We start from the raw sequence: 57,111 nt of genomic DNA, 5'->3' as shown, positions 1-57,111 counted from the left end.
GCAGAAATGGTCCGCACTAAAAGACAGGCTCGATGACGACATGGTGCAGCTCGCGCTGTGCGACGGCGACCGAGACAATTGCGCATCGCCGGCAGCCCTGAAGCTGCTCGCCATCGTCGACCAGGCCCGCGCCCGCGAGGGCCGCGCGCGCCTCGGTGAGACCAACCGCGCCATCAATCTCGCCATCCATGCCGTCAATGACGGCACCGACGACCTCTGGAGTTCGCCGCTCGCGACCTTCGCGCGCGGCGCCGGCGATTGCGAGGATTATGCCATCGCCAAGCTCGCCGCGCTGCGGCTGGCGGGCGTGCCCCCTGAAGACCTCCGCATCGTCGTGGTTCGCGACATCCGCGCCGGCGAGGAGCATGCCGTTGCCGCTGCACGGCTCGAGGACCACTGGCTGATGCTCGACAATCGCCGCATGGCGATGGTCAAGGATGACGCGACGCGGAGCTATCAGCCGCTGTTCGTGCTGCAACAGGCGGCGGTGATGAAGTATGTCGAGCCGGTGCAGGCTTCGGTGGCGGTCGCCGAGACGCGGTGACTGCTCGCAGCTTGTTGCCACAAGCCAGTTCGCCCCGCAATTGCCTGAAGCGCGACGAGATCCGGATCAATCGTCATCGCGCTTCGGATTGTGGTTGAGCATGATCATTCCGGAAAACCGCTGCACACTTTTCCGTAATCATGCTCCCGGCGCCCCCGGCACCGCCGGGACAAGCGGTTGCTTTCACCCTCGCTCGAACGAGGGTGAAAGCGAACCGATCAGAACACCAGATTGTCCTTCACGAGCACCCAGCGACCGCCCTTGACCTGCTGCACCTGGGTAATGGTGTTGGCGAGGTGGTCGGTCTTGGAGAACTTGGTCGGCGGTGAGTTGAAGATGTCGAGGAATTTTTCGCCCGACTCGAGTGCTTCAAGCATCTTCTGACCGGTGAGATCCTTGCCCGCCTTGTTCGCGTAGAACGCAAACGTCATCATTGCGTTGTAACCGATGATCGCCTGCGTGTTGGCGTCTGCGTTGAACATCTTCTTGTAGTTGACGAGCCAGTCTTTCACCTTGCCCTTCGCGGTGTCCTCATAGGGAATCTCGAAGCCGCTTGCGGCATAGAGCCCCTCGACCGCTTCCTTGCCCAGCGCAGGAACCTCCATCACGTTGGTGGGGGTCGCGCCGAGGAAGGTGACGTCCCAGCCGAGCTTCTTGGCTTCGCTCATCGCCCCGATGGTCTCGCGAAGCACGGTGCCGAGCACCACGAGGTCGCAGCCGTCGGATTTCATCTTGGCGATCTGCGCGCTGAAGTCGGAGGCACCGCGCTTGTAGCTCGTGATCGAAGCCGGCTGCGCCTTCATGGCGGTGAGCTGCTGATTGAAGCCGTCGAGCACGTTCTTACCGTACTCGTCGTCCTGGTGCATGATGCAGGGCTTCTTGAAGCCCTTCCACTCCATCATGTACTTCACCGCGGCCCGCGTGCTCTCGACATAGGGAAGCAGGTTGTTGAACTTCAATCGTTCCTGCGGCTTCGCCGGATCGAACTTGAAGGTGAACTCGGCGGCCGTCAGCGGGAACAGCTGCAGGACGCCGGCGTCGAACAGGATGTCCTGCGCGGCGAGAACGGTCGGCGATCCCATCGGTCCCACCATTGCGAAGATCTTGTCGCGCTCGATCAGCTTCTGCGACGCCAGCACGGCCTTCTTCGGATCATAGCCGCTGTCCTCGACGACCAGTCGAATCTTGCGGCCGTGGATGCCGCCGGCGGCGTTGATCTCCTCGGTCGCCATTTTCATGCCGTTTGCGACCGGCACGCCCCACCCCTTGATCGGACCCGACAGGTCCTGGTGAGTGCCGACGACGATCTCGGTTGCCGAGATGCCCTCGTTGGTCACCTTGGTTTGCGCTGCGGCCGGCAGACAGGTGAGCACGACGGCACTCATTGCAAGGCCGAATGCGCTGAACGATTTCGACATTGACGTCTCCTCTCCTAAAGGCCCGTGTTGGACGAAGGGCGGGGGCCACAGCTCCTTCGCTTTCTCGAATCGCCGGACTCGTCACGCCACCGCACGCTCGCGATACATCGCTTCGATCTCGGCGGCGTAGCGCTTGTTCACAAAGCCGCGTTTCAGCTTCATGGTCGGTGTCAGCTCCTCGTCTTCCGGCGTGAGCTGACGCTCGATCAGGTAGAACTTCTTGATGGTTTCGACGCGGGCGAAATTGCCATTGACCTGCTCGATCTCGCGCCCGATCAGGTCCTGGATCTCTCTCGCCCGGCACAGGCTGGCGTAGTTGGTGAAGGGGATGTCGTGATCCTGAGCGAACTTCTCGACGTTCTCCTGGTCGATCATCACGAGGCAGGTGAGATAGGGCCGCTTGTCGCCGATCACGACCGCATCCGAGATGTAGGGCGAAAACTTGAGCTGGTTCTCGATCTCGGACGGCGTGATGTTCTTGCCGCCGGAGGTGATGATGATGTCTTTCATCCGGTCGGTAATGCGGACGAAGCCTTCATTGTCGATGGTGCCGACGTCGCCGGTGTGCAGCCAGCCTCGGGAATCGATCGTCTCCGCGGTCTTCTCCGGCTGGTTCAGATAGCCCATGAACAGGAAGTCGCCCCTGATCAGGATCTCGCCTTCGGGCGACAGCGCGACCTCGCCCCAGGGCACCGCAGTGCCGACCGAGCCGAGCTTGGTCCTTTCCGCCGGCATCATGGTGGCGACCCCGCAGTTCTCGGTCTGGCCGTAGACCTCATGGATGTCGATGCCGAGCGCCAGATACCAGCGGATCAGCTCCGGTGCGATCGGGGCCGCACCAGTGAAGGCAATGCGGCAGCGGTCGAGCCCGATCATGCGGCGGATGTTGCGGAAGGCAACCTGGTAGGCGATGCGGTTGGCGATCCGCAGCGACAGCGGCGGCGTCTCGCCCTCGAGCCGGTACTCGACCATGCGATAGCCGATGCCGATCGCGCGCCGATAGACCCATTGCTGCAGCGGCGTCGCATCCTTCAGCGCGATGGTGATCGCGGAGTAGAACTTCTCCCAGATTCTCGGCACCGCCAGAAAGACGGTCGGCTGCACCTCGCGCAGATTGTCCGGCACGGTCTCCGGACTCTCGGCAAAATTCATCACCGAGCCGAGGGCGACCGAGATGTAATAGCCGCCGATGCGCTCTGCGACATGGCAGAGCGGCAGGAAGATCAGCCGGTCTTCATCCTCCCGCGCCGGGATGAAGTCGTTGGCGTGCCGCATCTGGTGCGTGACGCTGCGATTGGCGTGCATCGCCCCCTTGGGCGGGCCGGTCGTGCCGGACGTGTAGACGAGGATCGCGAGATCGCCGGCGCTGCGGCTGTCGATCATCTCCTGCCACAGCGCCTCGCGGCCGACCATGTGGTTGCGGCCGAGCGCGCGAAACTCGTCGAGCGACATCACCATGTCGTCGGTAAAGCCGCTGAGTCCTTCCATGTCGAACACGATGATCTTCTGCAAGCTCGGGCAGCGCGCGCGGCAGGTCAGGATCTTGTCGAGCTGCTCCTCGTCCTCGGCGAAGATCACCTTGGTGCGGGAATCGTTGACGAGGTATTCGACCTGGGATGAAGAATCCGTCGGATAGATTCCGGAGGAGACGCCGCCGGCGCACAATATGCCCATATCGGCGTGCACCCATTCCGGAACGGCATTGGCGATGATGGAGGCAACGTCACCGGGCGCGAAGCCGATGGCGTGAAGCGCATAGGCGATCTCTTTCGAGATCTCCAGCCATTCGCGCCAGCTGGTCGGCTGCCAGATGCCGAACTTCTTCTCGCGGATCGCCGGCTTGTCGCCCCGCGTCTCGGCGGCGCGCAAGAAGCTCTTTGCGATCGTATCAGCGACCGTCAGCACCGCCGGTCGGGCCATGCGCCTCTCCTCCCTCCTCGTCGCCAGCCTCCGCTGCCTGCCTTGTCGGCGGTCTATGTTGCGGATGGCAAGCTCATCTTACTGCCAGCTCGTCCTCACCGCCACGTCTTCTTCTTCTTCCAGCGCCGCTCGCCGCGCGCGCCCGCTTCCTTGGCGCCAAGGTAGAATTCCTGGATGTCCTGGGAATGCATCAAGCGGTCGCAGGTGTCGTTCATCACGATCCGCCCGATCTCCAGGACGTAGCCGTAATGTGCGGTCTCCAGCGCCACCTTGGCATTCTGCTCGACCAGCAGGATCGACATGCCCTGCTCTTCGTTGACGCGACGGATGATGGTGAAGATTTCCTTCACCAGCAGCGGCGACAGGCCGAGCGAGGGCTCGTCGAGCAGCAGCAGCGCCGGCCGGTTCATCAGGGCGCGGCCGATCGCGAGCATCTGCTGCTCGCCGCCGGAGAGCTGGCCGGCCGGCTGGTTGATGCGCTCCCTCAGACGCGGAAAATAGCCGTAGACGCGCTCCAGATCTTCCGCGACGCCGTCCCTGTCCTTGCGCGGGTAGGCGCCCATCATCAGGTTCTCGCGCACGGAAAGGAACGGGAACACTTCGCGTCCTTCCGGCACGTGGCTGAGGCCAAGCCGCACGATCCGGTCGGCTTCCATGCGCTGGATCGGCTTGCCCAGGAACTCGATCGTCCCCTTCTGCGGGTCGAGGATGCCAGAGATCGTCTTCAGCACCGTGGTCTTGCCGGCGCCGTTGGCGCCCAGCAGCGTGACGATGCGGCCGCGCGGCACCGCCAGCGAGATGCCGCGAATCGCCATGATAGGCCCGTAATAGCTCTCGATGTTGCTGAGCTTGAGGATGATATCCGGGGTCGTGGCGGCATCCATGCGTCAGGCTCCCAGATAGGCGGCGACGACGTCGGGGTGCTGCTGGACCTCGGCCGGCGAGCCCATCGCCAGCACCCGCCCGTAATTCAGCGCAATGACGCGGTCGGAGACGCGGTTGACCAGCGACATGTCGTGTTCGACCATCAGCACCGTGATGCCGAGCTCGCTCCTCATGTCGCGGATCCAGAACGACATGTCGCCGGTCTCCTCCACGTTGAGACCGGAGGACGGCTCGTCGAGCAGGATCAGCTTCGGCTCCGAGCACAATGCGCGGGCCAGCTCGATCACCTTGCGCACGCCGTAAGGCAGACCCGAGATCAGCTTGTCGCGATACGGCTCGAGATCGAGGAATTCGATGACCTGCTCGACCCGGCGGCGGTGTACCTTCTCGTTGGCCCGCACGCTCGGCAGGAACAGCAGTTCCTGCCAGAGCTGCGTCGTCGAGTGCCGGTGGCGGCCGACCAGCAGATTGGACAGCACGGTCGCATTCTCGAACAGCTCGATGTTCTGAAAGGTGCGCGCGATGCCGAGCTTGGCGATGTCGTAGGGCGGCTCTTCCGTAATGTCCTGGTCCTCGAAGAAGATGCGGCCCGAGGTCGGCCGGTAGATCCGCGAGATCAGGTTGAAGATCGAACTCTTGCCGGCGCCGTTGGGCCCGATGATCGAGAGGATCTCGCCCCTCTCGACCGCGAACGAGACCGCATCGACGGCCTTGAGGCCGCCGAAGTGCAGCGACAGGTTCTCGGCGCGAAAATAGCTCATCGATTGCGCTCCGACTTCACGTAGATCTTCTGCCGCTTGAAGGTGGCGCGCTTGTAGAGCGGGAACAGCTGGAAGAAGAGCTTGATCTTGAGCCAGCGGCCGTAGAGCCCGAGCGGCTCGAACAGCACGAACAACACGATGATGATGCCGTAGATCGCGCCTTTCAGGCCGTTGAGCGATGCGAAGGCCGCGACGCTCGACTGGATGCTTCCCGCGGTGGCCGGCCCGGCGCCGAATGCCGCGGCGATACCCGCGATGATGCCGGGCATGTCGTCCTTGAGATAAGTCAGGAACGGATCGATCATCACGATGAAGATCGCGCCCAGCACCGCACCGTGCAGGCTGAAGGTGCCGCCGATCAGGATCACGATGATGAACTCGATCGAGAGCTGCAGCGTGAACATCTCCGGCGAGATGAAGGAGAGCTTGTGCGCGAACAAGACGCCGGCAAGGCCGGTGATCGCCGCCGAGATCGCGAACGACTTCACCTTGTAGAGCGCGACATTGACCCCCATGCTGCGCGCGGCCGTCTCGCTGTCGCGGATCGCGACGAAGGCGCGGCCCGTCGGCGAGCGCAGCAGATTGAGCGTGCCGACGATGGTCAGCACCAGCACGGCAAGACAAAGATAATAGAAGGTCGGGCTGTCGCGCGGCACGGTAACACCGAGCAGCGACAGCGCCTTGACGCGCATGCCCTCGTTGCCGTGGGTGACGCTCTCCCAGCGCGCCAGGATCTCCTCGACGATCAGGGCAAAGGAGATGGTGGCGATGACGAGATAGATGCCGGTGAGACGCAGCGCGGGAAAGCCGACCATCGCGCCGATGATGCCAGTCAAGAGCCCGGCGGCGAGGAAGTAGACCGGGAACGGCACGTTGTATTCCTGCAAATAGGCCGCGGTGTAGGCCCCGATCGCGAGGAAGGCGGCGTGCCCGAGCGAGGCCTGGCCGGTGAACCCGGTCAGGATCAAGAGCGCCACGCCGACCGTCGCATAGATGCAGACGAAGACGAGCTGGCTCATCAAGTAGCTGGAGAGCGCATAGGGCGCGACCAGCAGCAGCGCGAGCAGGATGCCGTAGGAGACGACGTAGCCCGAATGCGGGAACAGCTTGATATCGTCTTCATAGTCGGTCTTGAACAGGAAGCGCATGGCGTTCAGACCTTCTTGCGGACGTGGAGGCCGAACAGGCCCTCGGGCTTCAGGAGCAGCACGGTCAGCAGCACGACATAGGGCGCGACGTCCTTCCAGCCTTCAGGCAGGTAGAAGCCGGCCATGCTCTCGATCACGCCGATCAGGACGCCGCCGACCACGGCGCCCGGGATCGAGCCGAAGCCGCCGAGCACGGCGGCAGGAAATGCCTTCAAGCCGAGCACGAGGCCGACATTCGAGTGAATGAAGGTGATCGGCGCCAGCAGCACGCCGGCGCAGGTTGCGACCGCCGCGCTGATCGCCCACACGACCGACACCACACGCTTGACCGGGATGCCCATGTAGTAGGCCGCCAGCATGTTCTCGGAGCTGGCGCGCATCGCGGTGCCGAGCACGGTCTTGTTGAAGAACAGCCACAGCAGCGTGCACAGGATCATCGTCGCCGCGATGACGGAGAGCTTGTCATAGGCGAGCACCAGGGAGCCCATGCGCAGCACGCCCTGGCTGAACGGCGTATCGATCTTCAAATCGTCGGTGCCCCAGATCATGCCGGCGACCGATCGCAGGAAGTAGCCGAGCCCGATCGTCGCCATGATGATCGAGAACTGCGGATAGCCGAGGATCGGCCGCACCACCACGCGCTCCGCCACCATGCCGAACAGCGCCATCGCCGCCACGGCACCGGCAAAGCCGATCCAGTAGTTCAGGCCCATCATGCCGATGAAGGTGAAGGCGAAGAAGCCGCCGAGCATCATCAGATCGCCTTGGGCGAAATTGACGACTTCGGTGGCCTTGTAGACGAGCACGAAGCCGAGTGCGATCAGGCCGTAAACGCAGCCGAGCGCAACACCGCTGACGAGCTGCTGAACGAAATCCAGCATCGACGCGCATCCTCCCGATGCGACCGGCGGTTCTTGATGACCGTTTGCCGCATCTTGTGTCCAGTCGCTACGCGGTCGTTTCGCCGCGTTAGCTCCATTTGTCCGGAATCAATTCAGCCTGAACCGCCCTGCGCTGTCAACAAACGGTGACACTCCCTTGGTCCGCCGGATGACGGAATTTGCGGCAGCGCGATTCACGGTGCCGAAACATCTTGCGGTCATGGTCGCGGGCAATGCAAAACCGGATGGTGTGACCCGTCATGAAGCCGGACCACGCGGCGCTGGAAGTCCGAGGGTTAACGAAGCGTTTTGACCGTCTGGCGGTCGACGGCCTCGATCTCACCATTCACGCGGGCGAGTTTTATGCACTGGTCGGCCCGAACGGCGCCGGCAAGACCACCACTTTGCGCATGGTGGCGGGCCTGTTGCGCCCCGATGCCGGCGCGGTCTCGATCTTCGGGATCGATGCGCTGGCGGACCCCGTCGCAGCCAAGCAGGCGATGGCTTGGGTTTCCGACGAGCCCATGATCTACGACAAGCTGAGCCCGCTCGAATATCTCGAGTTCGTCGCGGGGCTCTGGGGCATCGCGCCGTCGGTCTCGGAGCCGGTCGCGCAGGAGCTGCTCAACTCCCTCGGGCTCGAGGCGCACCGGCACGAGCGCTGCGAGGGCTTTTCCAAGGGCATGCGCCAGAAGGTCGCTCTCGCAGGGGCCCTGGTGCACGATCCCCGCCTCATCATTCTCGACGAACCGCTGACGGGGCTCGATGCCGTCTCCGCACGCCACGTCAAGGGCCTGCTCGGCGAACGCGTCCGCGCCGGCTGCACCGTCATCATGACCACGCATATTCTCGAGGTCGCCGAGCGGATGGCCGACCGCATCGGCGTGATCGCGTCCGGGCGCCTGGTCGCCGAAGGCACGCTCACCGAGCTGCGCCAGCAAAACGGCCATGCCGATACCAGCCTCGAAGACCTTTTCATCGCGCTGGTGACGCTTCAGGCCGCGGCATGAGCTCGGCAACCGCGCTGTCCTGGTTTGCCCGCCACGAGCTGCGGCTCGCCTGGCGCGAATGGTTCGCCATGATGACGGGCGGACGGCGCAAACGCACGCGCGCTGCGGTGATCGGCCTGCTCTGCTTCGCCGCGCTGCTGCACCTGCCGGCCTGGGCGGTGATCGGCCGTTTCGCCGATCTGCAGCTGCCGCTCGACAAGTCCGCCCTGATCGTGATCACGGCGACGATCTTTCTCGCCTGGACCTTGATGCTGTCGCAGGCGATCGAATCCGTGACGCGGGTATTCTACGCGCGCGCCGATCTCGACCTGATCATGTCCTCGCCGGCAACGCTGGCCAATCTGTTCTCGGTCCGCATCGCCGCGATCGCGCTGACCGTCACGGTGCTCGCGCTGCTGTTCTCGACGCCCTTCATCGACGTGCTGGTGCTCGGCGGCGGCGCGCGCTGGCTGGCCGCCTTCGGCGTCGTCGTCGCCATGGGCCTGTCCGCCGCGGCGATCGCGATTGCGGTGACCATCCTCTTGTTCCGGCTGATCGGCCCGGCACGAACGCGCCTGATTGCCCAGATCCTCGCCGCGATCATCGGCGCCGGCTTCGTGATCGCGCTGCAGGTTGCGGCGATCATGTCCTACGGCACGCTGTCCCGCTTCACCATGCTGACCTCGGGCAGCCTGGCGGCCTACGCGCCCGACATCGACAGCATCTGGTGGTGGCCGGCACGGGCGGCCCTGGGCGACAGCGAGGCGCTGCTGCTGCTTCTCGCGCTGGCCCTGGTGCTGCTCGGCAGCGTCATGGCGATCTTCTCGCACCGCTTCGCCGATACCGCGATCGATGCGGCAGCTTACGGCACGTCGGGCCGCACCCGTGGCAAGGAGCGCCCGTTCCGGGGCGGATCGCGCCAGCAGGCGCTGCGGCGCAAGGAGTTCGTGCTGCTGTGGCGCGATCCCTGGCTGATCTCGCAAACATTGATGCAGCTGCTCTATCTGGTGCCGCCGGCGCTCCTGCTCTGGCGGAATTTTGCCGACAGCTCCGCGGCGCTGACGCTGATCACACCTGTCATCGTGATGGCGGCCGGACAGCTGGCCGGCGGGCTCGCCTGGCTGACGATCTCGGGCGAGGACGCTCCCGATCTCGTCGCCACCGCGCCGCTGACGCCCTCCAGCGTCATCCGCGCCAAGATCGAGGTGGTGCTGATCGCCGTCGCCGCGATCTTCAGTCCGCTAATCGCGGCGCTGGCCTGGGCCTCGCCGTACCAGGCCGCGATCAGTGCCGGCGCGATCATCGTCAGCGCGGCCGCGGCGACCGCGATCCAGCTCTGGTTCCGGGTGCAGGCGCGGCGCAGCCAATTCCGGCGCCGGCAGACGTCCTCCAGGCTTGCGACCTTCGCCGAAGCTTTCTCCTCGATCGGCTGGGCTGCGAGCGCCGCACTGCTGCTCGCCTTGCCGCTCGCCGGCCTCATCAGCGGCCTGATCACCGCCGGCCTGGTCGCCATCACCTGGAAGCTCAGCCCAAAGCGCGACTAGAGGCCGGCCCAAAGGTGCGACGCTGACGCGCTGTTGATCGCGGCCCATTGGCCACGCACTGCCTTGCACGCTAGACTTTCCCTGACATCATCGGGGACGGATCCATGCGGCGACTGTTTTCGACGGCTCTGGCGCTGTTCGGCGCGCTCCTCTCACCTGCGCTGGCGCAGCAGCCACAGCGCAGCGAATGCCTGGCGATGGCCAATGCGGCGCCGCGGGTCATGTCCGTCGCGTATCGGCCAGCGGCCGGCTCGGCCGGGGTAGAGATCACCTATGCCGGACACTCCACTTACTTCATCGACACGCCGGGCGGCCTGCGCATCGCGACCGATTACAGCGGCGCGTACCAGGTGGGACGGCTGCCCGACGTCGTCACCATGAACCGGGCCCACAGCACCCACTATTCCTTGTATCCGGACAAGCGCATTCCCCATGTGCTGCATGGCTGGAGCGATGACGGCCAGCCGGCGATCGTGTCGCAGCGCATCAGCGACACCTTCATCCGCAACGTCACGACCGACATCCGCCGCTATATCGGCGACGATCTCGGCAGCGACATGATCCGGGACGGCAATTCCATCTTCATCTTCGAGGCGGCCGGCCTCTGCATCGGCCATCTCGGCCACCTCCATCACAAGCTGGACGACACCCATTTCGCCCAGATCGGACGGCTCGACATCGTGATGGTGCCGATCGACGGCACCTACACCATGTCGTTGGACGGCATCTCCGAGATCACCAAACGGCTGCGCGCCTCCGTGGTGCTGCCGATGCATCGCTTCGCCACCCCGCTCGAGGACTTCATGCGGCGGATCGGCCAGCACTTCGAGATCGAGCGCCGCCTCGAGCGCTCATTCCGGATGTCGCGGGATACGCTGCCGAACAAGCCGATCGTGATCATCCTCGACGGCGTCTGAGGCGCAATTTTCTCCAAGCCGGCCAGCGGCCGATCATGCTGATCTCCTCGCAACAGGAGATCGACATGAGCGACTTTGCGCGATTGTTGCACGCGGACGCAGCCAACCCCGAGCATGCCGAGGCACTCCAGCTCTATGGCCGCTTCGTCGGCGACTGGGACGCCGAGATCACCGCCCATGGGACCGACGGAACGAGGCACACCGCCCCCGGCGAAATCCATTTTGGCTGGGTGCTCGAAGGCCGCGCCGTCCAGGACGTCTGGATCATTCCCCGGCCCGCGAGCGCGCCGGCCTTTCCGATCGCCGGCAACTGGTACGGCACGACGCTGCGGGTCTATGATCCCGCCATCTCGGCCTGGCGAATTTGCTGGTTCGATCCCGCGCGCTGCGTGTTCCGCCAGCAGATCGGCCGTCCGCGCGGCAAGGACATCGTGCAGGAAGGCACGACCGAAGCCGGCGAGCTGACGCGGTGGAGCTTCACGGAGATCACCGACCAGTCCTTTCACTGGCTCGGCGAATCCAAACCGCCTGCGGCAGCCGACTGGCGGCTCGCGGTCGACGTGAGGGCGAAGCGGCGCAGGAGCTGACGAAGGCCGCTGTGCTCGTGATGACGGAGGCGGTTGCAGAACACGCGCTGCTGCCTGACGAGATCAGATGCTAGGCTCCTCCCCAACAATGAACGAAGGGAGCGAACGCCGATGGCCGCAAGCGGTCTGCCTAGCAACACCAGCGGGCTCTTCGTCGAGCCGCGCGAGGACTGGCTCGCGTTGCATCGCGAGGAGATCATCGATCCCTTGCGACCGATCGTCGATCCCCACCACCATCTCTGGAATCGCGGCCATCGCTACCTGATCGAGGAAATGGCGGCCGACATCGCATCCGGCCACAACGTCGTTGCCACCGTCTATGTCGATTGCCGGTCGATGTACCGTGCGCACGGCCCCGAAGCGTTCCGGCCCGTCGGCGAGGTCGAGTTCGCCAACGGCGTCGCAGCAATGAGCGCCAGCGGAGCTTACGGCAACGCTGCGATCTGCGCCGGCATCGTCAGCCACGCCAATCTTCTGCTCGGCGATTCGGTAAAGCCGGTGCTCGAAGCCGAGATCGCGGCGGGCAACGGCCGCTTCCGCGGTATCAGGCATTCCTCGGCCTGGGACGAAGACCCTGTGGTGGCGGGGATGTACGCGAACAGGCCGAAGGGACTGCTGCGGGACAGGACCTTCCGCGAAGGCTTCTCCTGTCTCGCCCCCCTGAACCTCAGCTTCGATGCCTGGCTATTCCATCCGCAGATCGGCGAGCTGACCGAGCTGGCGCGCGCTTTCCCCGACACCAGGGTCGTGCTCGACCATTGCGGCGGCCCGGCCGGCATCGGTCGCTTCGCGGGCCGGCGCGAGGAGGTGTTCGCGCAATGGCGCGCCTCGATCCGCGAGATCGCGACATGCGGGAACGTGGTGGTGAAGCTCGGCGGCCTCGCAATGTGCCTGCTCGGCTACGACTTCCATCTGCGCGAGAGGCCGCCGTCATCCGAGGACCTCGCCGCGGCGTGGCGTCCCTATATCGAGACCTGCATCGAGGCATTCGGCGTGAAGCGGGCGATGTTCGAGAGCAACTTCCCGCCGGACAAGGGCCAGTGCAGCTACCAGGTGATCTTCAATGCGTTCAAGCGCATCGCATCGTCCTTGAGCGAGGCAGAGAAGACGGCGCTGTTCTCGCAAACCGCGGCCGACTTCTACCGGCTCGAGCTGCCGTCATGACGACAAGAGGGGCCGGGATGCTGATCCCGACCCCTCTTCGTCGTGGCCGCTGGGAAGCGTTCTTGAAACTTGATCGTCGGAATTCTAGCCGGCGCCCATCAGCGAGGCCGGACGGCGCTCACCGCTGGAGGCGAACATTTTCTTGAGCTTGTTGACGACGCGGATCAGGAAGCCGATCATCACGGGATTGGTCTTGCGGCAGAACGCGATCTTCTTGACGTGGCCTTCGACATGCCATTTGGCGTGCGCCCCGTCGCGGAAGAAGATGACGTCGCCGGGACCATAGCGCTTGGGCGGCATGCCGTCGCTTTCGAGCACGATCGATCCTTCCATGATCATGATCGTCTCGTCGATGTCGTAGTACCAGTTGAAGCGCCCTTCGGTGCATTGCCAGATGATGGTCTGGGCGGTGCCGTCGGCGCTGGTCGACAGGACGCGCGAGCGGGAGACCGGATTGCCCTCGATGACCCAGGACGGCTCGATCGGCCGCAGTTCGAGGTCAACATTGCAACTACCGACTTCAATCAATGCCATTTGCTTCCTCGGGAAATGATATTTGCGGCCGATCCCGGCCGGGAGTGTTTCGAAAGATGTTCGGACGCTAGTAGCCCGTTTTTAATTCTTTCTTACAGCCATTTCGAGAATCAGCCGGAAGCGACAAGTGCAAACGGTTAACGTCGCAATTCCCTTGCAAATCCGCGCACATGCCGCGGTCCTTTCCCGGGTGCGACAAAACGCGCGAAGGCGCCGGCGCCCATATACCATTGCGCACGCAAGGAATGAGCGCACGGATCTGCCGCCGCACCCACCCCGCCCTGAAGAGAGGTACGCCGGCTACTTCGCCCACTCGCCCTTGCGGAAAACCGGGACCTTGCTGCCGTCGGCCAAAATGCCGTCGATGTCGGTCTCGGCCGATCCGATCATCCAATCGATATGGATCAGGCTCTGGTTGCCGCCTTGCGCGGCGATCTGCTGCGGCGTGAGCTGCGCGCCGTTGACGAAGCATTTCGAATAGCACTGGCCGAGCGCGATGTGCGAGGCTGCGTTCTCGTCGAACAGCGTATTGTAGAACAACAATCCGCTCTGCGAGATCGGCGAGGAATGCGGCACCAGCGCCACTTCGCCGAGGCGCCGCGCGCCCTCGTCGGTGTCGAGCACCTTGTTCAGCACCTCCGCGCCGCGCGAGGCCTTTGCGTCGACGATCTTGCCGTCCTCGAAGCGCACGGCGATGTTGTCGATCAGCGTGCCCTGGTAGGACAGCGGCTTCGAGCTCACGACATGGCCGTAGACGCGGCGGCAATGCGGCGTGGTGAAGACCTCTTCGGTCGGGATATTGGCGTTGCAGCTGATGCCGTTCTTGGAGAGCGAGGCACCGCCTTCCCATTCGTGACCGTCGGCAAGTCCGATGGTGAGGTCGGTGCCGGGACCCGAATATTGCAGCGCGCGGAAGCGCTGGCCGTTGAGCCAATTGGTGCGCTCGCGCAGCACCGCATTGTGGCTCGCCCAATTGCCCATCGCGTCCTCGTGATCGACACGGGACGCTGCGAAAATCGCATCCGCAAGCTTGCCGACCGCCACGTCCTCAGGATCATCAGGGAATACCAACCTCGCCCAGGACGGGCTTGGATAGGCGATGATGTTCCAGTTGGTGTCGAAATTGACGATCTTCTCCAGCGCGGGCTGATAGGCCATCGAATTTGCCTTGCTGGCGCGCGCCACTTTGGACGGATCCTCGCCCGACAGCAGCATGGGGTTGTCGCCGACGATCGCGAGCCGCGCGGTGTTCTCGGAGAATGCCTTGGCCATGCCCTCATAAAGCCAGCCGGCGGCACGATCGAAACTGTCGTCGTGGCCGTGACGATAGCGCGCCAGCGTCATCTCCTCGTCCGACAGGATCGGCGTCACGAGACCTGCGCCGGCCTTGTAGGCATGCACGGCGATCCGTCGCACCAGCGGCAGCGCGACCGCGGGCGCCGTCAGAAGCAGATCCTGTCCCGGCCGCAAGCCCAGGCCCACCTTCACCGCCACCTCGGCCAGACGGTCGAGCTTCACGGGATCGATGGGAGTGGAGGTATTGCGTTGATCAGTCATGCCGGACCCTCTGCCGAACTCTCTCAGTCAATCTAAGTCTAGCACCGCCAGACACAAGTATGCGAGCGCCATGCGGCACATGAAAGATACGCGGTTTCACGCATTTGGTTTTCAACGCGTTGCCGATTTCAGCACCCGATCGACCATGGCAGGCGCGAGGCCGAGGTAATTTTTCGGTGAAGTCAGCGCCTCGATTGTGGCGCGATTGATGCGGCTTGAGATGCGCGAATCTGCTGACAGCGCATCGGCAAGGCTCATTCCCTTCTCGTTGGCCTGACGGCAGGCGTCATAGACCACGTCATGCGCCTCCTGCCGGCCGATTTGCGGCGCGAGCCCCATCATGACCGCTTCGGCCACGATCAGGCCGCGGCTGATGGCGAGATTGTCGTTCATCTTCGCTTCGTCCACGATCAGACCGGCGAGCGCAAACTTCGCCTGGTGCAGCGCGCCAGCGGTCAGCACGAAACTTTCAGGGATCGCCATCCATTCGGCGTGCCACGGCCCTGTGGCACGCTCGAAATCCTGCACCATGGCGTCGAGCATCAGGCCGGCATGCTGGCGCACCGCTTTGGAAGCCGCGAGCATCAGTTCCGACGAAATCGGGTTGCGCTTCTGCGGCATGGTCGAGGAGGCGCCGCGCCCCTTGACGAAAGGCTCGTAGACCTCGGCGAACTCGGTCGAGGCCATGATCATGATGTCGAGCGCGATCTTGCCGAGAGAGCCGGTGACCAGCGCGAGGAAGTTCACGGCCTCGGCAAAGCCGTCGCGCGCGACGTGCCAGGTCGAGGCGGGAACGCCGAGCTTCAGCTCGGCGCAGAGCGCCTCCTGCACCTCAAAGCCCTTGTCGCCGAGCGAGGCCAGCGTGCCGGCGGCGCCGGCGAACTGACCGACCAGGACGCGCGGCTTGAGCTGCGCCAGCCGCTCGGCGTGGCGATCGAACATCGCGAGCCAGATCGCGGTCTTGTAGCCGAAGGTCACCGGCAGCGCCTGCTGGAGATGGGTTCGGCCTGCCATCGCCGTGTCGCGATGGCACTTCGACAGATCGGCGAGAATTCTGCGCAGCTCGCCGATGTCGCGTTCGACGATCTCGAGCCCGGCGCGCAACTGCAGCACCACGGCGGTGTCCATGATGTCCTGCGTGGTGGCACCCCAATGCACGTAGCGGCCGGCCTCGCCGCATTGCTTCACCATCTGATGCACCAAAGGAAGGATCGGATAGCCGACGATATCGGTCTCCTGCCTGAGCAGGTCGAAATCGAACGCGGCGACGTCGGTCCGCGCCGCGATCGCTGCCGCCGCCTCCTGTGGGATCACGCCGCATCTCGCTTCCGCCCTCGCCAGCGCCACCTCGACTTCGGCATAGCGCGCGACCGTCGCGACGTCGGAGAACACCTCGCGCATCTCTGGCGTGCCGAAGGCGTCGCGAAACAGCATGGAGTCGAGCACGGTGGTGGAGGCGGGGAAAGCTGGCATGGGCGTTTCTTCGTGGTTGAAGTCTTGTGTGTGCGGCAGCTTACGCAGGTTGCTCGGCAGAGCAATCCGACATTCAGGGTTCATCACACGTTCGGTGCCGTCCGATGGTTCTCGCAAGCCTTTTTCTCGGTGACTCCGAGGCCTGTACTGCGCATCGCCCCTTCAGGACGGACCGCGGCCATCGGCCCCGGAGCGCAACATTCGAGCTTCGGTTGTATTCCCCTCAGAAAACGGCATGGCAGCCATCACGCAATCTCGATGAACCAAGGGGCCTCTTCGGCAGACACACGATTTTCGACCCAAATTTCCTTTTGTCATTTTATTCGCGTTATTCGCGTTATTTCGCAATGAGGCCTGAGTTTTCGACGTGCAGTTTCTGTTCCGGGACCACCTTCTCGACACTGACCGGCGCGAGCTGAGCCGCGAGCAGGTTCCCATTGCCGTGGAGCCTCAGGTTTTCGACCTGGTCGTTCACCTCATGCAGAACCGCGACCGGGTCGTCAGCAAGGACGAACTGATCGACAAGATCTGGCACGGGCGCAGCGTCTCCGAATCCACCCTGACCAGCCGGATCAACGCGGCGCGCAAGGCGATCGGCGATGATGGCGCGAGCCAGACGCTGATCCGCACCATCACGCGCAAGGGTTTTCGCTTCGTCGGGGACGTCCAGACACAATCCGCCGCCGTCGCGCCGGAACCGGTCCGTATCGCCCAGCCCCAGGCAGCCTTCGCGCTGCCGGAGCGGCCCGCGATCGCCGTGCTGCCATTCACCAATATGAGCGGCGAGGCCGGGCAGGATTATTTCTCGGACGGCATCAGCGAGGACATCATCACCGCGCTGTCGAAGCTGCGATGGTTCTTCGTGGTCGCGCGCAACTCCTCCTTCGTCTACAAGGGCCGCGCCGTGCACATCCAGGAGGTCGCGCGGGAGCTCGGCGTTCGCTACGTGGTCGAAGGCAGCGTGCGGCGGAGCGGCGAGCGGGTGCGCATTTCGGCCCAGCTCAACGACGTCTCGACCGGCAGCCATCTCTGGGCCGAACGCTACGATCGCGAGCTCGCCGACATCTTCGCCGTGCAGGACGAGATCACCGAGGCGATCGTCGCTGCCATCGAGCCGCAGCTCTACGCAGCCGAAAGTTTCCGAGCCCAGCAGAAGCCGCCGGGCAGCCTGGATGCATGGGACCTCGTGATGCGGGCGCTCTCGCATTATTGGCGCAGCACCCGCGAGGGCAACGCCGCCGCGCAACGACTGCTGGAACAGGCCGTCGCGATCGACCCCGCCTATGGCAAGGCGCTGGGCCTGCTCGCGACCAGCCATATGTTCGGCGCGCATATGGGCTGGGCCGACATGGCGGCGACCATCCCGGTCGCCGAACGCGCGGCGCTCGCGGCGGTGGAGGCCGATCGCGAGGATGCCTGGGCCCATCACGGCCTCGCTTACACCTATCTGTTCCGCCGCCGCTTTGACGACGCGCTGGCAGAATTCGAGTTGGCCTTGAGGCTCAATCCGAACTTCGCAATGGCGCATGCCTTCCACGGCGTGACGCTGTGCTACGCCGGCCGATGGCAGGACGGCGATGCGGCCGCGCGCCGCGCGCTGCGGCTGAGCCCGCGCGACCCGCTTGCGGCGATCTATTGCGGCGTTGCGGCCTATGCCCGGTTCGTCGGCCGCGACTACGAGGGAGCCGCACAGATGGCGCGGGAATCGCTGCGCCAGCGCGCAGATTTCGTCGGCGCGCACCGCGTGCTGACGGCGGCCGCCGGCATGCTCGGCGATCCCGCGCTCGCCGCTTCCGCCCTGGAAAACCTGCGGCGCGCCCAGCCCGAGGTCTCGCTTGAGTGGATCACGCGCGAGTTGCCGATGCTGCGGGATGAGGACCGCACGCATTATCTCGAGGGCCTGCGGCGCGCGGGCATGACGTGACACCGGCGCAATGACGGCGCATCCTCTCCCCTGAAGCACGAATCTTGCAGGCGCCCGCGGCATCAATGTCTGGGCGGAGTGCTCTTCAAATGTACGACACGATCATCGTGGGCGCCGGCTCGGCCGGCTGTGTGCTGGCCAACCGGTTGTCGGCCGATCCGGGCCGGAAGGTGCTGGTGCTCGAGGCCGGTCGTGCCGCCCCGCCCGCCTCGGACATTCCATCCGATTGGCCGACGATGTTCAATACCGCGGTCGATTGGGGCTTTCACACGGAGCCGCAAGCAGGCTGCCGGGGACGTCGAATCTTCTGGCCGCGCGGCAAGATGGTCGGCGGCTCCGGCGCGATGAACGCGATGATCTATATCCGTGGCCTGCCGTCGGACTACGACGGATGGGCGCAGGCGGGCTGCGCAGGCTGGGCCTGGAAGGACGTGCTGCCGAAGTTCATCGCCTTCGAGAACAACGCCCGCTTCGGCGACGATCCTCTCCACGGCACCCGCGGGCCGCTGCACGTCGCCGACGTACCGTTCGTCGATCCCAACGAATTGAAATGGCTGGAGGCAGCGCAGGCCGCGGGGCTCCCGCACAATCCCGATTTCAACGGCGTCACGCAGGAGGGCGCCGGCTTTTTCCAGTTCGTCATCAGGGGCGGCGAGCGTTTCGGCACCGGCAAGGCCTATCTGCGCCCGGCGCTGGCGCGTCCCAATCTCGTCCTCAAGACCAGCGCACACGTCACGCGCATCATCATCGAGCGCGGCCGCGCGATCGGCGTCGCATATCTCGATAATGGGCAGCCGAAGAGCGCATTCGCCGCCGGCGAGATCGTGCTCGCCTCCGGCGCCATCGGCTCGGCGCAACAACTCCTGCTGTCAGGGGTTGGCCCGGCTGACGAATTGAAGCTAACCGGCGTCGAGGTCGTGCATGATTTGCCCGGCGTCGGCAGGGATCTCCAGGATCACATCAACATTCCCATCACCTTCTACACGAAGGAGAGAATCGGCATCGGAGCCTGGACCGAGGAGAGTCTCGCGACGAGCCTTGCGGAATGGCAGGCGCACCGCAGCGGCCCGCGCACCTCGCCCTGGGTCGCCGCCGGCGCCCATGTGCGCAGCCGCCCCGATGTCGAGCCCGATCTCCAGCTCTATGGCGCGATCAGCCCGCACCGCGACTATGTCCGCTTTCTTTCGTCCAAGCCGGGCATCACCCTGCATGCGACCTTGCAGCGGCCGAAGAGCCGCGGCCGGATCACGCTGCGCTCGGCCGACCCTATCGAAGACCCCGCAATCGATCCCGGCTATTTCGCATCGGACCCAAGCGGAAGCGATATCGCAACCATGGTCGAAGGCGTACGCATCAACCGTCGCATCGCCGCGCAGTCGCCGCTCAGGAAGATGATCGAGTGCGAGGTCACACCGAGTGCAGAAGCGATCAACGATGGCGAGATTGCCGATTACATCCGCGGCCATTGCACGACGCTCTATCACGCTGCCTCGACCTGCCGCATGGGCATCGATGATCTGGCCGTCGTCGATCCCAGGCGATTGCAGGTGCGCGGCATCGACGGCCTGCATATCGCCGACGCCTCGGTGATCCCGATCATGATCTCAGGCAACATCCAGACGCCGACGATCCTGATTGCGGAATGCGCAGCCGCGGCGATCCTGGGCTAGGCGCTAATCGTCGTCGGGCCCGAACAACCGAACCTGCGGAAAGCCGCTGCGCGGCCGGTCGGCGTAGTCGCGCGCATCCGAATCTTCGCGGATGTTGCGGGCCACGTCGTCCCAATCGGTGCGGCCGCGGCTGCCGCGCGGCTCGCGGGACTCGTGATAATGTCGGCGCTCGGTCCAGCGCTCCCGGCGCTCGGCTCGGCGCCGCTCGCTCGCCGCGCGCTTCACATCGGAATCCCTTGCCCTGGCATAGGCATTATTCGACGACGACGATGACGGCTCGGTCGAAGCCTGCTGCTCGGCAGGCCTTGCCGCCTGCGGTGCCGATGGCGGCGCCGCCTTGGGCGGCTCGACTGCGGCCGCTTGCGAGGGCTGCGCCGCCGGCGGTCCGTCATTCGCCTGGGTAGATTGCGTATCAGGCTTTGCGGGCTCGGGTTTTGCTTCGGCCTGCGCCGGCGTGGCAATCATCGCGCCGAAGGCTTGCGAGCCGGTGAGATAGTTCACGCGCTCAGAGGGAGCATCCGGTGCCGCCGGCGGGCCGGCAGCCTCCGTACGCTGCGCCATCTTGCTTGTGTCCGGGCCCTGCTTGGGCGCGACCGGATTCATGATGTTGCCGGCAACGATACCGCCGCCAAGACCAATGGCGATGGCCGCGACGATGGTTCCGGCACCGACAAAATAGGCTGTCGAGGCGCGCATTCATCCACTCCCTCTTTGGAGCGGGCAACGCGTGGGGATTGCCAGATGTTCCTGATGGGCTGCGGCTCCTCGAAGAGGAACCGCACGGATCAGATTTGCTGCGCGACCTTCTCGAGCCCGATAAGGCGGGCGAGCTTGCGCACTTCTTCCTTCTGGTCGTCACGGAGCTGGAACAGCAGCGGCATCGCGGCCGATTTCAACTGCTGCACCTCGTCGCAATTCGGATCGATCTGCGCGCTGGGCGGCGCATTCGGATTCGACAACTTGTTCGCCTGGATCTTGCGGGCGACGTTGCGCAGCGCGGTCTCGACGGAAGGCCAGTAATATTCCTGCGACGACGACAGTCTCAGGCGATCCCTGATGCCCGCGATCTGCACGTCGGACAGCAGTGAATAGGACTTCTGCGGCTGCGGCTTGGCGACAGCCTTCGGCTTGGCCGGAACTTCGACGGCAGGAACCTCCGTCACGGCGGGCGCTTCGTGAGCGCTCCGCTTCGGCATCGGGAAATCGGAGGGCGTAGCCGCCGCAAAGGCCTGGCGGAGCGGCTCGGCCAGCACGGGCGCCTGCGAAAGCTTGTCGGCGGCCACCTGGACCGGCTCAATCGCGGCCGAAGCCAGCGCAAGCGTCGGAATCAGACGATCGGCCTTGGCGGCGCGGTTGGTCGCAGGCGGCTTGGCCGGGGGCGTCTGGGCGATCATCTCGGCGCTGACGCTTGGAACACTGTCGCGACCGAGAATGGCGGTTGTGGCGGCGCCGAGAACCAGGAAACAGGTCAGCACGACGATGGTGATGGCTTTGGACAAACGTCTCTCCGCGCCCAGCTTCAAGTCCACGTGATCAGTGCCCGGAAACTGGGCGGTAATTAAGGCTTAACCGTGCCGTTGCGGCGGCAATCGCGCGGACTGCGGCGACATCGGCCGGAAAACTCAGTCAATCAGGCGGCGGCCGCCAGCTCGTAGGCGTCCTGGATGTCGGCGACGATCTCGGAGGCCTCCCAGACCGCACGCGGCTCGACCGATTGCAGCGTCACCGTCCAGTTGCCGCCCCTGCGGGTGCGAGGGACGCTGACGATGTCGAAACGGACGTTGCGGCAGAGCGGGTGCCGGGCCAGGGCGTGAGCAACGCGGATGCGGATTTCGTCCATCGTCGCGGACGTCTTGCTGTTGAGATAATCGAAGTCCATCGCCTGTCCCTCTCGTCCCGATTGGCGGCCGTAAGAGGGATTCTTGGCGGGCGATGGTTAATCCGCCGTTAAATGAGGGGAGCGGAAGAGCGCGGGACTAACGTGATCTCGGCGCTGAGCTTGCCATATCCTCATACCGGGCTTGGCTCGGCCATCCCACTGACAGGATCACCTGCCGCCGCGCGCGTCACGATACTCGGCGAGCGTCCGCCCGATGAGATCGTCGACCGCGAGCACATCCGTCACCCCCGATACGGAGTGCCCGGCGCTCCAGATGTCACGCCAGCGCTTTGGCCGGTTCTCGCGTGCGGCAACGTCGATGTCCTTGGCGATGTCGATCGCACCGCGCGCCGGCAGATCGTCCGGATCAAGCCCGGCGGCGACGATCGACGGCCTCAGCATGCTGGTCTGCAAGCCCGTGAACGCGGTGGTGAGCAGGATGTCGTCGGCGCTACTCTCGACCAGCATCCGCTTGTAACGGTCATCCGCCATGCTCTCGCGCGTCGCGATGAACTTCGTGCCCATATAGGCGAGATCGCAGCCAAGCACCTCCGCGGCGTGCAGCGCATGGCCATCGCTGATGCCGCCCGCCATCACGATGATGCCGTCGTAGAATGCGCGCACCGCGCGGACGAAGGCGAATGGATTAAGCCAGCCGGTCTGGCCGCCGGCGCCGGCACTCAGCAGCACCAGCCCGTCGGCACCAGCTTCGGCCGCGCGTTCGGCGTGGCGTATCGAAGCGACATCCGCGAGCACCAGTGCGCCCGCGTCATGCAGCGGCTTCAGCACCGGCGCGGGCGAGCCGACCGAGGTGATGACGATCTCCGGCTGGTGCCGCAGCAGCACCGCGAGATCCTGCTCCAGGCGCGTATTGGAGCGGTGCACGATCAGGTTCGGACAGAGCGGTGCGGCCTTCCGGCCGGTTTGATCTTCGTGCTGCCGCAACCGCGCCGCGATCCCGGCGAGCCATTCATCGAGTTGTTCCGTGTTACGGCAATTCGCGGTGGGAAAACTGCCGGTCACCCCATTGCGGCAACATGCGGCCATGAGCTCGACGCCCGACACCAGAAACATCGGCGCCGCGATCAGAGGCAGGGCGAGACGATCGCCGAAGCGGTGCAGTCGATCCGATGGCATGCATGCCTCCCTGCGCGGGCTTTGTCGTTTCCTCCCGCAGTCTCTGTGCTAGCGTCATCAGCAACATTGGCACGCCAGAAGCCGGTGACAAAGCAACGAGGAAACATATGTCTGATCGGCTCCACGCATCCCCTCCAGCTTGTGCGCAGACGCTACGGGCGCTGTCGCGCTATCCGGATCGTATCGCGTTCGCCTGGCCTGGGGGATCACTGAGCTATCAGGGCACCATCGACCTGATCGGGCGGATCCAGGGCGTGTTCATGCGGCTCGGCTTGCAGCCCGGCGCGCGTGTCGCCTTCCTGACCGCGAACCGCGCCGACACCTGGTGCGCCGGTGTCGCGGCGCAATTGGCCCGGCTCTGCATCACCTGGCTGCATCCGCTGGGATCGCTGGAGGACCAGCTGTTTCAGCTCGAGGATTCCGAGGCCGAGATGCTGGTGGTCGACGCCGCCGCCTTCCGCGATCGCGGCGGCGAGCTCGCTGCGAGGGCGGCCCGGCTGAAGGCGGTCTTCACCATGGGACCGGCCGGCTACGGCGCCGATCTGCTGGCCGCGATCGAAGATGCCGGACATGCGAGCCCGCTGTGCCTCGCCGGCCCCGACGATCTCGCCACACTGAACTATACCGGCGGCACCACAGGCAAATCCAAGGGCGCGCTGCGCTATCACCGCGAGAACGCCGGCGCCGCCGGCGCGATCCTGGCCGACTTCGAGATCCCCGAGGCTGCGCGCTATCTTACTGTCGCGCCGATCAGCCACGTCGCCGGCACGAAGGTGCTGCCGACCCTGATGCGCGGCGGCACCGTGCACATGCTGAAAGGTTTCGATCCCGAAGCCGTGCTGGCCACGATCGCGCGCGAACGCATCAACTTCACGCTGTTCGTTCCGACCATGATCTATGTGCTGCTCGATCAGCCGGCGCTGGGCAGGACCGACCTCTCCTCGCTCGAGCTCGTGCTCTATGGCGCTTCCGCGATGTCGCCGAGCCGGCTTCTCGAAGGCATCGAGCGGATCGGACCGGTGTTCTCGCAGCTCTACGGCCAGACCGAATGCTACCCGGTCTCGGTGCTGCGCAAGGCCGACCACGATCCCAAGCAGCCGGAGTTGTTCCTGTCCTGCGGCTTCCCCATCGCGGCATGCGAAGTCAAGATCCTCGACGATAAGGACGAGGAAGTGAAAACGGGCGAGGCCGGCGAGATCTGCGTGCGCGCACCGCACGTCATGGCGGAGTACTGGAAGCGCCCGGATATCACCGCCGAGACGCTGAAGAATGGCTGGGTCCATACCGGCGACATCGCGCGCAGGGACGAGCGCGGCTACATGTTCATCCTGGACCGCAAGAAGGACATGATCGTCACCGGCGGCTTCAACATCTTCCCGCGCGAGGTCGAGGACGTGCTGTCGCAACATGCCGACGTCGCCATGGTCGCAGTGGTCGGTATCCCCGACGAGAAATGGGGCGAGGCCGTCACCGCCATCGTCGTGCCGCGTGAAGGCGCAAGGCCCGATCCGGATGAGCTGATCAACCTGGTGAAGACGCGGAAAGGCTCGGCGCATGCGCCGAAGCAGATACAGTTCGTCAAGCAGCTGCCGATGACCGGCGTCGGCAAAGTCGACAAGAAGGTGCTGCGCGCGGGCTTCTGGAGCGGGCGGGACCGGATGGTGGGATAAAACCCGGAATTCTACGGTGTCGTTGTGGCCCAGACACCACAACGCGCAACGGAGTGGGTGGCGGTGCGGCCCACGCAATTGCCGGCGAATCAGGGAATCACCTAGACCGCTGATGGGGCTGGGAAGCGGAGAGTGAGATGAGAGTCGCTTCCCTGGAAAGTGCAGTCGCCGCGATCACCTTGATCACGGCTATCATCGTGGTGCTGTGGGGGATCAAGATCTTCTACGGAATGTGAACAGGCAGGATGGCGAGCATCCCTTCCGCGGCGGCGGAAGTCTGCCGTTCAAATCGGCTCCCGGCGGCCATGTCGCCCACCATCACCGTTTCTCGATGACGAGGCTCTGCATCGCGCGGCCGAAATAGCCCTGCCGGTCCGCAAGCCGCGACATCGCGAGGCCCGCTCCGTCCGGACCAATCCAGGATTCACCGTCGAGCAGGATCCATTCGCCCACTGGCTGGCGCGACAGGCTCACGGTGAGATCGGCGTTGATGTAGGTCCAGGCGCGAAAGTCGAGCGTTGAAGCGGTGCCGTTGGAAAAGTCGGCGGCGACCACGGCGCGCATCGCCTGGGATACAGCCTCGCCTTCGACCAGCGGATGGTCGAGGCGAAACCAGATCGCGCCGGGGCCGGCCTTGCCGAATCGGCCGAGCGCGGCGCGCATCGAGACCATGCCGGCGAACGGGCTGGTCGCGCCATGCCCGTCCTCGACCAGCGAATCCTCTGGTGACGGCAGCGTGACGGGCAGATCCTTGACCTCGTCCGGCAGCGCCTGCGTCTGGCGTCTGATCTTTAGCACGGTGGCCCCGACCACCTGCACGCCCTCGGCCAGCAGCTTGATCTCGCAGAGCTGGATCTTGCGGCCCTCGCGCAGGACCTCGCTTTCAATCGTCAGCGGCGCCACCGGCACCGGGCGCATCAGATCGATTGTCACGCGCGCGACATCCATTGGCGCCGGTGCAGGGATGCGCTCCGCCGCCCACGTCACCAGTGCCGACGGTGCCGAGCCGTGCTGCATGCGGCGGTCCCACGGGCCCGCGGCCTCCGGGCTGGTGAGGACGCTATTGCCGTCGACGCGGTAAATGGCGGGCATGGCGAGCGCGATCTCGAAGCGATCACAACGGCGGATCGATCGCTTCGTCATACTCCTTCTTGAAACGCGCGATCAGCTCGGCCGCCGGCACGACCTTGTCGATGCTGCCGATGCCCTGGCCCGAGCCCCAGATCTCCTTCCAGGCCTTCGGCTTGGCGCGCTCGCCGGAGGCGTCGGTGCCGAAATTCATCTTGGAGGGGTCGGAGGTCGGCAGATTGTCGGGATCCATGCCGGCCGCGACGATCGAGGGCTTGAGGTAGTTGCCGTGCACGCCGGTGAACAGGTTGGAATAGACGATATCGTCGGCGCTCGAGCCTGCGATCATCTCCTTGTACTTTTCGACCGCGTTGGCTTCCTTGGTCGCGATGAAGGCCGAGCCGATATAGGCGAAGTCGGCCCCCAGGATGCGTGCGGCGCGGATCGCCTTGCCGTTGCCGATGGCGCCCGACAGCGCGATCGGTCCGTCGAACCACCTTCGTGTCTCGGCAACGAAGGCCAGCGGCGAGATGGTGCCGGCATGGCCGCCCGCGCCGGCTGCCACCAGGATCAGGCCGTCGGCGCCCTTCTCGATCGCCTTGTGCGCGAATTTCTGATTGATCACGTCGTGGAAGACGATGCCGCCCCAGCCGTGCACGGCCTGGTTCAGCTCCTCGCGCGCCCCCAGCGACGAGATGATCATCGGCACCTTGTACTTGGCGCAGAGCTGCATGTCGTGGTCGAGCCTGTTGTTCGACTTGTGCACGATCTGGTTGACCGCGAACGGCGCCGACGGCCTGTCGGGATGGGCGCGGTCATAGGCCGCGAGCTCCTCGGTGATCCGCGCCAGCCACTCGTCGAGCAGCTCCGGCGGCCGTGCGTTCAGCGCCGGAAACGAACCGACCACACCCGCCTTGCACTGCGCGATCACCAGATCGGGCACCGAGATGATGAAGAGCGGCGAGCCGATCACCGGGATCGACAGGCGTCCCTTGAACAAGGCAGGCATGGACATTGCGGAGCGATCCTCTCTTGGCGCTGAAATCGAAGGTTGGCCGTCATACCAACAAGGCAATCTTTCCACTGTCAAGTATTGCGTTTTGACGCCGCGGCGGGTTGGGGCCGGTGCAATTCCAAGCAGCGGAATTCGGCCCCGTCATTGCGAGCGAAGCGAAGCAATCCAGACTGTCTCCGCGGAAAGATTCTGGATTGCTTCGTCGCAAGTGCTCCTCGCAATGACGTGGAGGGAGCGGCGGATTGCGAACACTTACCCGATCAAATCCGGATTGATCAGCCGCTCGAACGAGAACATCTCGTCCCACTTCTCCTGGGTCAAAAGCTTGCGCTCGACCACGACGATCTGGTGCAGCGACTTGCCGCTTCTGTAGCCCTCGCGTGCGATCTCGGCGCAAAGCTTGTAGCCGAGCAGCGGCTTCAGCACCGTGACGATGCCGAGCGAGTTCAGCACGATGTTGCGGGTGTGCTCCTCGTTGGCGGTGATGCCGACGACGCAGTTCTCGCGCAGGCTGTTCACCGCGCGCTCCATGGTGCGGATCGAGAAGAACAGCGCGAACGATATCACCGGCTCCATCACGTTGAGCTGGAGCTGGCCTGCCGAGGCCGCAAGCGTCACCGTCGTGTCGAGACCGATGACGAGGAAGCTGGTCTGGTTCACGACCTCGGGGATGACGGGATTGACCTTGCCGGGCATGATCGAGGAGCCGGGCTGCAGCTGAGGCAGGTTGATCTCGTTGAAGCCGGCGCGGGGACCCGAAGCGAGCAGGCGGATGTCGTTGCAGATCTTCGTCAGCTTGCTGGCCGTGCGCTTGAGGACGCCGGACAGCTGCACATAGGCCCCGGTGTCGGAGGTCGCTTCGACCAGATCGCCGGCAAGCACGAAGTCTACGCCGGTGAGCTCACCGAGGTGCCGGACCGCCAGCTGGGGATAGCCGACGGCCGCGGTCACGGAGGTGCCGATCGCCGTGGCGCCGAGATTGATCTCGCGCAGCAGAGCACGCGCTTCCGAGATGCGCTCGACCTCCTCGCCGATGGTGGTGCCCCAGCCCCTGAACTCCGCGCCGAGCGACATCGGCACCGCATCCTGCAGATGCGTGCGGCCCATCTTCAGCACGCGGTCGAATTCGCGGCCCTTGGCGAAGAAGGCCTCCTGGAGCTGGCGCAACGCCGTCATGTAGCTCTCGAGCCGCAGGATCAACGCCAGGCGAAAGGCCGTCGGATAGGTGTCGTTGGTCGACTGGCCGTAATTGACGTGATCGTTGGGGCTGACGTGCTGGTAGTCGCCCTTGGCAAAGCCGAGCGATTCCAGCGCGAGATTGGCGATCACCTCATTGGCGTTCATGTTGGTGGAGGTGCCGGCGCCGCCCTGGATGAAGTCCGTGACGAACTGGTCCATCATGTCCCCGGCGATAACGCGGTCACAGCCGAGGATGATGGCGTCCGCGACCTTGGCATCGATCGCGCCGAGATCGCGATTGGCCATGGCGGCGGCCTTCTTGACGTAGCCAAGCGCCTTCACGAAGTAAGGCTCCTGGTTCATCGGAATGCCGGTGATGTGGAAGTTCTCCTTACCCCGGATGGTCTGGACGCCGTAGTAGATGTCGTCGGCGATCTCACGCTGTCCGAGGAAGTCCTGCTCCGTCCGGCTCATGGGCGCTCCTTGTTGCTTACGCGCAAGGCCCACGTCAGTTCAGGCACAGCGCGCTGGTCACGAACGTGTCGGTACGGCAATCGTCCGGCTTGCGCGGCCGTCCCGGAATCAGGACCTTGGCCGAGCATTTTTCGGCGGAATCGGCATTCAGGCTCTTGCCTTCCTTGTAGCCCTTGCTCTGGCAGAGCTGGTCGGCCGCCTGCTTGCAGTCGGGCGCTCCGTTCGAGGAGGCCGGGCAGGCGATGCGGCCCGACACCATGGTCGAGGGCTTGGCCAGCCGCGACAGATCGTTCATGGTCTCGCTCGGGCTTTTGATCGGCGGCAGGATCGAGGGCAGCTTCTCGAACAGCTTGCCCATTTCATTGATCAACCCGGAATTTTCCCCAGGCGCCGGTGACACGGATGGCGCAGGGGACGACGGCGCTGGCGCGGCCCGAATATCCTGCCCCTGGATCCCGAGCGCAGGCGGGGCGGATTGCGTCTGCCCCGTCCCGCCGCCGAGCAGGAGCAGCAGCGCCGCTGACATCAACGTTCCGAACCACACGGCCGGATTGCCGGATCGAACCATCATGATGGCAACCGTAGCCGAAGCCGGCGCGGCGGCAAAGCGCCGCGGCTCTAGATCAGCTTGATGGCAATGACGAAGCCGAGCACCAGCACGATGGCGCCCAGCGCAACCCACAATCCGAGATGCCGTTCGATCCTGACCCGGATCCAATCGCCATAGCGGTTGAGCAGGATCGCGACCACGAAGAAGCGTCCGCCGCGCGCGACGATCGAGCACAGGATGAACAGGATGATGTTGTAGCCGGCGAAGCCCGAGGTGATGGTGACGAGCTTGTACGGGATCGGCGTCAGCCCCTTGAGCAGGATGATCACCGCGCCCCATTCCGCATAGGAGGCGCGGAAGGCGTCGACCTTGTCGGCGAGGCCGTAGACCTGGATCAGCCATTGGCCGACCGAGTCGAACAGCAGCGCGCCGATGGCATAGCCGACGATGCCGCCGAGCACCGAGGTGACGGTGCAGACCGCGGCATAGAGCCAGGCGCGCTGCGGACGCGCCAGGGACATCGGAATGAGCATCACATCCGGCGGGACCGGAAAGAAGGAGCTTTCGGCAAAGGACACGATGCCCATGATCCAGAGCGCGTAGGGCTTGTGGGCGGCGTCGATACACCAGTCGTAGATACGTTTCAGCATGGCGCCGCGATGAAGCACCATGGGACGGATTTGTCCATGCCAGGATTGAGGCGAATGATGAGGATTCTAGTGGCGCTTGCGCGCGCCGCGGCCCTCGAGCGCGACAATTGGCCGCCTGGCAGCAACACGTGGTGACGCGACTTTGGGCAGCTTCATCGGTGATTTCGGCAGCTTCTCGGCAATGCCGAGCAGGTCTTCGCGCCGGGTCATCTCGCGCCAGACGTCCTCGGGACGTACCCCGGCCGAGGCCCACAGCACCGTGAGATTGTAGAGCAAGTCGGCGCTTTCCCGGATCACGGCCTCGCTGTCGCCATTGACCGCGTCGATGACGACTTCGATGGCCTCTTCGGCCAGCTTCTTCGCCATTTTGGACGGCCCGCGCTGAAACAGCCGCGCCGTGCGCGACGTTGCCGGATCAAGGTCTCTGGCCGCGAGCACAGCCAGATATAGCCGCTCAAGCGAATCACTCATGGTACTCGAAACTACTCTAAACAAATGGCGGGCGTGTTAACGCACGACAAGAAAAGCGGAAAACGGGCCGGCGCGGCAAGCGCGACGGCCTCTTGTTCGGGGCAGGTCCCCGTCGCCCGCCGCTCAGTAGCAGGTCGAAATGTAGCCTTGGCCGCCCCGCGCAGACTGGTAGGGGCCGCCGCAACGATGGAACGGGCGCGGGCCAATATAGGAGTCGCCGCCGTAGTAGACGGGACCGTCGGCGTAGTAGACCGGGCCGCCATAATAGGGAGCATCGTAGGCGTAGGCGTTCCGAGTGGCGGCGATCGCAAGGCCGGTGCCGACGGCGCCGGCAATGGCCGCGCCAGCAAGAGCAGCGCCACCCCCGCCATGCCAATGGCGACCGCCCGCAAACGACGCGGTGGGGGCGACGGTGCTCAGCGCCAGCACGGCAGCGGTTGCGAGAATGGCCTTGCGGCCGGCAAGCTTCGAAAATCTGTCGAACATGTTCCGGACCCTCCTTGGGGCTGAATGGGTGCCTCTAGACAGGCTCATGTCTTTCAAACCCGCACCACCCAAATTGGGTTCCCCGACCCCAACAGAAGCTGAACGGGGTTGCGTAACGATGCCGCAACGCCGCTCATCCGCCGTTCATGTTGGCGCGCGCACGGTCGTCGCCGGCCGGCGCTGCAAGCGTCACGAAATCACAACAATGCGGGACCGGCGCAACTGATGTCAGGACTCAAGACCGCCCTTCACGGCCTCCTCGCTCTTTCGATCTCGCTTGCAGCACTGATTGCAAGCGATCTCAGCGCGGCCGAGGCCACCACGCCCTCCGTTGCGATCCACTTCACCTTCGACCGGGCGCCGGACGCGAGCATGGCGCCGTTCTTCCTGGCGGCGAAGGACGGCAGGTTCGGCGCCGAGCGTCTCAACGTGTCCTTCAACAGCGCAAGCGGATCGCAGGAAGCGCTCGCGCGCGTTGCCAAGGGCGACAGCGAGCTTGCGCTCGTCGACATCAATGAGCTGATCCGCTTTCGAGACAAGCAAGACGCCGCGCCGGTCAAGGCGGTGTTCGCGCTGTTCAACCGCACGCCTTACGCGATCATCGCGCGCAGGAGCCGCGGCATCCAGGTGCTGCCCGATCTCGACGGCAAGACCGTGGGCGTTGCCGATGGGGATCTGTCAATGCGGCTATGGCCGGCGCTGGCGCAACAGAACGGCATCAAGGCATCGCGCGTCAAATTCCACAAGATCAGTGCGGCGGTGCGCGAGCCGATCCTGTCCGCGGGACAGGTCGATGCTGTCGCCGGCTTGAGTTATCTCTCGGCGGTGAACCTGCGCGATCGCGGCGTCCCCGGAGCCGATCTCGTCGTGCTGCGCTTTGCGGACTATGGCTGCGAGGCCTATGGCTTTGCCGTGGCGGTCAATCCCGTTTTCGCCGCAGCAAAGCCGGCCGCCGTGAAGGGCTTCGTCCGTGCCTTGATGGCTGGCGTCAGCGCCACCGTCAGGGAGCCGGAACGTGCGGCGGAGGAGGCGGCGAGCCGCATCGACGGCGGCGACCGCAACCTCGAGCTGGAGCGCCTGCGCGCGGTCCTCGTCGACAACATCCTGACCGAGGAAGTCAGACGCAACGGCCTCGGCGGCGTCGAGCCGGCGCGCCTGGAGAGCTCGATCGATCAGATCGCGCAGGACTTCAAGTTCCGCAAGCGGCCCGCGGCGGGCGATATCTTCGACGATCAATACCTGCCGCCGGCGGCGGAGCGGACGATCAACTGAGCCAAACCGAAGCTGGCGCTGTATCTCGGGGCGTTCCCTGCTTAGAATGTGGGCCCCGTCGCCGCCGAGTCCCTCGCCCGAATGTCCATCCTCCGTCTCTACACCCGCGTTCTCGAATTGCTCGGCAGCGAGGCACGGCTGGGCTGGCTGCTCGCGGTCGCCAATCTCCTGCTCGCAGGGTCGCAATTCGCCGAGCCGGTGCTGTTCGGCCGGATCGTCGACGTGCTCTCGGGCAAGACCGTGGCGGGCTCCAACTCGGCCTGGCCCTTCCTGGCCGCCTGGGTCGCGTTCGGACTCTTCACCATCGCCTGCAGCGCGCTCGTTGCCTGGCAAGCCGACCGGCTCTCGCACCGCCAGCGCCAGGCCGTGCTGACTGACTATTTCGAGCACATCCTGCAACTGCCCCTGACCTTCCATTCCGGCACCCATTCCGGACGGCTGATGAAGGTCATGCTCAACGGCACGGATGCGCTGTGGCGGCTCTGGCTCGGGTTCTTCCGCGAGCACTTTGCCGCAATCCTCTCGGTCGTGGTCCTGCTGCCGCTGTCGCTCTACCTGAACTGGCGGCTCGCGATTCTGCTGTTCGTGCTCTGCATCGTCTTCACTGCGCTCACCACTTTCGTGGTGCGCAAGACCTTCGGCATGCAGATGGAGGTCGAGGAACGCTACAGCGAGCTCTCCGCGCGCGCCTCGGACGCACTCGGCAACGTCGCGCTGGTGCAGAGTTTCGTGCGCGTCGAGTCCGAGGTGAAGGGGCTGCGTTCCGTCGCCGACGAGCTGCTGGCCGCGCAGATGCCGGTGCTGTCGTGGTGGGCGCTGGTCACGGTGATCACGCGCGCCTCCACCACCATCACGGTGCTCGCGATCTTCACGTTCGGCATCGCGCTGCACGACCGGGGATTGACGTCGGTCGGCGAGATCGTGATGTTCGTGAGCTTCGCGACGATGCTGATCCAGAAGCTCGAGCAGGTCGTCAGCTTCATCAACAGCGTGTTCATGGAAGCTCCGCGCCTGCGCGAATTCTTCAATGTGCTCGACGCGGTGCCCGCGGTGCACGACCGGCCGGATGCAATCGACGCCGGCAGGCTGTCGGGCCTCGTCGAGTTCAACGACGTCACGTTCTCCTACGACGGCAAGCGGCCGGCGATCGAGGACCTCACTTTCACCGCGCTGCCCGGCCAGACCATTGCGCTGGTCGGTCCGACCGGCGCCGGCAAGTCGACCGCCATTGCGCTGTTGCATCGCGCCTTCGACCCTCAGTCCGGCGTCATCAAGGTCGACGGCATGGATGTGCGCGGCGTCACGCTGACCTCGCTGCGGCGAAACATCGGCGTCGTGTTCCAGGAAGCGTTGCTGTTCAACCGCTCGATCGCGGAGAATCTGCGCGTCGGCAAGCCGGACGCGACCGAGGCCGAGATGCGCAAGGCGGCGGAGCGCGCCCAGGCGCTCGAATTCATCGAGCGCAGCGGCGGCTTCGAGACCAATGCCGGCGAGCGCGGCCGTATGCTTTCCGGTGGCGAGCGCCAGCGCCTGTCCATCGCCCGGGCGCTGCTGAAGGATCCGCCGATCCTGATCCTGGATGAAGCCACCAGCGCGCTCGACGCCGTCACCGAAACCAAGGTGAATGCCGCTCTCGACGAAGTGATGAAGGGCCGCACCACCTTCGTGATCGCCCACCGTCTTTCGACCATCCGCAATGCGACCCGCATTCTGGTGTTCGAGAACGGACGCGTGATCGAAAATGGAACTTTCGATGAACTCGTGGCCAAAGGCGGCCATTTCGCCGCGCTCGCCAGGGCCCAGTTCATGGTGCAGGAGAGCACACGGGCCGGCGTGACGGCGGCCGAGACTGCTGCGACGGCTTCCGAATCACCCTAGCAAGCCCTCACAGCATCGTCGAAATTCGGCCTATTTCATCGCGGAATACCGCACCAATCCCCCTATTCTCGACGCATCAGGCGGTATAGGTTTGCGACGCCGCAAGCGGCGGCGCTGGATCTCAAAACCGAACATCAGATCACGAGACCCGCCCCCCGGGCGGATCTCCAAGGACCGGAAATCGGATAGTGCACGCCCTTCGCCCGCTGCTTCGCAGATCGCTGTTCAACCTGTTCGCCGCGGGCATCGCATGTACCGCATTGCTCGCGCCGCGCGCGGCAAGTGCCGAAGCGCTGCTGCTGATCGAGGCAGACAGCGGCAAGGTGTTGCAAGCGGACAACGCGACCATTCCCTGGTACCCCGCTTCCGTCACCAAGATCATGACCGCCTACGTGACCTTGAGGGCGGTCAAGGACGGCAGGCTCACGCTGGACTCGCTGCTCACGGTGTCGCCGGTTGCAGCCTCGCAATCGCCCTCGAAGATGGGCTTCCCGCCGGGAACGCAGGTCACGGTCGACAACGCGCTGAAGATGATGATGGTCAAGTCTGCGAACGACATGGCCGTGGTCCTCGCCGAAGGCGTCGGCGGCTCGGTCGACGGCTTCTCCGCGATCATGAACGACACCGCCCGGAAGCTCGGCATGACGCAGACGAGCTACGTCAATCCGAACGGCCTGCCCGCCGACGGCCAGATCACGTCGGCGCGCGATCTCGGCATTCTGGCGCGCGCGTTCCTGCGGGATCTTCCGGAATACGAATACTTCGTGCACATCCCGGCAATCCGCTTCGGCAAGCGCGTCACCGGCAATTTCAACAAGCTGATCGGCCGCTATCCCGGCGCCGACGGTTTCAAGACCGGGTTCATCTGCGCCTCCGGATATAATCTCGTGGCATCAGCGACGCGCAACGGGCGCCGGCTGATCGCGGTGGTGCTCGGCGCCAGTTCCGGCACCGCGCGCGCCGTGAAGGCTGCGCAGCTGCTGGAGCGCGGCTTCACTCAGGACAATCTCACCTGGCTGAGGCCCTCGCTCGGCACCGTCGACAATCTCGTGCCCGTCGACGCCACGCCACCGAACCTGCGCGACGAGATGTGCGGTCCGCACCGCAAGCGGCCGGCCAGCGACGACGACGGTGCACTGATTGCCGCCAATGGCGGAGCGCCCGGATCGGCCTCGGCCACCGGCGGCGAGGCCCAGGTCACGTTCTTCACGGCAGGTCTGCAGCCGCCGCTGATGAGAGCCTCCGAGCTGATGGCCTCGGCCCCGACGCCAACCGAGCCCGTGCTGGTCTATACGGGCCCGACCCGCACCGGCACGGCGCTGATCGCCGCAGTCGCGGCTGACGCCGACAAGCAGGCAGCGTCGAAACCACGCGGCAAGAAGTCGCGCGTCGCCAACAAGCCCAAGGATGGAGGCAAGGACGGAGGCAAGGACGCCGGCAAGGACACCAAGACGGCGGCGACGAAGCCGGATACCAAGCTCAAGCCCGAAGCCAGATCTGAAGCCAAGTCCGAAGCGAAGAGCGGCGCCAAGGGTGACACCAAGGGTGACACCAAGGCCGCAGCCAAGCCGGCAGCGCCCAAGCATGCCGCAACCAAGCAGGATGCGGCGGCGAAGCCCGCCGAGAAGCCTGCGGCGAGCGATCAGGCGGCGAAGCCTGCCAAGCCCAAGGCCGCGACGAAGCCCGCCGCTGCCGCCAAGCCGGCCAACAACAGTTAACGCCGCCCAGAAATAAAAACCGCAGGCTGCCTCGCACCCGCGCAGCTACGGTTTGTGACGATTCCAGTAGCGACGCCCCGACCTTTGCCCTAAGCCACAACGGCTTGCCACCCGTTCCGGCAGGCTGGATACTGGCGGCAATGAGGCAAGCCCGAGACACAACGGGCTCTGGTCAATGAGGGGAGTCTTCCATGGAGCGCATCTGGCTCAAACAATATCCGCCCGGCGTGCCTGCCGATATCGAGCCGACCCAATATGCATCGCTGGTCGACCTGCTGGAGGAGAGCTTCACCAAGTTCGCCGACCGCAAGGCATTCATCTGCATGGACAAGTCGATCAGCTATCGCGACCTCGACCAGATGTCGGTTGCGCTCGCTGCCTACCTGCAGGGCCGTGGACTCCAGCGCGGCGCCCGCGTCGCGATCATGATGCCGAACGTCCTGCAATACCCGGTCGCGACCGCTGCCGTGCTGCGCGCCGGATATGCTGTCGTGAACGTCAACCCGCTTTACACCCCGCGCGAGCTCGAGCACCAGCTCAAGGATTCGGGCGCCGAAGCCATTATCGTGCTGGAGAACTTCGCGCACACGGTCGAGCAGGTGATCGCGAAGACGCAGGTCAAGCACGTCATCGTCGCCAGCATGGGCGACCTGCTCGGCTTCAAGGGCGTGATCGTCAACCTCGTCGTCCGCCGCATCAAGAAGATGGTACCGGCTTGGTCGCTGCCTGGCTCCGTGTCCTTCAATGACGCGGTCTCGGCCGGCCGCGGCATGACCTTCAACAAGCCGAAGCTGTCGCCGGGCGACGTCGCCTTCCTGCAATATACCGGCGGCACCACCGGCCTCTCCAAGGGCGCCACCCTGCTCCACCGCAACATCGTCGCCAACGTCTTGCAGAACGACGCCTGGCTCCAGCCGGCGCTCGCGGCGCCGCCGCATGTCGATCAGCTCATGGTCGTGTGCGCGCTGCCGCTCTATCACATCTTCGCGCTCACGGCCTGCTACCTGCTCGCGGTACGCGCCGGCGGCTGCAATCTCCTGATCCCCAACCCGCGCGACATTCCCGGATTCATCAAGGAGCTGGCGAAATACCAGGTCAACAGCTTCCCGGCCGTGAACACGCTCTACAACGGGCTGATGCAGCACCCCGATTTCAAGAAGCTCGATTTCACCAAGCTCAAGATCTCCAACGGCGGCGGCATGGCGGTGCAGCGCCCCGTCGCTGACCAGTGGAAGGCGATCACCGGTTGCTTCATCGCCGAAGGCTACGGCCTGTCGGAGACCTCGCCGACCCTGACCTGCAATCCCGCGACCGCGACCGAGTTTTCGGGATCGATCGGCATTCCCGTGCCCTCGACCTGGATCTCGATCCGCGACGATGATGGCAACGAAGTCCCGCTCGGTCAGCCCGGCGAGATCTGCGCCAAGGGTCCGCAGGTGATGTCGGGCTACTGGAACAGGCCCGACGAGACCGCCAAGGTCATGACGGCGGACGGCTATTTCCGCACCGGCGACATCGGCATCATGGACGAGCGGGGCTACACCAAGATCGTGGACCGCAAGAAGGACATGATCCTGGTCTCCGGCTTCAACGTCTATCCGAACGAGATCGAGGAAGTGATCGCGAGCCATCCGGGCGTGCTCGAATGCGCCGTCATCGGCATCCCTGATTCCAAGTCGGGTGAGGCGGTGAAGGCCTTCGTGGTGAAGAAGGACCCGAACCTCACTGCCGAGGCGGTGATCAAGTTCTGTCACGAGCAGCTCACCGGCTACAAGGTGCCCAAGCACATCGAATTCCGCAACGACCTGCCGAAAACCAACGTCGGCAAGATCCTGCGCCGGCAGCTCCGCGACGAGAAGAAGGCGGAGGCGGCGTAAGTCTGCCCTCCGGTCCATGACCGACCCGGACGACGTTGGCCCGGCCGGCATTCTCGCGTTCTGGCGCGAGGCCGGCCGCGAGTGTTGGTACGCGCGCGATGAGGCTTTCGACGCGGAAATCAGGCGCCGCTTTCTCGCGCTCTGGCACAAGGCGGTCGCCGGGGAACTGGCGGCCTGGGAGGCGAGCGACGATGGGGCGCTGGCACTCGTCATTCTGCTCGATCAGTTTCCGCGCAACATGTTCCGCGGCACGCCCCAAGCCTTTGCCAGCGATGCGCTGGCGCGCGACGTTGCCCGTCGCGCCATCGAACGGGGCGCCGATCGCAGGATCGAGCCGGCCCTGCTCGAATTCCTCTACATGCCTTTCATGCATTCCGAGCACCTGGCGGACCAGGAGCACTGCGTTGCGCTGTTCGAACGCGCCGGCGACGCCGAGAGCCTGAAATACGCCCGGGACCACGCGGATATCATCCGCCGCTTCGGCCGCTTTCCCCACCGCAACAGCATTCTTGGCCGCGAGACTTCGCCGGACGAACAGGCTTTCCTGGACGGAGGCGGCTTTGCCGGCTGACCTGACCGTGAACGCCGGGGCGCCCCTTGCTGCTTCCGCGGCAGGCAATATTGTGCAGGCCCGCTTCAAGGTCTAAAACGCGGGACCGATTTCCAGGGAGAGTGACGATGGCGATCCAGATTGGCGACAAGCTGCCCGAGGCGAAATTCCGCGTGATGACGGCGGAAGGTCCCCAGGTGAAGACCACCGACGATATCTTCAAGGGTAAGAAGGTGGCGTTGTTCGCGGTGCCCGGCGCCTACACCGGCACCTGCCACAAGATGCATCTGCCGAGCATCTTCCTCAACGCCTATGCGATGAAGGACAAGGGCATCGACACCATCGCCATCGTCTCCGTCAACGACGCCTTCGTCATGAACGCCTGGAAGCGCGACACCGACCAGCGCGACGAGGCCGTCTTCCTCGCCGACGGCAATGCCGACTTCACCAAGGCGATCGGCATGGAGCTCGACGCCTCCGCCAACGGCCTCGGTATCCGCTCCAAGCGCTATTCGATGCTGGTCGAGGACGGCGTGGTCAAGAAGCTGAACCTCGAGGCGATGCCCGGCAAGGTCGAGGTCTCCGGCGGGGATACGCTGCTGGGGCAGCTGTAAGACTCTGGTCATTCCGGGGCGCGCGCAGGGCGAGCCCCGGAATGACACCTACTCCGTCACCCGCTGCTGCAACCGCGCCATGGCTATGCCGTCGCGGGCGAGCTGGTCGGCCCGCTCGTTCTCGGGGTGGCCGGCATGGCCCTTGACCCAGTGCCAGCGGACTTCGTGCTGCTTCAGCGCGGCATCCAGGCGCTGCCACAGCTCGACATTCTTCACCGGCTTCTTGTCGGCGGTGCGCCAGCCGTTGCGCTTCCAGCCGAAGATCCAGCCCGTGATGCCTTGTCGGACATACTGGCTGTCGGTGTAGAGATCGACCGTGCACGGCTTCTTCAGCGCTTCGAGCGCGGAGATCGCCGCCATCAGTTCCATCTGGTTGTTGGTGGTATGCCGCTCGCCGCCGTTCAGCTCCTTTTCCTTGTCGCCGAACTTCAGGATCGCGCCCCAGCCGCCCGGGCCGGGATTTCCCGAGCAGGCGCCATCGGTATAGATCGTGACATTGGGACGCTCGCTCACGCCACCAGCCCCGATGGCATCAGCCCATAGTCGCGTGCGCTCGCCACGCTCTGGTGGAAGCGCAATTTGCGGACATATTCCAGAGGATCCTTTGGCTTGACCAGCGCGCCCGGCGGCACGTTGAGCCAGTCGACCAGCCGCGTCAGCAGGAAACGGATCGCGGCGCCGCGCGCCAGCAGCGGCAGCGCCGCCTCTTCCGCCGAGGTGAGCTTTCGCACGCGGCCATAGGCGTTGAGGAAGGCGCGCGCCTTGGTGACGTTGAAGGAATGATCCGGCTCGAAGCACCAGGCGTTGAGGCAGATGGCGACGTCATAAGCCAGCATGTCGTTGCAGGCGAAGGTGAAGTCGATGATCCCCGAGAGCTTGTCGCCGAGAAAGAAGACATTGTCGTTGAAGAGATCTGCGTGGATGACGCCTTCCGGCAGATCGGTGGGCCAGATCCCGCTCGAGAGATGATCGAGCTCGGCGGCAAGAAAGTCGCGCAGGCCCGGCTGCACCTCGTCGGCGCGGTTCGAAGCCGCATCGAACAGCGGCCGCCAGCCGGAAACCGAGAGCGCATTGGCGCGCCGGATTGCAAAACTGGCGCCGGCCAGATGCATCCTTGCCAGCCCCTCGCCGACGCCGGCGCAATGCGCCGCATTCGGCTTGCGCGGCCAGACGCCTTCGAGAAAGGTGATGATCGCGGCGGGCCGGCCTGCGAGCTCGCGCAGCGACTCGCCGTCGCGTCCCTTCACGGGCAGCGGGCAATTGACGCCGTGCTCGGCAAGATGCGTCATCAGCGCCAGGAAGAACGGCAGGTCGTTCTTCGCCACGCGCTTCTCGTAGAGCGTGAGGATGAATGATCCCTTGCCGGTGTGCAGCAGGAAGTTGGAATTCTCGACGCCCTCGGCGATGCCCTTGTAGGAGAGCAATTCGCCGAGATCGTACTGTTTCAGGAAATCCGCAAGCTCGTCGGCGGCGACGTCGGTGTAGACCGCCATGAACGATCACTCGGCGGCGGCTTCGGGGCGCACCTGGCGCGGAAGCGGGAAGAACTCGTTTTCTTCCGCGGCCGAGACCGTCTCCACATGCAGCGTGAAGCGCTCGGCGAAGGCGTCCATGATCTCCTCGACGATGACTTCCGGCGCCGACGCGCCCGCGGTGATGCCGAGGCTCTTGATGTTCTCGAACCTGCTCCAGTCGAGGTCGGTTGCGCGCTGCGCCAGCACCGCGATCTTGCAGCCCTCTCGCTCGGCGACTTCGCGCAGGCGCTGCGAGTTCGACGAGTTGGGCGCGCCGACCACGATCAGCGCGTCCACCACAGGCGCCACCTTCTTCACCGCGAGCTGGCGGTTGGTGGTCGCATAGCAGATGTCTTCCTTGTGCGGCCCGTTGATGTTCGGGAAGCGCTCCTTGAGCAGCGCGACGATCTCCGCGGTGTCGTCGATCGACAGCGTGGTCTGGGTCACGAAGGCGAGGTTGTTGGGGTCCTTCGGCGTGATGGTCTTGGCGTCCTCGGCGGTCTCGATCAGGGTGACGGCGCCGGGCGGCAATTGGCCGAGCGTGCCGACCACCTCGGGATGATGGGAGTGGCCGATCAGGAAGATCTCGCGACCCCGCTTGAAATGGATCGCGGCCTCGCGGTGCACCTTCGTCACCAGCGGGCAGGTCGCATCCAGTGAGAACAGGTTGCGGGACTGGGCGTCGGCTGGAACCGATTTGGGCACGCCGTGCGCCGAGAACACCACGGGAGCGCTGGTGTTTTCCGGGATCTCTGCCAGCTCCTCGACGAAGATGGCGCCCTTCTTCTTCAACCCGTCGACGACATACTTGTTGTGCACAATCTCGTGGCGAACATAGACGGGGGCGCCGTATTTATCGAGCGCCCGCTCCACGGTGTCGATCGCCCGGACCACCCCGGCACAGAAGCCGCGGGGAGAACAAAGCACGATCTTGAGGTCTGGTTTGGCTGACATTGAGCGATCTCGTGACCGAATCGCCCGTTTCGCCTTGTGGCAGGGGGCGGTCGATGGATGGATTGGGGCTTAAAACTGTCGGCTTGAACCTTACAGCGGTTCAAAGGGAATTGGGCCCCCTTTCGGGCGGTGTCAAGGCACTATCTATAGCGGAACCATTGCGTGGCTACCCCCTCCCGGCTTATATAGCGCGAATTCCCTGTCATCGTTGATGACTACCGGTTTCGCCTCCAGAGGGGTGGGCGAAGCACAAAGGAGATTTGCCATGAGCAACGCACCTCTGATGCCCAAGGCGACCGCCGTCTGGCTGCTCGACAACACCGCGCTGACCTTCGACCAGGTCGCCGATTTCACCAAGATGCATCCCCTCGAGGTGCGCGCGATCGCCGACGGCGACGCGGCCCAGGGCATCAAGGGCATGGATCCCCTCTCCAACGGCCAATTGACCCGCGAGGAGATCGAGAAGGGTGAGAAGAACCCGGACTACCGGCTCCGCCTCCAGGAGAGCAAGGTGGTGCTGCCGCCCCAGCCCAAGCGCAAGGGACCGCGCTACACCCCGGTGTCGCGCCGCCACGAGCGCCCGAGCGCCATCCTCTGGCTGCTGCGCAACCACCCCGAGCTCAAGGACGCCCAGATCATGCGCCTGGTCGGCACCACCAAGAGCACGATCGCTAGCGTGCGCGACCGTACCCATTGGAACACGTCGGCGTTGACCCCGATCGATCCGGTCACGCTCGGCCTCTGCTCGCAGATCGAGCTCGATTTCGAGGTGCAGCGCGCCGCCAAGGAAAAGCCGATCGACGCGGCCTATGGCGGCGCCACCCTGCTGCCGGCCTCCGAGACCACCCGCAAGGACGAGTACGAGCCCGCGGAGAAGTCCAGCGACGACCTCAACGTGGACGCCGTATTCGCCAAGCTGAAGACGCTCGGCGGCAAGAAGCACGAAGACGAGGAGGAGTAAGGCTCCTCTTCATTCGCATCGAAGGCAAAGAAAAAACGCGGCAGGGACACCAGCCGCGTTTTTGTTTGTGCGCCCTGGTTCGGGCGTCGCGTCAGAACTTATACGTCACGCCCGCGCCGACCAGCCACGGATCGATGTGCGCGGTGCCGGTGACCGGCAACCCGCTGACGGTCGCGCTGTAGTTCGGACGCAGCCAGAGCTTCTTGACGTCGACGTTGAGACCCCAGTGCCGGTCGATCATGTAATCGAAGCCGAACTGGACGGCGCCGCCCCAGGCGTTGCTGACGTGCAGGTTGGTGGTGGTGGCGACGATCGCGGGGGGACCGGCGATTGCGGCAGGCACATTCGCGGCGGAATTGTTGAAGAACACGGTGTAGTTCACGCCCGCACCGATATAGGGCTTGAACGCGCCGAAATTGTCGAAGTGATATTGCAGCGTCAGCGTTGGCGGCAGCAGCGTGGTCTTGCCGATCGGCAGGTTCGCCAGCGAGCCGGTGCCGCTGATCGAATGCCGGGTCACACCCAGGATCAGCTCGGCCGCGATGTTCTTGGTGAAGAAATAGCTGATGTCGAGCTCGGGGACGACCTGATCGCTGATCGAGAGGCCGGAATTGGGTGACGAGAGCGAAGGCACGCCCGCCACGGTGACGCTGCTGCCGCCGCCATCGGGCAACACGCCCAGCGCGCGCAGGCGGATCATCCACGGATTGAACGCCTCCACCGGCGGCGGCGCCTTCTTGTAGACCGGCAGATCGGCAGCCTGCGCCGAGGCAAGAGTGCCCACGAGCATCGCGCCAATTGTGGCGAGCCGCGCCAGGTTTCTCGTCGTTCTATGCATTTCAATCCCCTTCAGCCATCTCTCGCGCATCGTCGCGCGACACGAGCGTCAGAGCAGAAAGGGGGGCGTGAAGGATTTGACGCCGATCAAATCAGGACAAGCGCGCCACGATTTGGCCGCGGCGTTGCAATTGTGTCACGGAAAGCCTGACGAATGGGCGCGTGGCGCAGCACCATAGTGCCGCGGCTCACATCACGGCCGCACGGGATTGTTCAGCATGTATTCGCCGAGATCGCGCTGGCGGCGGTCGGCGCGGGCGACGGCGGCATTGCGCTGGACGTCCCGATCCTTCCGGCAGGCCACGTATTCCGGCGAACCTTGCGCATAGCCCCGGCCCTGGCAGACCGCGTCATCGTCGTCGCCGCCCACCGCCACCGGCGTCTGGTAGCGCGCGGAGCAGGCAGCGAGTGCGAGGGCTAGCAGGGAGATTGCCCCATACTGCGCGAGCTTGGCTGACATTGGTCGTCCCGTCTCATTCATCATTGCCGGGCTTGGCCCGGCAATCCATCGAAATCAAGGCAATTGCTTGCTCATTGATGGATGCCCGGGTCAAGCCCCGGCATGACGGAAGAGCAAACTCACACCCGCCCCTTCAGGGCCTCCCCGATCTCCTCGAGCGCCTTGGGGTCCTCGATCGTCGCCGGCATGGTCCAGGACTCGCCGTCGGCGATCTTCTTGATGGTGCCGCGCAAGATCTTTCCGGAGCGCGTCTTGGGCAGGCGACCGACGGTGATGGCGAGCTTGAAGGCGGCGACCGGGCCGAGCTTGTCGCGCACCAATGCGATGATCTCCTTCTCGATCTCGGCGGGCGCGCGTTTCACGCCGGCCTTGAGCACGAGGAAGCCGCAGGGCACCTCGCCCTTGATCGCGTCCTTGACGCCGAGCACGGCGCATTCGGCGACGTCGGGATGCGAGGCCAGAATCTCCTCCATGCCGCCGGTGGAGAGCCGATGCCCGGCGACGTTGATGATGTCGTCGGTGCGGCCCATGACGAAGACATAGCCGTCGTCGTCCTTGTAGCCGGCATCGGACGTTTTGTAATAGCCGGGAAATTCGCTGAGATAGGCCTCCTTGAAGCGCTCGTCCTGATTCCACAGCGTCGGCAGGCAGCCCGGCGGCATCGGCAGCCTGATGACGATCGAGCCCATGGTGTTGGGACCTACCGGCTTGGCCGCTTCATCGACCACGTCGACCTGGTATCCCGGCATCGGCACCGTCGGCGAGCCGTGCTTCACCGGCAGCATGCCGAGCCCGACCGGATTGCCGGCGATGCACCAGCCGGTCTCGGTCTGCCACCAATGGTCGATCACCGGCACCTTCAGCTGCTGCTCCGCCCATTCCACCGTCGGCGGATCGGCGCGCTCGCCGGCGAGGAACAGCGTGCGGAACTTGGTGAGATCATATTGCCGGATGAATTTTCCTTCCGGATCCTCTTTCCGGATCGCGCGGAATGCGGTCGGCGCCGTGAAGAAGGCGACGGCCTTGTGCTCGCTGATGACGCGCCAGAATGCGCCGGCATCGGGCGTGCCGACCGGCTTGCCCTCATACATGATGGTGGTCGCGCCGTGGAACAGCGGCCCGTAGACGATGTAGCTGTGGCCGACCMCCCAGCCGATGTCGGAGCCGCACCACCAGACTTCCCCCGGCTTGACGCCATAGAGGTTGAACATCGACCATTTCACTGCAACGAGGTGCCCGCCATTGTCGCGCACGACGCCTTTCGGAATGCCCGTCGTACCCGAGGTGTAGAGGATGTAGAGCGGATCGGTGGCGGCAACGGGAACGCAGGGAGCCTTCTTGCCGTCGTTCAGCGCCTTTCGGCGCAGGCTCGCCCAATCATAGTCCCGGCCTGCAGTCAGATCGCAGGTGAGCTGCGGACGTTGCAGCACGATGCAGGCCTTCGGCTTGCTGCCGGCCAGCCTGATCGCCTCGTCGAGCAACGGCTTGTACTGCACGATGCGGCCCGGCTCGATGCCGCAGCTCGCGGAGAGAATAAGCTTCGGCTGGGCGTCGTCGATGCGAGTGGCAAGCTCCTTTGCGGCGAAGCCGCCGAACACCACCGAGTGCACCGCGCCGATCCGCGCGCAGGCGAGCATCGCAACCACCGCCTCGGGCACCATCGGCATATACAGAATGACTCGATCGCCCTTGGCGACGCCAAAATCGTGCATGATGGCGGCAAGCGCCTGCACCTCGTTCAGCAACTCCGCGTAGGTGAGCTTTGTGACCGAATTGGTCAGCGGCGAATCATGGATCAGCGCGAGCTGGTCGGCGCGGCCGCGTTCGACATGGCGGTCGAGCGCGTTGTAGCAGGTGTTGACGACACCGCCGGCGAACCAGCGGCCGTAGGTTCCTTGCGAGGGGTCGAAGATTTTTTTCGGCGACTCGACCCAGTCGATCTCCTTGGCCGCCTCGGACCAGAATCCTTCGGGATCGGCCAGCGAACGCGCGTGGACCTTGTGATAGAGACTCTCGCCCTGGACGTTCATTCCCGCGCTCCCATTCCCTTTTTTCGCTGGCCTTGACCTGACGACCGGACGAACGTCCCGCCATGATCAGGATCAATTGCCGGCTTCTTTGGCGGGTATTTTCCCGGGAATGGGCCGCGGTTCAAGCTGAAAGAACGGGTCATCTCCCTCTCCCGGTTCTTACGGGGCGAGGGACAAGAATCGGCCCTCAGCTTCCCACGGCGTTCAGCCGCTGCAGGCGATCCTGCATGATCTTCTTCAGATCATAGCCGGGACGGCCGAAGCTGGCGTTGCGGGTGGCGATGAAGGCGCGCTGGGTCTTGCGCAGGTCGCCCGCGGAACGTCCTTTCGAGGTCCTCAGCACACGTTCATAGGTCTCGGCGATCTGGCGGTCGAGCACGCCCAGCTGCGGATCGGCACAGATCGCCTTCTCGACCTCGCGTTTGGCCGTGGCGCAATCGAACGACGGGCCGCTATCGTCCGCCGAGCGCGCATGTATCGGACCTGGCGTTGCCGCGCCGAACTTGGCGATCTCGGCGATCATGCTGCGGCGGCCGTTCGCGGCATTCTCGTTGCCGGGGTCCAGCTTGAGCGCCGTCTCGTAGTCGGCCAGCGCCTTCTTGCGCTCCCCCATCTTCTTGTAGAGCACGGCGCGGTTGTTGTACGCCTTGGCGAAGTTCGGATCGAGTTTCAGCGCAGCCTCGTAGTCGCTCAGCGCAGCCCCGAGCTCGCCCTTGAACTGGTAGGAATCGCCGCGATTGGTCAGGAAGTTGGCGCGCTGCTCCCGCCGGATCGCCTGGTCGTAATCGGCGATCGCCTTGTCGTACTCCCCCATCGCAGCATAGGTCAGGCCGCGGTTATCATAATATTCCGGCACCTTCGGATCGAGCCTGATCGCCTCCCCGTCGTCGGCGACTGCCTTGTCGAGCTGGCCGAGCTTCTTATAGGCCGCGCCGCGATTGGTGTAGGTTCGCGCGCGGCTGGGATCGAGCCGCAGCGCCTCATCGAAATTCCTGATCGCCTTCTCGTTGTCGCCGCCGAGATAATAGGCCACGCCGCGGTCGGACCAGGCCTGCGCATCATCCGGCCTCAGCTTGATCGCCTGATCGTAATCCGCCAGCGCCCGGTCGAGTCGGCGCTGACTGGTGTAGACGACGCCGCGCGTCTCATAAGCCTCCGCATCCTCGGGATCGAGCTCGATCGCCTTGGTGAGATCCGCCGCAGCGCGATTGAGATCGCCGCCGGCCTCCCGCAAGATGTCGCCGCGCAGGCGCCAGGCCTTTGCATTCTTGCCGTCGAGCGCGATGGCGCGATCAAGATCGCGCAGCGCCCGCGTGAGGCCACCCGAGGTGCGCGCGTTGGCTTCGGCGCGGACGACGAGAGCCGCGCTGCGATCAGTGGTCGGATTTGAGGCCTGGTCGATGATGACGCTGCATGCCGAGATCAGCTCGGCCGGGTCAGCCTTGCTGCCCAGCACGCACTCGGTGCTCGCAGCGGCCGGAGCGAGAACAAGACTCATTGCCGCGCCAAGGAAGAGGGCGCGAAGCGAGATTTTGCGAGGCGGATGCGTTTGCGCGGAGGCTCGAATGCCGCACATGTTACAGAGCTCCATGACATCGGGTTCTCACCATTGTCGCTGCCGGCAATGGATGGGTTCAAAGAGGGGTTGTCAGGGTACCGGCGCCTCTCTCCGTCGCCCAGCCGCAGGAGAGGCGGCACACCTCAATACCCATCCACGCCGTTGAGCCGTTGCAGCCGCTCCTGCATGGCCTTCTTCAGGTCGTATCCCGGTCGGCCGAAATCGGCATTGCGGCGCGCGATGAACTCATCCTGCTCGCGCTGGAGCGCCTTCGCTTCACCGGCATTGCGCGCCTCGCGGATCACGCGGGCGTTCGATGCAAAGATCTCCCTATCGAGGTCGGCGAGTTCGCGATTGCCGCAGATCGCCTTTTCCACCGCCCGGCGTGCTCGCGCGCAATTGAAACTGGGCTTGCCGGCGATCGCCATCTGCGCGCCGATCCGCTCGAGCTCGCGTGCCATCGCCTTGTGATTTGCCTTGGCCTTCTCGTGGTTCGGATCGATCCTGAGCGCAGCGCCGAAATCCTGCACCGCCTTGGGCTTGTCGCCCTTCTTGAGCCAGAGTTCCCCCCGCGCGTTGAAGACATCCACAAGGGTCGGATCAAGCAGGAGAGCACGGCTGTCGTCAGCGACGGCACGGTCGACTTGGTCGTGCCGCGCATAGAGCGCGCCGCGCGCGATCAGGGCCTTGATCAGGTCCGCCTTCGCCGTCTTCTCATTGTCGATCACGGCGGCGCAGGCCGTGGCTGCCTTGTCCAGGTCGTCGGCCGCGGTGGCCGCGAGGCAGGACTCGAGATCGACCTGCACCACCGCAACCGGCTCGCCGCCGGTCGCAGCATCGACCGACGCAAGCGAGAGGCCGTAGAGCAGCCATGCGCCGAACAAGTGGTTGAGAAAACGCATGCTCGTTTCAAATCGGAAAGTTGTCTTGAGGTCTTGCGTAAGCTCTAGCCTTGAGTTCTTGCCTTGAGCTCTTGCCTTGCAGCCGCATCATCCATCATGCGGCCGGATTGGTGCTAGCTTGTGGCGCCGCTCAAATCGGGTTCGGGGATCATCGTGTCGACATTCGAATGGATCATCGCGCTTCTGCTCGGCGCCGTTGGCTTATCGGCGCTGGCGCGACGGATCAAGGTCCCCTACCCGACCTTTCTCGCCATCGGCGGCGCGCTGATCGCATTTGTGCCGTCCAGCCCGTCCTGGACGCTGGAGCCCGGCCTGGCCTTGGCGCTTTTTGTTGCACCTGTCCTGCTCGACGCCGCTTACGACACCTCGCTGCGCGATCTGCGAAACAATTGGGTTCCGGTCTCGACCCTGGTCGTCGCCGCGGTCGGCCTGACCACGGCCGGCGTCGCCTTCGTCGCGCACCGGCTGATGCCCGACATGCCCTGGGCCGCCGCGGTTGCGCTCGGCGCGATTGTCGCCCCGCCGGACGCAGCCGCTGCCGTCGCGATCCTGAGCCAGGTGAAGCTGCCCCATCGCATGGTCAAGGTACTGGAGGGCGAGAGCCTGCTCAACGATGCCAGCGCACTCCTGATCTATCACATTGCCGTCGGCGCCGTTGCCACCGAGCATCTGACCTGGGGCCAGGTTGCGCCGACCATGGCGCTGGTGCTGGTCGGCAGCGTCATCGCGGGCCTCGTCGCAGGCCGGATCATTCCGCTGTTCATGGAGCGGGTGACGGAGGCGCCCAGCGCGATCATCGTGCAGTTCGCCACCACGTTCATGGTCTGGATCGCCGCCGAGCATCTCGGCCTCTCCGGCATCCTCACGATCGTGGTCTATGCCATCACGGTTGCACGGACCGCGCCGGCGCGCATCCCGGCACGGCTGCGCGTGCCGTCCTATGCGGTCTGGGAAACGATGGTGTTCGTGCTCAACGTGCTCGCCTTCATGCTGATCGGCATGCAGATGCGGCCGATCTGGGCGCGGCTGGATGCGGACGTGCGCTGGGAATATTGCGTGGCCGCCGCCTCGATCCTCCTCACCGTGGTGCTGGTCCGGCTGTTCTGGGTGACATTCTATCGCACGACGCTGCGTGTGCTGGTCGCTCAAGGGATCTATCATCCGAAGGATCCGAAGCAGATTGCCTCGGCCAAGGGCGGCCTGATCATCTCCTGGTGCGGCATGCGCGGCCTCGTCACGCTCGCTGCAGCCTTTGCCCTGCCGGAGAGCTTCCCCCATCGCGACTTCATCGTCTTCATCGCGTTTGCGGTGGTGCTGGGATCGCTGGTGATCCAGGGCCTGACGCTACGGCCGCTGATCATCGCCTTCCGCCTCGAGGACGACGATCCGGTCGGCATCGAGGTCGCGCGCGGACGCGCGGTCGCCTATCGCGCCGCGCTCGATGCAATTGAAGGCGACCCGTCGGAAGAGGCCGAAATCCTGCGGCTCGAATATCGCGCCATCCTGATGCAGGCCGAAAACGATCCCAACGGCGGCATCGCCAATGGCGAGCTGCCTGCGGATCCCCTGCGCCGCCGCGCCATCGAGGCCGCACGCAGATCGATTTTCGATCTCCGCGCCACCGAGGTGATCGGCGACGACGCGTTTCACCGGCTGGAGGAGGAGCTCGATCGCGCAGAATTGAGCGCAGGGGGATGATTCTCGCCGGTCCGGCAAGCACGCAACAGCGCGCAACGATCCGGGACGGCACCATACGGTGAACGGCCGGATTGAACCAAAGCCCGCCCTCGCAGACTCACCCCAGATGACGACCCTGATCGACGACCGTCGTGTCCGCGCGCGAGATGCGTCGCCTGCACGATACTTTTATCTGAACATGTCCCTGGCCTGCGCGGCCACTGCGTTTCTTGGCTTCGCGCCGACCTATTGGATGCCGCTCGCCCGTGGTGCGCTCTCCGCGAGCCCCGTGATTCATTTTCACGGATTCTTGTTCTTCACCTGGACACTCTACTTCGTGCTCCAGACCTGGCTCGTGGCCTCCGGCCGCGTGGTCAATCATCGCGCGCTCGGGATCGCCGGTGTCTCGCTCGCCACCGCGATGACGATCTTCGGCTTCCTTGCCTCGGTCAGCTCGATGAAGAACGCTGCCGCGCTCGGGCAGGCCGACGCCGGCATCACCTTCTCGATCGTGCCGATGAGCGGGATCGCGTTCTTCGCACTGGTGTTCGTGCTGGCGATCATGAACACGCGAAAGCCCGATATTCACAGGCGGCTGATGCTGCTTGCCGCGGTTTCGATCCTGGACGCGGCGATCGCGCGCTGGTTCCTGACCTTCCTTGCGCCTCCGGGACCGCCCGGCCCGCCGCCGGTGCCGGTCACCATCGCGCCGGCCGTGGTCGCCTCGCTTCTGCTCGTCGTCGCCATGGTCCGCGACTGGCGCACCGAGGGCCGCGTGCATCCCGTCTATATCTACGGCACGCTCGCATTGCTGGCAGTGAAGGTGCTGAACTGGCCGATCAGCGAGACGGCGGTGTGGCACGCCTTTGCCGGCGGCATCCTGGCGCTGGCGCAATAGCTTTCGGTGTCGTCCCGGACCGGCGTGCGCTTGTGGCGCGCTTGTCCGGGACGGCAGCAGAGGGTGAGGCGGTGGTTACGCTCCCGCCTTGCACGTGATCCCGCCGTCGACCACGAGCTCGATCCCCGTCACGTATTTCGACTCGTCCGAGGCGAGGAACAGCGCGGCGTTGGCGACGTCGAAGGCATCGCCCATATGACCCATCGGCACCTGCGCGTCGCGCGCACGCCACATCGCCTCGACGTCACCCTTGGCGTAGCTGGCGGCGAGGCCGGCGGAATGCTCCACCATCGGCGTCTTCATCAGGCCGGGCAGGATCGCGTTGACGCGGACATGATGACGCGCGAACTCGATCGCGGTGGTGCGCGTCATCTGGTTCATGGCCGCCTTCGAGGTGCCGTAGGTGACGTAGGAGATGCCCATGTGGCGGATCGAGGCGATCGAGGAGATGTTGATGATCGAGCCGCCGCCCTGCTTCACCATGACGGGGATGACGTGCTTCATGGCGAGATAGGCGCTCTTGAGGTTGACGTTGAAGACGCGGTCCCAGCTCTCCTCGCTCACCTCGACCACGCTGCCCATCTCGGCGATGCCGACATTGTTGTCGAGCACGTCGATGCGGCCATAGGCCTTCAGGCACTCTGCCACCATCGTCTCGATCTCGGCGTGCCGCGAGACGTCGGCCGTGAACGGGATCGCCTTGCCGCCTTCGTCGGTGATGATCTTCGCGGTCTCCTCGGCGGCCGCGCCGTTGCGATCGACGCAGAACACCTGCGCGCCCTCGCGCGCGAAGGTCACCGCGGTCGCCTTGCCGTTGCCCCAGCCCGGACCGATCGAGCCGGCGCCCACGACCATCGCAACCTTGCCCCTGAGCCGATCCATCGTATGTCTCCCTGCTTATTCTTCTTGTAGCCCGGATGGAGCGCAGCGCAATCCGGGACCGCCGCCCCCGGATTTCGCTGCGCTCCATCCGGCTACGGTTCTTTACAGATGCTCATCTTGGTGACGTTAGCACCAATGGGATGGCCGACAATCTCCGAAAGCGTCCGGCATTGTCCGTCAACGCACAGCCGCCACTCCCCCGCCGCGCCCGAATTGCCAAGCACGACCTCCGGCGTCGGAGCACGCTGCGGCCGCCATTGAAACCAGCCGTCGACCAGCCGCGCCTCGGACGGCGGCTCCATGCCGGGGCCGGTGCCCTTGACGCGGGCCTGCACCAGTTCGAGGCCGGCGGGCGTGACACGCCAGTCTTCCTGCCAATCGACCTTTGCGATCGAATGCGTCCATACAAGCGTGAACGCGGACATCGCCAGCGCCTTCACGGAGCCTGCCGTTGCGAGGCAGAGGCTCACACGGCCTCGACGGGCGCCGACGGACGCTGCCGCCATTGCCACAGCACGAGCGCAGCGGCGAGCACGAAGCCTGCAGTGTCGCTGAAGGGGAATTCGCCGAGCAGGCAGAACGCCCCGCCGAGCGCGACCAGGCGCTCGATCAGCGTCAGCCGTGTGAACAGGAACCCGATCGCGACCATGCCGAACAAGCCGATCGCCACCAGCGCCTTCAGGCTCGCCAGCGCCACTGCGCCATAGAAGCCGAGCTTGGCCGCCATGGGATCGCCAGCCTGCAGCATCAGGGCGGGCGAATAGACGAAGATGAAGGGGATGACGTAGCCGGCGAGCGCGATGCGCATCGCCTCCCAGCCGATCTTGTCTGGATTCTCCTTGGCGATCGGTGCGGCCGCGAGCGCGGCCAGCGCCACCGGCGGCGAGAGGTCGGCCATGATGCCGTAATAGAACGCGAACATGTGGCTCGCGATCAGGGGCACGCCGAGTTTCGCGAGCGCCGGCGCGGCAAGCGCGGCGGTGATGATGTAGGTCGGGATGGTCGGAATGCCGGTGCCGAGCAGAATGGACAGCAGCATGGTCATGACCAGTGCCAGGAACAGGCTCTTCTCGCCGAGCCCGATCACCCAGCCGCCGAAGATGGTGCCGACGCCGGTCTGCGACATCATGCCGATGATGACGCCGACGATGGCGCAGGCCATGCCGACCGTGATGGCCGATTTTGCACTCTCGGCCAGCGCATCGCGGCAGGCGCGCAGCGCCGCAAAACCTCCACGGACGAACGCCGTGATCACGATCAGGCCGACCACGACCGTAGCAACCGGCACGATCTGGAGGCCGTCGCGCGACAGCGCGGCGACGACGAGCGCGAGCCCGATCCAGAAGATGTAGCGGATCACATTCGAGGAGGCGCCCGTCGTGACGGCGGTGCCGAGGATCAGCGTCACGGTCAGCGCAAGGCCCATGCTGCCGGCATAGAGCGGCGTGAAGCCCTCGAACAGCATGTAGACGAGCGCGGCGAGCGGCAGCACGAGATACCAGCGCGCCACCAGCGCCTTCCAGGCGCTCGGGATCTCCGAGCGCTTCATGCCGACGAGGCCATGCTTGCCGGCCTCCAGATGCACCATCCAGAAGGCCGAGGCAAAATAGAGCATTGCGGGGATCGCAGCCGCCTTCACGATCTCCGAGTACTGAACGCCAAGCGTTTCCGCCATGATGAAGGCGACCGCACCCATCACCGGCGGCATGATCTGTCCGCCCATCGAGGCCGTCGCCTCGACGCCGGCGGCGAAGGCGCGGCGATAGCCGAACCTGATCATCAAGGGAATCGTGAACTGGCCGACGGTGACGACGTTGGCGACACCCGAACCGGAGATCGTGCCCATCATGCCCGAGGCGAACACCGCAACCTTGGCAGGTCCGCCGCGGGTGCGGCCGAACAGGCCGAGCGAGACGTCGGTGAAGAGCTGGATCATGCCGGCGCGTTCCAGGAACGAGCCGAACAGGATGAACAGGAAGATGTACGTGGCCGAGACGTAGATCGGCACACCGTAGAAGCCTTCCGTGCCGAACGACAGATGGGTGATGACCTGGTCGAAATCGTAGCCCCGGTGATTGAGCGGCGACGGCAGGTACTGGCCGAAGAACCAGTAGACCAGGCAAGCCCCGCACATCAGCGGCAGCGCCGCGCCCATCAGCCGCCGCGTGCCCTCGAAGATCAGCACCGCGAGCAGCGTGCCGACCACGAGATCAAGCCGCGTTGGATCGCCGTCGCGCGCGATCAGGTCGGCATAGAAGATCCACTGATAGAGGCCGCAGTAGAAGCCGGCGCCGCCGATCACCCAGCCGGCCGCGCGGCCCAAATCGCTTCTCGCGGTGAAGTTTGCGATCAGGCCGAAGGTGAGCAGAACGAGGAAACCGACATGGACGCCGCGCACCACCTGGCTCGGCAGATAGTTGAAGGCGGCGACATAGAGCTGGAACACCGCAAAGGCGATGCCGATCCAATAGGCGAGCTGGCCCCACCTGCCCGGACCAAAGCCTTCGGGGAAGCCATGCTCGAAATTGTCAAACTCGACCTTGATGGGGGCCTCGGTAGCCTGTGCCTGCGATATCATATTTCCCGCGCCCTGAAATCGTCATGCCCGGGCTTGACCCGGGCATCGATCGAAAGATGAGTCCTGGAGGATGGATGGCCGGGGCAAGCCCGGCCATGACTCCTGTGCTACTTGATCAGCCCCTTTTCCTTGTAATAGCGGATCGCACCGGGATGCAGCGGAACCGGGCTGCCATTGGCCGCCGTCTCGAGCTTGATCTCCTTGCCCGCCGCATGCGCGTTGACGAGCTCGGGCAGCGACTCGTAGACCAGCTTGGTCATCTGGTAGGCGAGATCGTCGGACACGGCGGAGTTCGTGACGAGATAATTGATCACGGCCGCAGTCGGCACGTCCTTGTCCTGGCCGCTATAGGTGTTGGCCGGAATGACCGCGGAAACGAAGGGCGGGCCGATCTTGTCCACCGTCTCCTTCGGCACCGACACCACCGTGATCGGGCTGGAGGTCGACAGGTCCTTCAGCGAGGCGACGCCGAGCCCGGCTGATTGCAACGTGGCGTTGAGCTGCCGGTTCTTCATGAGATCGACGGATTCGGCGAACGGCAGATATTCGACCTTGCCGAGATCCTTGTAGCTCATGCCGGCGGCGCCGAGGATCGCGCGCGAGTTCAGCTCCGTTCCCGACTTCGGCGCGCCGACCGACAGGCTCTTGCCCTTGAGGTCGGCCAGCGTCTTGATGCCGCTCTCGGCGGTGGCGACGATCTGGATATAGTTCGGATAGATAGCGCCGATCGTGCGCAGCTTGTCGAGCTTGGTCTTGAAGCCCGCCTCCTCCTCGCCGTTCCAGGCGGCTTTCAGCGAGTCGCCCAGCGTGAACGCCAGCTCGCCGCGGCCCTGCTGCAGCAGGATCAGGTTCTCGACCGACGCCTTGGTGGCCTGCACCTGCGTCTTCACGTTCGGAATCTTCTCGCCGTAGATCTTCCCGATCGCGACCCCGAGCGGATAGTAGACGCCCGAGGTGCCGCCGGTCAGCACGTTGATGAAGGATTGCGCCTGAGCGCAAGGTGCCGACGCCGCCAGAGCAATAGCCGCGGCCACGCCGAAAATCGTCCGTTTCATGGTTGTTGTACTCCCCAAACCGGCGGCGAAATTGGCCGCATCAGGGGTGCGGGTCAACCCATCCAAAAGGCAAAACAGGACTGCGGCAACGGGCCGATCCGGCTCGACCTTGGGAACCCGCGGGGTGCGGCGAGGTGGCGCAGGAAACGGAGGAACACCTCTCCCGTTTGCTGGGCAGGGATCGAGGCGAGGCTGCCCCGTCGCCGACGATCCTACTGGAAGGTCATGTCCAGGCACTTGGAGATGTCGGAGCCGAGCCCGGACGAGATGATGATGCAGCCGCGCACCTTCTGCGCGCCGACGTCGGCGGCCCAGACCGCATAGCCGCCGGGACCGAAGAACGAGTTGGTGTTCGGCGGCTCGGTCTCCGTGGCGTCGAAATCGTACTTGCCGTCGGTTTCGAAGATGCGTGGCTTTTTGATGCAGCCGCCGTCGGTCTGGACGTTGATGACCTCCTTGTTGTCGCGGGTCAGCGCCAGCGAGACCTGACAACGGAAATATTCCGAGGTCCTGGTGTTGAAGAGATAGGTGTAGGATTTGCAGGTCGCCGTGTTCAGCTTGCCCGGGGCAAGGCCGCGGCTGCACGAGATGCGCTGGTTGTGACTGAGCTGGTAGTCATCGGCCCGGGCCGCCGGCGCCAGCGCGGTCAGCGACACCAAAGCAGCCCAGCAAAGCTTGAACACATGGCGCATCCGAATCATCCCTACCGATAATCTTGTCGAGTTGCGTTCTAGACGGAAAGCGGAACATAGTCGCGAGGGGCCGAAGGGAAAATCACAAGCTGCTGGGCAAGTCGTGATGCGCTGCGGCGCTTTCGCAAATTGACCCGGACATGTCGTTCGTGATTTGTTCAGGGCCGGACGCCCCAAGGACGGGGAGGATCGATCATGGCATTTTCAACCAGCACATTTGCACGCGTTTCGGGTGCGCTCTTGCCGATGCTCGGCGCGTTCGCCGCGCCGGCATTCGCGCAGACGGCGACACCGTGGGAGCTCAGGCCCGACATGGGCTATGCCTATGACAGGGACGGCAAGACCTATTCCTACAAGATGGGCACCAGCAACGCCGGCGAGTTGCTGAAGGGCGCCAAGAAGGTGCCGAAAGGCACGCTGTTCTTCATCGGCCAGAACGGCCAGCTCTACATGCGCAGCGGCCCGTATCTCGAGGGCGACGGCAAGTTCAAGTTCGGCCCGGATCAGTAAGGCGACGGCGAGTGGGCCTCAATCGAGACTCCGCGGCCCACTGGATGCCCCGGTCAAGGCCGGGGCATGACAGCGGAGCTTGGCGGGCACAGGGCTAAAACGCCGCCGCCAGCTCCCTCGCCCCGGCTTTGCTGCTGTTCGCATCCATCCGCTGGTCCGTCACGGCCAGCAGCTTGGCCACCGTATTGTGGCGGATCGCGACCGGGTTTCGCTCATAGCCGCCGCGCTGGAAAAAATTCGAGGTCGGCACCTGCTCGCGCATCGCCTGCGGCATCGTCACCATGTCGAGGCCCGTGCCGTCGCCGGTGAGGTTCATCATCTCGAGCTCGGCCGCGGAGAGCGGGCGGGAGTGGCCCTTGGCGCGCGCGAACAGCACAGAGGTCAGCAGCTTGTGGGTCTGCAGCATCGGCCCGATGTCGATGTCGAGGACCATCGCATGCATGGCCCAGCCTTGGGGAGTCCTGCCCATCTTCTCGTGCTCCGACCAGGTGTCGGGCACTGACTTCGCGTGCGCCACCATTTTCTTGAGCACGGCGAGCTTGTGCTCCAGCGCATGGCGCGCCGGCCCCGGGGTCCGCGTGACCTTCTCGGAGAGCGCGCGAATGAGCTCATGGCCCTGCTCGGCCAGCAGCTCGACGCTGTTGGTGGTGAGGAGCTGGTTGTAGCCCATCGCGGTCGAGATCGCGCGCTTGCCGCCATGCTCGATGCCGGCCTGCACGTCGTGAGTGCCGGTGCCGCCGGTCTCGAACGCGTAGACCCGCACCGCCTGCTCGCGCGTCAGCCCGGATGCGAGGGCGTAGCGGGCATAGGCGCGCTTGAACTCGACCTCGCTGGTCGGCCGTTGCGGCGTGAACCGGTAAAGCTCCTGCGCCGCGCGCAGAAAATCGGCGGTCACCGGAATCGGTTTCCGGGGCCGCTCCGGCGTTTCCTCCGGCTCGGGATTCACCGGCTTCTTCGGCCCGTTATAGAGCGGCGGATGCTCGAGAACGTAATCGTCGAGCGTGATCTGCTGCCCGCTGCGCCGCTTGGCGTTGCGCGTCTTCCGCTTCTCGTAGATCTGGCTCCAATAGGCGCCGGCCTCAGCGTCGAAGGCTGCGCGCGCGGCCTGGTACTCCGCGAGCTTGCGGCGATATTCGAGCACGGCCGGCGAGGCGCCACCTTGCGCGAAAAACTGTGACAGCAGCTGGGCGTTGGCATTG

53 protein-coding genes (2 of these 53 only partly in view) are annotated in these 57,111 nt (G+C 64.8%); 19 read left to right on the top strand and 34 right to left on the bottom strand.

Annotated elements, in window-relative coordinates:
• Positions 1-544: the 3' portion of a transglutaminase-like cysteine peptidase gene (locus ASG57_RS16220; RefSeq protein ID WP_024338968.1), read on the top strand. Its footprint begins 185 nt before the window's first position; the window shows 544 of its 729 coding nt (coding positions 186-729); its start codon lies off the left edge, out of view; it ends in the stop codon at positions 542-544.
• Positions 545-762: 218 nt separating this feature from the next.
• Here the strand turns inward: ASG57_RS16220 and ASG57_RS16215 are convergent, their stop codons facing one another.
• From ASG57_RS16215 to ASG57_RS16190, 6 genes are all read right to left on the bottom strand, one after another.
• Complete coding sequence (locus tag ASG57_RS16215; RefSeq protein WP_024338969.1) at positions 763-1,962, bottom strand: ABC transporter substrate-binding protein; 1,200 nt, start codon at positions 1,960-1,962, stop codon at positions 763-765.
• 81 nt (positions 1,963-2,043) lie between these two features.
• Positions 2,044-3,882: an AMP-dependent synthetase/ligase gene (locus ASG57_RS16210; RefSeq protein WP_024338970.1), complete on the bottom strand. Its 1,839-nt coding sequence runs from the start codon at positions 3,880-3,882 to the stop codon at positions 2,044-2,046.
• A 95-nt stretch (positions 3,883-3,977) separates the two neighbouring features.
• Positions 3,978-4,766 (bottom strand): ABC transporter ATP-binding protein, encoded by a 789-nt coding sequence (locus ASG57_RS16205; RefSeq protein WP_057196826.1) that lies wholly within the window; start codon positions 4,764-4,766, stop codon positions 3,978-3,980.
• Positions 4,767-4,769: 3 nt separating this feature from the next.
• Complete coding sequence (locus ASG57_RS16200; protein WP_024338972.1) at positions 4,770-5,528, bottom strand: ABC transporter ATP-binding protein; 759 nt, start codon at positions 5,526-5,528, stop codon at positions 4,770-4,772.
• A complete protein-coding gene (locus ASG57_RS16195) occupies positions 5,525-6,676 on the bottom strand; it encodes a branched-chain amino acid ABC transporter permease (RefSeq protein WP_024338973.1) in 1,152 nt (383 codons plus the stop codon). Before ASG57_RS16195 ends, ASG57_RS16200 begins: the two co-directional genes overlap by 4 nt.
• Before the next feature lie 5 nt (positions 6,677-6,681).
• Positions 6,682-7,557, bottom strand: a complete 876-nt coding sequence (locus tag ASG57_RS16190; RefSeq protein ID WP_024338974.1) for a branched-chain amino acid ABC transporter permease — start codon at positions 7,555-7,557, stop codon at positions 6,682-6,684.
• A 260-nt stretch (positions 7,558-7,817) separates the two neighbouring features.
• Between ASG57_RS16190 and ASG57_RS16185 the strand changes: the two genes are divergently transcribed.
• From ASG57_RS16185 to ASG57_RS16165, 5 genes are all read left to right on the top strand, one after another.
• Positions 7,818-8,567, top strand: a complete 750-nt coding sequence (locus ASG57_RS16185) for an ABC transporter ATP-binding protein (RefSeq protein ID WP_024338975.1) — start codon at positions 7,818-7,820, stop codon at positions 8,565-8,567.
• Entirely contained in the window at positions 8,564-10,090 is a 1,527-nt protein-coding gene (locus ASG57_RS16180) for a hypothetical protein (protein ID WP_024338976.1), read from the top strand. Before ASG57_RS16185 ends, ASG57_RS16180 begins: the two co-directional genes overlap by 4 nt.
• A 104-nt stretch (positions 10,091-10,194) precedes the next feature.
• Entirely contained in the window at positions 10,195-11,007 is an 813-nt protein-coding gene (locus tag ASG57_RS16175; protein ID WP_024338977.1) for an MBL fold metallo-hydrolase, read from the top strand.
• 65 nt (positions 11,008-11,072) lie between these two features.
• Entirely contained in the window at positions 11,073-11,594 is a 522-nt protein-coding gene (locus ASG57_RS16170) for a hypothetical protein (RefSeq protein WP_024338978.1), read from the top strand.
• Positions 11,595-11,705: 111 nt separating this feature from the next.
• Complete coding sequence (locus ASG57_RS16165) at positions 11,706-12,758, top strand: amidohydrolase family protein (protein WP_024338979.1); 1,053 nt, start codon at positions 11,706-11,708, stop codon at positions 12,756-12,758.
• A gap of 84 nt (positions 12,759-12,842) precedes the next feature.
• Here the strand turns inward: ASG57_RS16165 and ASG57_RS16160 are convergent, their stop codons facing one another.
• The 3 genes from ASG57_RS16160 to pcaB all read right to left on the bottom strand — a co-directional run bounded on the left by ASG57_RS16160 (position 12,843) and on the right by pcaB (position 16,322).
• On the bottom strand, positions 12,843-13,292 hold the full coding sequence (locus ASG57_RS16160) for a cupin domain-containing protein (RefSeq protein WP_024338980.1): 450 nt from the start codon (positions 13,290-13,292) through the stop codon (positions 12,843-12,845).
• A gap of 300 nt (positions 13,293-13,592) precedes the next feature.
• Complete coding sequence (locus tag ASG57_RS16155) at positions 13,593-14,849, bottom strand: aminopeptidase (protein ID WP_024338981.1); 1,257 nt, start codon at positions 14,847-14,849, stop codon at positions 13,593-13,595.
• Positions 14,850-14,960: 111 nt separating this feature from the next.
• Complete coding sequence (gene pcaB / locus ASG57_RS16150) at positions 14,961-16,322, bottom strand: 3-carboxy-cis,cis-muconate cycloisomerase (protein ID WP_024338982.1); 1,362 nt, start codon at positions 16,320-16,322, stop codon at positions 14,961-14,963.
• A gap of 367 nt (positions 16,323-16,689) precedes the next feature.
• Here pcaB and ASG57_RS16145 point away from each other — a divergent pair, with 367 nt between their 5' ends.
• Positions 16,690-18,246: a winged helix-turn-helix domain-containing tetratricopeptide repeat protein gene (locus ASG57_RS16145; protein ID WP_024338983.1), complete on the top strand. Its 1,557-nt coding sequence runs from the start codon at positions 16,690-16,692 to the stop codon at positions 18,244-18,246.
• Positions 18,247-18,335: 89 nt separating this feature from the next.
• The gene (locus ASG57_RS16140) at positions 18,336-19,916 is read left to right on the top strand and encodes a GMC family oxidoreductase (RefSeq protein WP_057196825.1); all 1,581 of its coding nucleotides are present in this window, start codon (positions 18,336-18,338) and stop codon (positions 19,914-19,916) included.
• 3 nt (positions 19,917-19,919) lie between these two features.
• On the opposite strand, the gene ASG57_RS16135 is transcribed toward ASG57_RS16140, so the two are convergent.
• From ASG57_RS16135 to ASG57_RS16120, 4 genes are all read right to left on the bottom strand, one after another.
• Positions 19,920-20,612 carry a hypothetical protein gene (locus ASG57_RS16135; protein WP_057196824.1) on the bottom strand — a complete coding sequence of 231 codons (693 nt, stop codon included), beginning with the start codon at positions 20,610-20,612 and terminating at the stop codon, positions 19,920-19,922.
• A gap of 89 nt (positions 20,613-20,701) precedes the next feature.
• The gene (locus ASG57_RS16130) at positions 20,702-21,415 is read right to left on the bottom strand and encodes a hypothetical protein (protein WP_024338986.1); all 714 of its coding nucleotides are present in this window, start codon (positions 21,413-21,415) and stop codon (positions 20,702-20,704) included.
• Between the two features lie 131 nt (positions 21,416-21,546).
• Positions 21,547-21,795 (bottom strand): hypothetical protein, encoded by a 249-nt coding sequence (locus tag ASG57_RS16125; protein ID WP_024338987.1) that lies wholly within the window; start codon positions 21,793-21,795, stop codon positions 21,547-21,549.
• 168 nt (positions 21,796-21,963) lie between these two features.
• Positions 21,964-22,932, bottom strand: coding sequence for an NAD(P)H-dependent flavin oxidoreductase (locus tag ASG57_RS16120; protein ID WP_024338988.1), 969 nt, complete (start codon positions 22,930-22,932; stop codon positions 21,964-21,966).
• A gap of 107 nt (positions 22,933-23,039) precedes the next feature.
• On the opposite strand from ASG57_RS16120, the gene ASG57_RS16115 reads away from it, so the two are divergent.
• A complete protein-coding gene (locus tag ASG57_RS16115) occupies positions 23,040-24,602 on the top strand; it encodes an AMP-binding protein (RefSeq protein WP_024338989.1) in 1,563 nt (520 codons plus the stop codon).
• Positions 24,603-24,920: 318 nt separating this feature from the next.
• Here the strand turns inward: ASG57_RS16115 and ASG57_RS16110 are convergent, their stop codons facing one another.
• The 7 genes from ASG57_RS16110 to ASG57_RS16080 all read right to left on the bottom strand — a co-directional run bounded on the left by ASG57_RS16110 (position 24,921) and on the right by ASG57_RS16080 (position 30,495).
• Complete coding sequence (locus ASG57_RS16110; protein WP_024338990.1) at positions 24,921-25,694, bottom strand: thioesterase family protein; 774 nt, start codon at positions 25,692-25,694, stop codon at positions 24,921-24,923.
• A 22-nt stretch (positions 25,695-25,716) separates the two neighbouring features.
• Positions 25,717-26,685, bottom strand: coding sequence for an NAD(P)H-dependent flavin oxidoreductase (locus tag ASG57_RS16105; RefSeq protein WP_024338991.1), 969 nt, complete (start codon positions 26,683-26,685; stop codon positions 25,717-25,719).
• 252 nt (positions 26,686-26,937) lie between these two features.
• Positions 26,938-28,338 carry an aspartate ammonia-lyase gene (locus ASG57_RS16100; protein ID WP_024338992.1) on the bottom strand — a complete coding sequence of 467 codons (1,401 nt, stop codon included), beginning with the start codon at positions 28,336-28,338 and terminating at the stop codon, positions 26,938-26,940.
• 34 nt (positions 28,339-28,372) lie between these two features.
• A complete protein-coding gene (locus ASG57_RS16095; RefSeq protein ID WP_024338993.1) occupies positions 28,373-28,909 on the bottom strand; it encodes a hypothetical protein in 537 nt (178 codons plus the stop codon).
• A 47-nt stretch (positions 28,910-28,956) separates the two neighbouring features.
• Complete coding sequence (locus tag ASG57_RS16090) at positions 28,957-29,559, bottom strand: YqaA family protein (RefSeq protein ID WP_080654868.1); 603 nt, start codon at positions 29,557-29,559, stop codon at positions 28,957-28,959.
• A 45-nt stretch (positions 29,560-29,604) separates the two neighbouring features.
• Entirely contained in the window at positions 29,605-30,009 is a 405-nt protein-coding gene (gene hisE, locus ASG57_RS16085) for a phosphoribosyl-ATP diphosphatase (protein WP_024338995.1), read from the bottom strand.
• A gap of 123 nt (positions 30,010-30,132) precedes the next feature.
• A complete protein-coding gene (locus ASG57_RS16080) occupies positions 30,133-30,495 on the bottom strand; it encodes a hypothetical protein (protein WP_024338996.1) in 363 nt (120 codons plus the stop codon).
• A gap of 225 nt (positions 30,496-30,720) precedes the next feature.
• Here ASG57_RS16080 and ASG57_RS16075 point away from each other — a divergent pair, with 225 nt between their 5' ends.
• The 6 genes from ASG57_RS16075 (at position 30,721) to ASG57_RS16050 (ending at position 38,404) form a co-directional block, all read left to right on the top strand.
• Positions 30,721-31,767 carry an ABC transporter substrate-binding protein gene (locus ASG57_RS16075; RefSeq protein WP_024338997.1) on the top strand — a complete coding sequence of 349 codons (1,047 nt, stop codon included), beginning with the start codon at positions 30,721-30,723 and terminating at the stop codon, positions 31,765-31,767.
• An 81-nt stretch (positions 31,768-31,848) separates the two neighbouring features.
• A complete protein-coding gene (locus tag ASG57_RS16070) occupies positions 31,849-33,645 on the top strand; it encodes a glucan ABC transporter ATP-binding protein/ permease (protein WP_024338998.1) in 1,797 nt (598 codons plus the stop codon).
• A gap of 188 nt (positions 33,646-33,833) precedes the next feature.
• A complete protein-coding gene (locus tag ASG57_RS16065) occupies positions 33,834-35,363 on the top strand; it encodes a D-alanyl-D-alanine carboxypeptidase family protein (RefSeq protein WP_024338999.1) in 1,530 nt (509 codons plus the stop codon).
• A gap of 191 nt (positions 35,364-35,554) precedes the next feature.
• On the top strand, positions 35,555-37,240 hold the full coding sequence (locus tag ASG57_RS16060; protein ID WP_024339000.1) for a long-chain fatty acid--CoA ligase: 1,686 nt from the start codon (positions 35,555-35,557) through the stop codon (positions 37,238-37,240).
• Between the two features lie 16 nt (positions 37,241-37,256).
• On the top strand, positions 37,257-37,811 hold the full coding sequence (locus ASG57_RS16055) for a DUF924 family protein (protein WP_057196823.1): 555 nt from the start codon (positions 37,257-37,259) through the stop codon (positions 37,809-37,811).
• A gap of 107 nt (positions 37,812-37,918) precedes the next feature.
• Positions 37,919-38,404, top strand: a complete 486-nt coding sequence (locus ASG57_RS16050; protein ID WP_024339002.1) for a peroxiredoxin — start codon at positions 37,919-37,921, stop codon at positions 38,402-38,404.
• Between the two features lie 48 nt (positions 38,405-38,452).
• Here the strand turns inward: ASG57_RS16050 and rnhA are convergent, their stop codons facing one another.
• Genes rnhA through ispH form a run of 3 tightly spaced genes read right to left on the bottom strand, consistent with a single transcriptional unit; the run spans position 38,453 to position 40,872 of the window.
• Positions 38,453-38,917, bottom strand: a complete 465-nt coding sequence (gene rnhA, locus ASG57_RS16045; RefSeq protein ID WP_024339003.1) for a ribonuclease HI — start codon at positions 38,915-38,917, stop codon at positions 38,453-38,455.
• Positions 38,914-39,897 (bottom strand): homoserine kinase, encoded by a 984-nt coding sequence (locus ASG57_RS16040; protein WP_057196822.1) that lies wholly within the window; start codon positions 39,895-39,897, stop codon positions 38,914-38,916. Before ASG57_RS16040 ends, rnhA begins: the two co-directional genes overlap by 4 nt.
• Positions 39,898-39,903: 6 nt before the next feature.
• A complete protein-coding gene (gene ispH / locus ASG57_RS16035) occupies positions 39,904-40,872 on the bottom strand; it encodes a 4-hydroxy-3-methylbut-2-enyl diphosphate reductase (protein WP_024339005.1) in 969 nt (322 codons plus the stop codon).
• Positions 40,873-41,137: 265 nt separating this feature from the next.
• Here ispH and ASG57_RS16030 point away from each other — a divergent pair, with 265 nt between their 5' ends.
• A complete protein-coding gene (locus ASG57_RS16030) occupies positions 41,138-41,833 on the top strand; it encodes a DUF1013 domain-containing protein (protein WP_024339006.1) in 696 nt (231 codons plus the stop codon).
• Between the two features lie 91 nt (positions 41,834-41,924).
• Here ASG57_RS16030 and ASG57_RS16025 read toward each other — a convergent pair whose 3' ends face one another.
• The 5 genes from ASG57_RS16025 to ASG57_RS16005 all read right to left on the bottom strand — a co-directional run bounded on the left by ASG57_RS16025 (position 41,925) and on the right by ASG57_RS16005 (position 47,620).
• Positions 41,925-42,671, bottom strand: a complete 747-nt coding sequence (locus ASG57_RS16025) for an OmpW/AlkL family protein (protein ID WP_024339007.1) — start codon at positions 42,669-42,671, stop codon at positions 41,925-41,927.
• Positions 42,672-42,863: 192 nt separating this feature from the next.
• Positions 42,864-43,130, bottom strand: coding sequence for a hypothetical protein (locus tag ASG57_RS16020; RefSeq protein WP_024339008.1), 267 nt, complete (start codon positions 43,128-43,130; stop codon positions 42,864-42,866).
• Between the two features lie 119 nt (positions 43,131-43,249).
• The gene (locus ASG57_RS16015) at positions 43,250-45,160 is read right to left on the bottom strand and encodes a propionyl-CoA synthetase (protein WP_057196821.1); all 1,911 of its coding nucleotides are present in this window, start codon (positions 45,158-45,160) and stop codon (positions 43,250-43,252) included.
• 187 nt (positions 45,161-45,347) lie between these two features.
• A complete protein-coding gene (locus ASG57_RS16010; RefSeq protein ID WP_057196820.1) occupies positions 45,348-46,736 on the bottom strand; it encodes a tetratricopeptide repeat protein in 1,389 nt (462 codons plus the stop codon).
• Between the two features lie 125 nt (positions 46,737-46,861).
• Complete coding sequence (locus ASG57_RS16005) at positions 46,862-47,620, bottom strand: tetratricopeptide repeat protein (protein ID WP_057196819.1); 759 nt, start codon at positions 47,618-47,620, stop codon at positions 46,862-46,864.
• Between the two features lie 120 nt (positions 47,621-47,740).
• On the opposite strand from ASG57_RS16005, the gene ASG57_RS16000 reads away from it, so the two are divergent.
• On the top strand, positions 47,741-49,318 hold the full coding sequence (locus tag ASG57_RS16000; RefSeq protein WP_156402713.1) for a cation:proton antiporter: 1,578 nt from the start codon (positions 47,741-47,743) through the stop codon (positions 49,316-49,318).
• Between the two features lie 106 nt (positions 49,319-49,424).
• Complete coding sequence (locus ASG57_RS15995; protein WP_057196818.1) at positions 49,425-50,195, top strand: hypothetical protein; 771 nt, start codon at positions 49,425-49,427, stop codon at positions 50,193-50,195.
• A gap of 75 nt (positions 50,196-50,270) precedes the next feature.
• Here the strand turns inward: ASG57_RS15995 and ASG57_RS15990 are convergent, their stop codons facing one another.
• The 5 genes from ASG57_RS15990 to ASG57_RS15970 form a co-directional block, all read right to left on the bottom strand.
• A complete protein-coding gene (locus tag ASG57_RS15990; protein ID WP_024339014.1) occupies positions 50,271-51,077 on the bottom strand; it encodes an SDR family NAD(P)-dependent oxidoreductase in 807 nt (268 codons plus the stop codon).
• 92 nt (positions 51,078-51,169) lie between these two features.
• The gene (locus ASG57_RS15985; RefSeq protein WP_035698080.1) at positions 51,170-51,583 is read right to left on the bottom strand and encodes a DUF1850 domain-containing protein; all 414 of its coding nucleotides are present in this window, start codon (positions 51,581-51,583) and stop codon (positions 51,170-51,172) included.
• Positions 51,544-53,655 (bottom strand): TRAP transporter permease, encoded by a 2,112-nt coding sequence (locus tag ASG57_RS15980; RefSeq protein WP_024339016.1) that lies wholly within the window; start codon positions 53,653-53,655, stop codon positions 51,544-51,546. The genes ASG57_RS15985 and ASG57_RS15980 overlap by 40 nt, the downstream gene beginning before the upstream one ends.
• 107 nt (positions 53,656-53,762) lie before the next feature.
• Positions 53,763-54,710: a TAXI family TRAP transporter solute-binding subunit gene (locus tag ASG57_RS15975; protein WP_024339017.1), complete on the bottom strand. Its 948-nt coding sequence runs from the start codon at positions 54,708-54,710 to the stop codon at positions 53,763-53,765.
• A 212-nt stretch (positions 54,711-54,922) separates the two neighbouring features.
• The gene (locus tag ASG57_RS15970) at positions 54,923-55,402 is read right to left on the bottom strand and encodes a hypothetical protein (protein ID WP_024339018.1); all 480 of its coding nucleotides are present in this window, start codon (positions 55,400-55,402) and stop codon (positions 54,923-54,925) included.
• Between the two features lie 195 nt (positions 55,403-55,597).
• On the opposite strand from ASG57_RS15970, the gene ASG57_RS15965 reads away from it, so the two are divergent.
• Entirely contained in the window at positions 55,598-55,912 is a 315-nt protein-coding gene (locus ASG57_RS15965; protein ID WP_024339019.1) for a hypothetical protein, read from the top strand.
• A 94-nt stretch (positions 55,913-56,006) separates the two neighbouring features.
• Here the strand turns inward: ASG57_RS15965 and ASG57_RS15960 are convergent, their stop codons facing one another.
• A protein-coding gene (locus ASG57_RS15960) for a hypothetical protein (RefSeq protein ID WP_024339020.1) crosses the window boundary here: on the bottom strand, positions 56,007-57,111 show its 3' portion. 119 nt of this gene lie beyond the right edge of the window; only the last 1,105 of its 1,224 coding nucleotides appear in the window; its start codon lies off the right edge, out of view; its stop codon occupies positions 56,007-56,009.

Source organism: Bradyrhizobium sp. Leaf396 (assembly GCF_001424605.1).
GTDB lineage: Bacteria > Pseudomonadota > Alphaproteobacteria > Rhizobiales > Xanthobacteraceae > Bradyrhizobium > Bradyrhizobium japonicum_C.
Note: the sequence above shows the minus strand (reverse complement) of the source record. Positions and strands in the feature narration are given on the sequence as shown.

Coding starts and splice junctions, on each gene's coding strand:
- ASG57_RS16005 (WP_057196819.1), bottom strand. CDS start 47,620: ATGCGTTTTCTCAACCACTTGTTCGGCGCATGGCTGCTCTACGGCCTC.
- ASG57_RS16180 (WP_024338976.1), top strand. CDS start 8,564: ATGAGCTCGGCAACCGCGCTGTCCTGGTTTGCCCGCCACGAGCTGCGG.
- ASG57_RS15975 (WP_024339017.1), bottom strand. CDS start 54,710: ATGAAACGGACGATTTTCGGCGTGGCCGCGGCTATTGCTCTGGCGGCG.
- ASG57_RS15970 (WP_024339018.1), bottom strand. CDS start 55,402: ATGCGCCATGTGTTCAAGCTTTGCTGGGCTGCTTTGGTGTCGCTGACC.
- ASG57_RS16030 (WP_024339006.1), top strand. CDS start 41,138: ATGAGCAACGCACCTCTGATGCCCAAGGCGACCGCCGTCTGGCTGCTC.
- ASG57_RS16090 (WP_080654868.1), bottom strand. CDS start 29,559: ATGGTGCTTCATCGCGGCGCCATGCTGAAACGTATCTACGACTGGTGT.
- ASG57_RS16105 (WP_024338991.1), bottom strand. CDS start 26,685: ATGTCCATGCCTGCCTTGTTCAAGGGACGCCTGTCGATCCCGGTGATC.
- ASG57_RS16205 (WP_057196826.1), bottom strand. CDS start 4,766: ATGGATGCCGCCACGACCCCGGATATCATCCTCAAGCTCAGCAACATC.
- ASG57_RS16210 (WP_024338970.1), bottom strand. CDS start 3,882: ATGGCCCGACCGGCGGTGCTGACGGTCGCTGATACGATCGCAAAGAGC.
- ASG57_RS15980 (WP_024339016.1), bottom strand. CDS start 53,655: ATGATATCGCAGGCACAGGCTACCGAGGCCCCCATCAAGGTCGAGTTT.
- ASG57_RS16190 (WP_024338974.1), bottom strand. CDS start 7,557: ATGCTGGATTTCGTTCAGCAGCTCGTCAGCGGTGTTGCGCTCGGCTGC.
- ASG57_RS16050 (WP_024339002.1), top strand. CDS start 37,919: ATGGCGATCCAGATTGGCGACAAGCTGCCCGAGGCGAAATTCCGCGTG.
- ASG57_RS15990 (WP_024339014.1), bottom strand. CDS start 51,077: ATGGATCGGCTCAGGGGCAAGGTTGCGATGGTCGTGGGCGCCGGCTCG.
- ASG57_RS16025 (WP_024339007.1), bottom strand. CDS start 42,671: ATGCATAGAACGACGAGAAACCTGGCGCGGCTCGCCACAATTGGCGCG.
- ASG57_RS16155 (WP_024338981.1), bottom strand. CDS start 14,849: ATGACTGATCAACGCAATACCTCCACTCCCATCGATCCCGTGAAGCTC.
- hisE (WP_024338995.1), bottom strand. CDS start 30,009: ATGAGTGATTCGCTTGAGCGGCTATATCTGGCTGTGCTCGCGGCCAGA.
- ASG57_RS16170 (WP_024338978.1), top strand. CDS start 11,073: ATGAGCGACTTTGCGCGATTGTTGCACGCGGACGCAGCCAACCCCGAG.
- ASG57_RS16165 (WP_024338979.1), top strand. CDS start 11,706: ATGGCCGCAAGCGGTCTGCCTAGCAACACCAGCGGGCTCTTCGTCGAG.
- ASG57_RS16070 (WP_024338998.1), top strand. CDS start 31,849: ATGTCCATCCTCCGTCTCTACACCCGCGTTCTCGAATTGCTCGGCAGC.
- pcaB (WP_024338982.1), bottom strand. CDS start 16,322: ATGCCAGCTTTCCCCGCCTCCACCACCGTGCTCGACTCCATGCTGTTT.
- ASG57_RS16040 (WP_057196822.1), bottom strand. CDS start 39,897: ATGGCGGTCTACACCGACGTCGCCGCCGACGAGCTTGCGGATTTCCTG.
- ASG57_RS16055 (WP_057196823.1), top strand. CDS start 37,257: ATGACCGACCCGGACGACGTTGGCCCGGCCGGCATTCTCGCGTTCTGG.
- ASG57_RS16125 (WP_024338987.1), bottom strand. CDS start 21,795: ATGGACTTCGATTATCTCAACAGCAAGACGTCCGCGACGATGGACGAA.
- ASG57_RS16110 (WP_024338990.1), bottom strand. CDS start 25,694: ATGCCCGCCATTTACCGCGTCGACGGCAATAGCGTCCTCACCAGCCCG.
- ASG57_RS16060 (WP_024339000.1), top strand. CDS start 35,555: ATGGAGCGCATCTGGCTCAAACAATATCCGCCCGGCGTGCCTGCCGAT.
- ASG57_RS16175 (WP_024338977.1), top strand. CDS start 10,195: ATGCGGCGACTGTTTTCGACGGCTCTGGCGCTGTTCGGCGCGCTCCTC.
- ASG57_RS16160 (WP_024338980.1), bottom strand. CDS start 13,292: ATGGCATTGATTGAAGTCGGTAGTTGCAATGTTGACCTCGAACTGCGG.
- ASG57_RS16010 (WP_057196820.1), bottom strand. CDS start 46,736: ATGTGCGGCATTCGAGCCTCCGCGCAAACGCATCCGCCTCGCAAAATC.
- ASG57_RS16195 (WP_024338973.1), bottom strand. CDS start 6,676: ATGCGCTTCCTGTTCAAGACCGACTATGAAGACGATATCAAGCTGTTC.
- ASG57_RS16115 (WP_024338989.1), top strand. CDS start 23,040: ATGTCTGATCGGCTCCACGCATCCCCTCCAGCTTGTGCGCAGACGCTA.
- ASG57_RS16140 (WP_057196825.1), top strand. CDS start 18,336: ATGTACGACACGATCATCGTGGGCGCCGGCTCGGCCGGCTGTGTGCTG.
- ASG57_RS15995 (WP_057196818.1), top strand. CDS start 49,425: ATGACGACCCTGATCGACGACCGTCGTGTCCGCGCGCGAGATGCGTCG.
- ispH (WP_024339005.1), bottom strand. CDS start 40,872: ATGTCAGCCAAACCAGACCTCAAGATCGTGCTTTGTTCTCCCCGCGGC.
- ASG57_RS15965 (WP_024339019.1), top strand. CDS start 55,598: ATGGCATTTTCAACCAGCACATTTGCACGCGTTTCGGGTGCGCTCTTG.
- ASG57_RS16200 (WP_024338972.1), bottom strand. CDS start 5,528: ATGAGCTATTTTCGCGCCGAGAACCTGTCGCTGCACTTCGGCGGCCTC.
- ASG57_RS16075 (WP_024338997.1), top strand. CDS start 30,721: ATGTCAGGACTCAAGACCGCCCTTCACGGCCTCCTCGCTCTTTCGATC.
- ASG57_RS16020 (WP_024339008.1), bottom strand. CDS start 43,130: ATGTCAGCCAAGCTCGCGCAGTATGGGGCAATCTCCCTGCTAGCCCTC.
- ASG57_RS16135 (WP_057196824.1), bottom strand. CDS start 20,612: ATGCGCGCCTCGACAGCCTATTTTGTCGGTGCCGGAACCATCGTCGCG.
- ASG57_RS16095 (WP_024338993.1), bottom strand. CDS start 28,909: ATGATGGTTCGATCCGGCAATCCGGCCGTGTGGTTCGGAACGTTGATG.
- ASG57_RS16100 (WP_024338992.1), bottom strand. CDS start 28,338: ATGAGCCGGACGGAGCAGGACTTCCTCGGACAGCGTGAGATCGCCGAC.
- ASG57_RS16120 (WP_024338988.1), bottom strand. CDS start 22,932: ATGCCATCGGATCGACTGCACCGCTTCGGCGATCGTCTCGCCCTGCCT.
- ASG57_RS15985 (WP_035698080.1), bottom strand. CDS start 51,583: ATGGCGGCAGCGTCCGTCGGCGCCCGTCGAGGCCGTGTGAGCCTCTGC.
- ASG57_RS16080 (WP_024338996.1), bottom strand. CDS start 30,495: ATGTTCGACAGATTTTCGAAGCTTGCCGGCCGCAAGGCCATTCTCGCA.
- ASG57_RS16185 (WP_024338975.1), top strand. CDS start 7,818: ATGAAGCCGGACCACGCGGCGCTGGAAGTCCGAGGGTTAACGAAGCGT.
- ASG57_RS16215 (WP_024338969.1), bottom strand. CDS start 1,962: ATGTCGAAATCGTTCAGCGCATTCGGCCTTGCAATGAGTGCCGTCGTG.